63 protein-coding genes, 1 pseudogene and 1 riboswitch (2 of these 65 running past the window's edge) are annotated in these 54227 nt (G+C 54.4%); of the genes and pseudogenes, 52 read left to right on the plus strand and 12 right to left on the minus strand.

The window, feature by feature from the left end; all coding sequences use genetic code 11:
- The 3 genes from ABS784_RS04450 to pstB all read left to right on the plus strand — a co-directional run.
- Positions 1–760 carry the 3' portion of an MFS transporter gene (locus ABS784_RS04450; protein ID WP_352511587.1) on the plus strand. Its footprint begins 533 nt before the window's first position, so 760 of the gene's 1293 nt are visible here — the last part of the coding sequence; its start codon lies beyond the left edge, outside the window; the stop codon is at positions 758–760.
- 72 nt (positions 761–832) lie between these two features.
- Positions 833–2947: a peptidoglycan D,D-transpeptidase FtsI family protein gene (locus ABS784_RS04455; protein WP_042381064.1), complete on the plus strand. Its 2115-nt coding sequence runs from the start codon at positions 833–835 to the stop codon at positions 2945–2947.
- Positions 2948–3277: 330 nt separating this feature from the next.
- Entirely contained in the window at positions 3278–4087 is an 810-nt protein-coding gene (gene pstB, locus ABS784_RS04460; protein ID WP_119878022.1) for a phosphate ABC transporter ATP-binding protein PstB, read from the plus strand.
- A gap of 145 nt (positions 4088–4232) precedes the next feature.
- Here pstB and ABS784_RS04465 read toward each other — a convergent pair whose 3' ends face one another.
- Positions 4233–4682, minus strand: a complete 450-nt coding sequence (locus tag ABS784_RS04465) for an endolytic transglycosylase MltG (RefSeq protein ID WP_011231933.1) — start codon at positions 4680–4682, stop codon at positions 4233–4235.
- Positions 4679–5029 (minus strand): sigma factor-like helix-turn-helix DNA-binding protein, encoded by a 351-nt coding sequence (locus ABS784_RS04470; RefSeq protein ID WP_012820534.1) that lies wholly within the window; start codon positions 5027–5029, stop codon positions 4679–4681. Before ABS784_RS04470 ends, ABS784_RS04465 begins: the two co-directional genes overlap by 4 nt.
- Before the next feature lie 159 nt (positions 5030–5188).
- Between ABS784_RS04470 and rpmG the strand changes: the two genes are divergently transcribed.
- From rpmG to ABS784_RS04495, 5 genes are all read left to right on the plus strand, one after another.
- Positions 5189–5338 carry a 50S ribosomal protein L33 gene (rpmG, locus tag ABS784_RS04475; RefSeq protein ID WP_011231931.1) on the plus strand — a complete coding sequence of 50 codons (150 nt, stop codon included), beginning with the start codon at positions 5189–5191 and terminating at the stop codon, positions 5336–5338.
- A 53-nt stretch (positions 5339–5391) separates the two neighbouring features.
- On the plus strand, positions 5392–5964 hold the full coding sequence (locus tag ABS784_RS04480) for a 5-formyltetrahydrofolate cyclo-ligase (protein WP_033007314.1): 573 nt from the start codon (positions 5392–5394) through the stop codon (positions 5962–5964).
- On the plus strand, positions 5954–6727 hold the full coding sequence (locus ABS784_RS04485) for a DUF92 domain-containing protein (RefSeq protein WP_352511591.1): 774 nt from the start codon (positions 5954–5956) through the stop codon (positions 6725–6727). The genes ABS784_RS04480 and ABS784_RS04485 overlap by 11 nt, the downstream gene beginning before the upstream one ends.
- Before the next feature lie 77 nt (positions 6728–6804).
- Positions 6805–6984: a hypothetical protein gene (locus tag ABS784_RS04490; RefSeq protein WP_011231928.1), complete on the plus strand. Its 180-nt coding sequence runs from the start codon at positions 6805–6807 to the stop codon at positions 6982–6984.
- 165 nt (positions 6985–7149) lie between these two features.
- Positions 7150–8319, plus strand: a complete 1170-nt coding sequence (locus ABS784_RS04495) for a rhomboid family intramembrane serine protease (protein ID WP_014196348.1) — start codon at positions 7150–7152, stop codon at positions 8317–8319.
- 50 nt (positions 8320–8369) lie between these two features.
- On the opposite strand, the gene ABS784_RS04500 is transcribed toward ABS784_RS04495, so the two are convergent.
- Positions 8370–9233 (minus strand): hypothetical protein, encoded by an 864-nt coding sequence (locus ABS784_RS04500; protein WP_352511593.1) that lies wholly within the window; start codon positions 9231–9233, stop codon positions 8370–8372.
- A gap of 125 nt (positions 9234–9358) precedes the next feature.
- On the opposite strand from ABS784_RS04500, the gene ABS784_RS04505 reads away from it, so the two are divergent.
- The 4 genes from ABS784_RS04505 to ABS784_RS04520 all read left to right on the plus strand — a co-directional run bounded on the left by ABS784_RS04505 (position 9359) and on the right by ABS784_RS04520 (position 13521).
- The gene (locus ABS784_RS04505; RefSeq protein WP_352511595.1) at positions 9359–10822 is read left to right on the plus strand and encodes a spore germination protein; all 1464 of its coding nucleotides are present in this window, start codon (positions 9359–9361) and stop codon (positions 10820–10822) included.
- Positions 10823–10917: 95 nt separating this feature from the next.
- The gene (locus tag ABS784_RS04510) at positions 10918–11130 is read left to right on the plus strand and encodes a YqgQ family protein (RefSeq protein WP_011231924.1); all 213 of its coding nucleotides are present in this window, start codon (positions 10918–10920) and stop codon (positions 11128–11130) included.
- Between the two features lie 7 nt (positions 11131–11137).
- Positions 11138–12091 carry an ROK family glucokinase gene (locus ABS784_RS04515; protein ID WP_352511596.1) on the plus strand — a complete coding sequence of 318 codons (954 nt, stop codon included), beginning with the start codon at positions 11138–11140 and terminating at the stop codon, positions 12089–12091.
- Between the two features lie 269 nt (positions 12092–12360).
- A complete protein-coding gene (locus tag ABS784_RS04520) occupies positions 12361–13521 on the plus strand; it encodes a M14 family metallopeptidase (RefSeq protein WP_352511597.1) in 1161 nt (386 codons plus the stop codon).
- Positions 13522–13555: 34 nt separating this feature from the next.
- On the opposite strand, the gene ABS784_RS04525 is transcribed toward ABS784_RS04520, so the two are convergent.
- Positions 13556–13732: a DUF2759 domain-containing protein gene (locus tag ABS784_RS04525; protein WP_011231921.1), complete on the minus strand. Its 177-nt coding sequence runs from the start codon at positions 13730–13732 to the stop codon at positions 13556–13558.
- 169 nt (positions 13733–13901) lie between these two features.
- Here ABS784_RS04525 and ABS784_RS04530 point away from each other — a divergent pair, with 169 nt between their 5' ends.
- Both ABS784_RS04530 and ABS784_RS04535 read left to right on the plus strand, forming a co-directional pair.
- Positions 13902–14534 carry an MBL fold metallo-hydrolase gene (locus ABS784_RS04530; protein WP_014196343.1) on the plus strand — a complete coding sequence of 211 codons (633 nt, stop codon included), beginning with the start codon at positions 13902–13904 and terminating at the stop codon, positions 14532–14534.
- A gap of 442 nt (positions 14535–14976) precedes the next feature.
- Positions 14977–16110, plus strand: coding sequence for a class I SAM-dependent methyltransferase (locus ABS784_RS04535; protein WP_352511599.1), 1134 nt, complete (start codon positions 14977–14979; stop codon positions 16108–16110).
- 83 nt (positions 16111–16193) lie between these two features.
- Here the strand turns inward: ABS784_RS04535 and ABS784_RS04540 are convergent, their stop codons facing one another.
- Together ABS784_RS04540 and ABS784_RS04545 are read right to left on the minus strand one after the other, a co-directional pair.
- Positions 16194–16436 (minus strand): DUF2626 family protein, encoded by a 243-nt coding sequence (locus ABS784_RS04540; RefSeq protein ID WP_044730837.1) that lies wholly within the window; start codon positions 16434–16436, stop codon positions 16194–16196.
- A gap of 159 nt (positions 16437–16595) precedes the next feature.
- A complete protein-coding gene (locus ABS784_RS04545; protein WP_352511601.1) occupies positions 16596–17294 on the minus strand; it encodes a helix-turn-helix transcriptional regulator in 699 nt (232 codons plus the stop codon).
- A 192-nt stretch (positions 17295–17486) separates the two neighbouring features.
- On the opposite strand from ABS784_RS04545, the gene comGA reads away from it, so the two are divergent.
- From comGA to ABS784_RS04585, 8 genes are all read left to right on the plus strand, one after another.
- Positions 17487–18560 (plus strand): competence type IV pilus ATPase ComGA, encoded by a 1074-nt coding sequence (comGA, locus tag ABS784_RS04550; protein ID WP_352511603.1) that lies wholly within the window; start codon positions 17487–17489, stop codon positions 18558–18560.
- Positions 18557–19585 carry a competence type IV pilus assembly protein ComGB gene (comGB, locus tag ABS784_RS04555; protein ID WP_352511605.1) on the plus strand — a complete coding sequence of 343 codons (1029 nt, stop codon included), beginning with the start codon at positions 18557–18559 and terminating at the stop codon, positions 19583–19585. Before comGA ends, comGB begins: the two co-directional genes overlap by 4 nt.
- Before the next feature lie 202 nt (positions 19586–19787).
- Positions 19788–20084, plus strand: coding sequence for a competence type IV pilus major pilin ComGC (gene comGC / locus ABS784_RS04560; protein WP_066230544.1), 297 nt, complete (start codon positions 19788–19790; stop codon positions 20082–20084).
- Positions 20068–20511, plus strand: coding sequence for a competence type IV pilus minor pilin ComGD (gene comGD / locus ABS784_RS04565; protein WP_352511607.1), 444 nt, complete (start codon positions 20068–20070; stop codon positions 20509–20511). The genes comGC and comGD overlap by 17 nt, the downstream gene beginning before the upstream one ends.
- Positions 20495–20821 carry a hypothetical protein gene (locus tag ABS784_RS04570; RefSeq protein ID WP_044730842.1) on the plus strand — a complete coding sequence of 109 codons (327 nt, stop codon included), beginning with the start codon at positions 20495–20497 and terminating at the stop codon, positions 20819–20821. Before comGD ends, ABS784_RS04570 begins: the two co-directional genes overlap by 17 nt.
- Positions 20758–21246, plus strand: coding sequence for a competence type IV pilus minor pilin ComGF (gene comGF / locus ABS784_RS04575; RefSeq protein WP_352511784.1), 489 nt, complete (start codon positions 20758–20760; stop codon positions 21244–21246). The genes ABS784_RS04570 and comGF overlap by 64 nt, the downstream gene beginning before the upstream one ends.
- A gap of 74 nt (positions 21247–21320) precedes the next feature.
- On the plus strand, positions 21321–21710 hold the full coding sequence (comGG, locus tag ABS784_RS04580) for a competence type IV pilus minor pilin ComGG (protein WP_047758063.1): 390 nt from the start codon (positions 21321–21323) through the stop codon (positions 21708–21710).
- A gap of 45 nt (positions 21711–21755) precedes the next feature.
- Positions 21756–21935: a YqzE family protein gene (locus ABS784_RS04585; RefSeq protein ID WP_011231910.1), complete on the plus strand. Its 180-nt coding sequence runs from the start codon at positions 21756–21758 to the stop codon at positions 21933–21935.
- A 102-nt stretch (positions 21936–22037) separates the two neighbouring features.
- Here ABS784_RS04585 and ABS784_RS04590 read toward each other — a convergent pair whose 3' ends face one another.
- Positions 22038–22832: a YqhG family protein gene (locus ABS784_RS04590; protein ID WP_011231909.1), complete on the minus strand. Its 795-nt coding sequence runs from the start codon at positions 22830–22832 to the stop codon at positions 22038–22040.
- Positions 22819–24483, minus strand: coding sequence for a DEAD/DEAH box helicase (locus tag ABS784_RS04595; protein WP_011231908.1), 1665 nt, complete (start codon positions 24481–24483; stop codon positions 22819–22821). The genes ABS784_RS04590 and ABS784_RS04595 overlap by 14 nt, the downstream gene beginning before the upstream one ends.
- A 219-nt stretch (positions 24484–24702) precedes the next feature.
- A riboswitch (glycine riboswitch) is annotated at positions 24703–24791 on the plus strand.
- Between the two features lie 186 nt (positions 24792–24977).
- Between ABS784_RS04595 and gcvT the strand changes: the two genes are divergently transcribed.
- From gcvT to ABS784_RS04620, 5 genes are all read left to right on the plus strand, one after another.
- The gene (gene gcvT, locus ABS784_RS04600) at positions 24978–26072 is read left to right on the plus strand and encodes a glycine cleavage system aminomethyltransferase GcvT (protein WP_352511610.1); all 1095 of its coding nucleotides are present in this window, start codon (positions 24978–24980) and stop codon (positions 26070–26072) included.
- A 35-nt stretch (positions 26073–26107) separates the two neighbouring features.
- Positions 26108–27454: an aminomethyl-transferring glycine dehydrogenase subunit GcvPA gene (gcvPA, locus tag ABS784_RS04605; RefSeq protein ID WP_352511612.1), complete on the plus strand. Its 1347-nt coding sequence runs from the start codon at positions 26108–26110 to the stop codon at positions 27452–27454.
- On the plus strand, positions 27447–28907 hold the full coding sequence (gene gcvPB, locus ABS784_RS04610; RefSeq protein ID WP_352511614.1) for an aminomethyl-transferring glycine dehydrogenase subunit GcvPB: 1461 nt from the start codon (positions 27447–27449) through the stop codon (positions 28905–28907). The genes gcvPA and gcvPB overlap by 8 nt, the downstream gene beginning before the upstream one ends.
- 134 nt (positions 28908–29041) lie before the next feature.
- Entirely contained in the window at positions 29042–30025 is a 984-nt protein-coding gene (locus ABS784_RS04615; RefSeq protein WP_066230509.1) for an aldo/keto reductase, read from the plus strand.
- Positions 30026–30054: 29 nt separating this feature from the next.
- The gene (locus ABS784_RS04620) at positions 30055–31242 is read left to right on the plus strand and encodes an ROK family transcriptional regulator (RefSeq protein WP_352511616.1); all 1188 of its coding nucleotides are present in this window, start codon (positions 30055–30057) and stop codon (positions 31240–31242) included.
- 53 nt (positions 31243–31295) lie between these two features.
- Here the strand turns inward: ABS784_RS04620 and ABS784_RS04625 are convergent, their stop codons facing one another.
- Positions 31296–31670, minus strand: coding sequence for a rhodanese-like domain-containing protein (locus tag ABS784_RS04625; protein WP_066230508.1), 375 nt, complete (start codon positions 31668–31670; stop codon positions 31296–31298).
- 208 nt (positions 31671–31878) lie between these two features.
- Here ABS784_RS04625 and ABS784_RS04630 point away from each other — a divergent pair, with 208 nt between their 5' ends.
- The 3 genes from ABS784_RS04630 (at position 31879) to ABS784_RS04640 (ending at position 37081) form a co-directional block, all read left to right on the plus strand.
- The gene (locus ABS784_RS04630; protein WP_066230505.1) at positions 31879–32715 is read left to right on the plus strand and encodes a lipoate--protein ligase family protein; all 837 of its coding nucleotides are present in this window, start codon (positions 31879–31881) and stop codon (positions 32713–32715) included.
- A gap of 253 nt (positions 32716–32968) precedes the next feature.
- Positions 32969–35542, plus strand: a complete 2574-nt coding sequence (locus ABS784_RS04635; RefSeq protein WP_352511619.1) for a vitamin B12-dependent ribonucleotide reductase — start codon at positions 32969–32971, stop codon at positions 35540–35542.
- 126 nt (positions 35543–35668) lie between these two features.
- Entirely contained in the window at positions 35669–37081 is a 1413-nt protein-coding gene (locus ABS784_RS04640) for a glycoside hydrolase family 18 protein (RefSeq protein ID WP_015375388.1), read from the plus strand.
- Between the two features lie 39 nt (positions 37082–37120).
- Here ABS784_RS04640 and ABS784_RS04645 read toward each other — a convergent pair whose 3' ends face one another.
- A complete protein-coding gene (locus ABS784_RS04645; RefSeq protein WP_011231899.1) occupies positions 37121–37519 on the minus strand; it encodes a hypothetical protein in 399 nt (132 codons plus the stop codon).
- Between the two features lie 55 nt (positions 37520–37574).
- Between ABS784_RS04645 and ABS784_RS04650 the strand changes: the two genes are divergently transcribed.
- The 4 genes and pseudogenes from ABS784_RS04650 to ABS784_RS04660 all read left to right on the plus strand — a co-directional run bounded on the left by ABS784_RS04650 (position 37575) and on the right by ABS784_RS04660 (position 39544).
- Complete coding sequence (locus tag ABS784_RS04650) at positions 37575–37766, plus strand: DUF2332 family protein (RefSeq protein WP_014196329.1); 192 nt, start codon at positions 37575–37577, stop codon at positions 37764–37766.
- Positions 37767–37868: 102 nt separating this feature from the next.
- Positions 37869–37988, plus strand: a pseudogene (locus ABS784_RS17345) (spore photoproduct lyase); the annotation flags it as partial.
- Positions 37989–38149: 161 nt separating this feature from the next.
- Positions 38150–38575 carry a transcriptional regulator MntR gene (mntR, locus tag ABS784_RS04655; RefSeq protein ID WP_011231898.1) on the plus strand — a complete coding sequence of 142 codons (426 nt, stop codon included), beginning with the start codon at positions 38150–38152 and terminating at the stop codon, positions 38573–38575.
- A gap of 87 nt (positions 38576–38662) precedes the next feature.
- Complete coding sequence (locus tag ABS784_RS04660) at positions 38663–39544, plus strand: patatin-like phospholipase family protein (RefSeq protein WP_011231897.1); 882 nt, start codon at positions 38663–38665, stop codon at positions 39542–39544.
- Positions 39545–39622: 78 nt separating this feature from the next.
- Here ABS784_RS04660 and ABS784_RS04665 read toward each other — a convergent pair whose 3' ends face one another.
- Both ABS784_RS04665 and ABS784_RS04670 read right to left on the minus strand, forming a co-directional pair.
- Positions 39623–39979, minus strand: coding sequence for an SA1362 family protein (locus ABS784_RS04665; protein WP_021322363.1), 357 nt, complete (start codon positions 39977–39979; stop codon positions 39623–39625).
- A 22-nt stretch (positions 39980–40001) separates the two neighbouring features.
- Positions 40002–40937, minus strand: a complete 936-nt coding sequence (locus ABS784_RS04670; protein WP_011231895.1) for a DUF1385 domain-containing protein — start codon at positions 40935–40937, stop codon at positions 40002–40004.
- 186 nt (positions 40938–41123) lie between these two features.
- Here ABS784_RS04670 and ABS784_RS04675 point away from each other — a divergent pair, with 186 nt between their 5' ends.
- The 18 genes from ABS784_RS04675 to xseA all read left to right on the plus strand — a co-directional run.
- Complete coding sequence (locus tag ABS784_RS04675; protein ID WP_081130484.1) at positions 41124–41654, plus strand: YqhR family membrane protein; 531 nt, start codon at positions 41124–41126, stop codon at positions 41652–41654.
- Between the two features lie 260 nt (positions 41655–41914).
- Entirely contained in the window at positions 41915–42976 is a 1062-nt protein-coding gene (locus tag ABS784_RS04680) for a M24 family metallopeptidase (protein ID WP_352511623.1), read from the plus strand.
- Positions 42977–43003: 27 nt separating this feature from the next.
- A complete protein-coding gene (efp, locus tag ABS784_RS04685) occupies positions 43004–43561 on the plus strand; it encodes an elongation factor P (protein ID WP_011231892.1) in 558 nt (185 codons plus the stop codon).
- Between the two features lie 176 nt (positions 43562–43737).
- Positions 43738–44019, plus strand: a complete 282-nt coding sequence (locus ABS784_RS04690) for a YqhV family protein (protein WP_011231891.1) — start codon at positions 43738–43740, stop codon at positions 44017–44019.
- A 61-nt stretch (positions 44020–44080) separates the two neighbouring features.
- Positions 44081–45001, plus strand: a complete 921-nt coding sequence (gene spoIIIAA / locus ABS784_RS04695; protein ID WP_011231890.1) for a stage III sporulation protein AA — start codon at positions 44081–44083, stop codon at positions 44999–45001.
- Entirely contained in the window at positions 44998–45510 is a 513-nt protein-coding gene (gene spoIIIAB / locus ABS784_RS04700; protein ID WP_011231889.1) for a stage III sporulation protein SpoIIIAB, read from the plus strand. Before spoIIIAA ends, spoIIIAB begins: the two co-directional genes overlap by 4 nt.
- Before the next feature lie 15 nt (positions 45511–45525).
- Positions 45526–45732, plus strand: a complete 207-nt coding sequence (gene spoIIIAC / locus ABS784_RS04705) for a stage III sporulation protein AC (RefSeq protein WP_011231888.1) — start codon at positions 45526–45528, stop codon at positions 45730–45732.
- Between the two features lie 21 nt (positions 45733–45753).
- Positions 45754–46140: a stage III sporulation protein AD gene (spoIIIAD, locus tag ABS784_RS04710; RefSeq protein ID WP_011231887.1), complete on the plus strand. Its 387-nt coding sequence runs from the start codon at positions 45754–45756 to the stop codon at positions 46138–46140.
- 13 nt (positions 46141–46153) lie between these two features.
- Positions 46154–47317 carry a stage III sporulation protein AE gene (gene spoIIIAE, locus ABS784_RS04715; protein WP_014196326.1) on the plus strand — a complete coding sequence of 388 codons (1164 nt, stop codon included), beginning with the start codon at positions 46154–46156 and terminating at the stop codon, positions 47315–47317.
- A gap of 10 nt (positions 47318–47327) precedes the next feature.
- Positions 47328–47939, plus strand: a complete 612-nt coding sequence (spoIIIAF, locus tag ABS784_RS04720) for a stage III sporulation protein AF (RefSeq protein WP_015375379.1) — start codon at positions 47328–47330, stop codon at positions 47937–47939.
- Between the two features lie 7 nt (positions 47940–47946).
- Positions 47947–48579: a stage III sporulation protein AG gene (spoIIIAG, locus tag ABS784_RS04725; protein WP_011231884.1), complete on the plus strand. Its 633-nt coding sequence runs from the start codon at positions 47947–47949 to the stop codon at positions 48577–48579.
- Between the two features lie 23 nt (positions 48580–48602).
- Positions 48603–49154 carry a SpoIIIAH-like family protein gene (locus ABS784_RS04730; RefSeq protein ID WP_011231883.1) on the plus strand — a complete coding sequence of 184 codons (552 nt, stop codon included), beginning with the start codon at positions 48603–48605 and terminating at the stop codon, positions 49152–49154.
- A 144-nt stretch (positions 49155–49298) separates the two neighbouring features.
- Positions 49299–49832, plus strand: coding sequence for an acetyl-CoA carboxylase biotin carboxyl carrier protein (accB, locus tag ABS784_RS04735; RefSeq protein ID WP_011231882.1), 534 nt, complete (start codon positions 49299–49301; stop codon positions 49830–49832).
- A gap of 15 nt (positions 49833–49847) precedes the next feature.
- Positions 49848–51203, plus strand: a complete 1356-nt coding sequence (gene accC, locus ABS784_RS04740; protein WP_011231881.1) for an acetyl-CoA carboxylase biotin carboxylase subunit — start codon at positions 49848–49850, stop codon at positions 51201–51203.
- A 10-nt stretch (positions 51204–51213) separates the two neighbouring features.
- Positions 51214–51615 carry an Asp23/Gls24 family envelope stress response protein gene (locus tag ABS784_RS04745; RefSeq protein WP_011231880.1) on the plus strand — a complete coding sequence of 134 codons (402 nt, stop codon included), beginning with the start codon at positions 51214–51216 and terminating at the stop codon, positions 51613–51615.
- Between the two features lie 192 nt (positions 51616–51807).
- Complete coding sequence (gene nusB, locus ABS784_RS04750) at positions 51808–52200, plus strand: transcription antitermination factor NusB (protein WP_011231879.1); 393 nt, start codon at positions 51808–51810, stop codon at positions 52198–52200.
- Positions 52201–52259: 59 nt separating this feature from the next.
- The gene (gene folD, locus ABS784_RS04755; protein WP_033025835.1) at positions 52260–53114 is read left to right on the plus strand and encodes a bifunctional methylenetetrahydrofolate dehydrogenase/methenyltetrahydrofolate cyclohydrolase FolD; all 855 of its coding nucleotides are present in this window, start codon (positions 52260–52262) and stop codon (positions 53112–53114) included.
- 11 nt (positions 53115–53125) lie between these two features.
- On the plus strand, positions 53126–54227 hold the 5' portion of the coding sequence (xseA, locus tag ABS784_RS04760) for an exodeoxyribonuclease VII large subunit (protein ID WP_011231877.1). 245 nt of this gene lie beyond the right edge of the window; only the first 1102 of its 1347 coding nucleotides appear in the window; it begins with the start codon at positions 53126–53128; its stop codon lies beyond the right edge, outside the window.

Genomic DNA, 54227 nt, shown 5'->3' on the forward strand with positions numbered 1-54227 from the left:
CTCGCTGTCGCTCGGCTTGTTTCTTGTCGCCGTGCTGCTCAGCTTTTTCTTGAAGCGCCGCGCGGCTGCGGGGAAATATTTGTTCGTCCGCATTTTAAAGGAGAGGAATGAAAACCGGAACTGGCGGCTCATTACGAATGCCCACTTTTTTCAAGGATTGCGCGAAGGCACGTTTGTGTTTATCATTTCCGTGCTTGTGTATGTCACTTCTGGAAGCGAATGGGCGCTCGGCAAATTCGGACTTGTCAACTCGTTCACATCGTTTGTCGCTTATTATGCCGTCTCCCGGCTGATCAAGCATGAATATCGGATGAAAGCGATTTTGCTGGGAGGAGCGTTGCTATACGGAGCGATTTTTTTGATCGTCTTCCATCCAACCTATCCGCGCCTCATTCTTTATGCCATCACGATCGCCATTGCGTATCCATTGCTGCTTGTTCCGTATTCCTCCTTGACGTTTGACGTCATCGGAAAGAGCTGGAAATCGGCCGAGGCGCGCGTCGAATACATTGTTGTCCGGGAATTGTTTTTAAACGCCGGACGGGTGGCATCGATTTTAGCCTTTTTGACGGCTATGGCGCTCTTTGGTGAAGAGGCTGGCATTCGGGTGCTTATGTTTGTGTGCGGGGCCGGGCATTTGGTGATTTATTGGTTTGTCCGCCGCATTCGCTTCACCGATGGCCGTCCGGAGCGCGATCAGCGCGAGAGGCTTTTGCTTCGGCCGAAGCTGGCCGGCGAACGAGGCCGTTCGCCGGTGTGAGGGGCCAAGTTTTTCCCTAGCCATGACCGACTTTTTCTTTTACAATAGGGGGAGGAGAAGGAGGACCGGGGGATGAAACGGAAAAAGCGAGCACAAGTGCCGATTCGGTTAAACATTTTGTTTTTCTTTGTTTTTTTGTTGTTTTCAGCACTGATTTTACGCCTTGGCGTCGTGCAGATCGTCTACGGTGAAGACTATCGGCGCGAAGTAGAGCGAACGCAGGATGAAATCGTCAGCACGCCGGTGCCGCGCGGCAAAATTTACGATCGGTTCGGCCGCGTGATCGTCGACAACACACCGCAAAAGGCGATTACGTACACGCGCTCCAAAACGACACAGCCGGAAGAAATATTGGACATAGCAAGGAAACTTGCCCAATACATCGACATTCCCGATGCTGAGAAAAAAGTAACTGAGCGCGATATGAAAGATTATTGGATTTTAACGCATCCGAAAGAAGCGAAACGGAAGGTGAGCGAACAAGAACGGAAAAAGCTCGCTGATCAAGGATTGACGCAAAAAGAGATCGACAAAAAAGTGTACGAGTGGACGCTCGATCGCATCACCAAGCAAGATTTGGCGCAAATTTCGAAAGCAGAGCTTGAAGTGATCGCCATTAAACATGAGATGGAGAGCGGCTACGCCTTGACGCCACAGACGGTCAAAAGCAAAGGAGTGACCGACCGCGAATATGCGGTCGTCAGCGAGCATTTGAGCGAGCTGCCCGGCGTCAATACGACGGTGGATTGGGACCGGAAATACGTCTATGACAACACATTCCGCTCTGTGCTCGGCAGTGTGACTGAAGAAGACGAAGGCGTCCCGCGCGAACGGCTCGATTACTTTTTAGCCCGCGACTACAGCCGCAATGACCGCGTCGGCAAAAGCTATTTGGAGATGCAGTATGAAGAAGTGCTGCACGGCAAAAAGGCAAAAGTGAAAAACGTTGTTGACAAATCGGGCAATGTCATCTCGGTTGAGCAAGTGTATCCAGGCGAGCGCGGCAAAGACCTCGTGTTAACCATTGATGCCGAGCTCCAGCAAAAGGTTGAGCAAATCATTCAACAAGAGATTCTGGCGACGAAGCGCAAAGGCCGATCGCCGCTCTTGGACCGGGCGTTTGTCGTCATGATGAACCCGAAGACGGGCGAAGTGTTGGCGATGGCCGGCAAGCTTCTTCAAGACGGCAAATTTGTCGACTTTGCCATCGGCAACATCACGTCCGCCTATGCGATGGGATCGGCGGTGAAAGGGGCGACCGTTCTCACCGGCTTTCAAACCGGGGTGCTTCATCCGAATACGTATATAAAGGACGAGCCGCTGTATATTAAAGGAACCCCGGTGAAAAAATCATGGAAGACGATGGGGACGATCAACGAACTGACAGCGCTCAAGCAGTCGTCGAACGTCTATATGTTCAAAACAGCGATCGCCATCGGGGGCGGTGTGTACCGTCCGCATGCGCCGCTTCGCATCAATCCAGAGGCATTTGCGACGATTCGCCACTATTTCAGCCAATTTGGCCTTGGCGTGAAAACGGGCATCGATTTGCCGAACGAACTTAGCGGCTTCCAAGGACAAAGCACGCGCGGCGGATTTTTGCTCGACTTAGCCATCGGCCAGTACGATATGTATACGCCGATGCAGCTGGCGCAATACGTCTCGACGATCGCCAACGGCGGCTATCGGATGAAGCCGCAGCTTGTCAAAGAAATTCGTGAGCCGTCGGCTGACGGAAAAAAACTTGGCCGGATCATGAAACGGTTCGAACCGGTTGTGCTAAACCGGATTGATATGAAGACGGAATACATCAAGCGGGTGCAAGAAGGATTCCGCCGTGTGATGCAAGAGCCGGGCGGAACGGCGTATTCGTACTTTGCGAGTGCTTCGTACAAGCCGGCCGGCAAAACGGGGACGGCAGAGGCGTTTTACGATGGACCGATCCAAAGCCGACGGAATGATCCAACGTACAACTTGACGCTTGTTGGCTATGCGCCGTACAACGATCCAGAAGTGTCGTTCGCCGTTGTCGTCCCGTGGGCGACGCAAGGGGAGAGCGACGGGATTAATGACCGGATCGGCCGCCGCATTTTGGACGCCTATTTTGAATTGAAAGCGAAGCGGGCGGCCGGAGGCGGGAGCAGCTTCGATGCGCAAGGCGGTGCGGAGGCCGCCGATGCGCGCTGACATGAAAGGCGCCTAGCCAGGCGCCTCTTTTTTTGCGCTTGCAAAAAAATGGCTCTTCACTAAAAGTTGTACTTGATTTTTTCTGAACATACCCTATTTACGCTTGTGAGGGAAAATCAGCACTTTTTGCATATCTTTGTGCAGGAAACCGTATTGCTTGTCAAGTACATGTTGTGGTGAAGAGCCAAAAAATGATGTTCGTTTACAAAAACTTTACATACCGTCCACACAGCGTTAACGATCGTTTTGTATGCTTATGATAGGAAAAACTCGATCTTCCGCTGCCAGTGAGGGCGGAAGGAAATGAAAGGAGTCACGCCGATGAGTACGATGGCGGTGGTGGAGCGCCGAAAAGAGGACATTCCTTCGGCCCAGTTGGTGAAAAAAGAGGTTGTTTACGAAACGAATGGACTGAACGTATGGTATGGCGAGCATCATGCGTTAAAACATATTCACCTGTCTTTTTATGAACGCGAGATTACAGCGATTATCGGCCCGTCAGGATGCGGCAAGTCAACCTATATCAAAACGCTCAATCGAATGATCGAGCTCATTCCAAACGTCCGGCTCGAAGGGGAGATTTTGTATCGCGGCCGCCGCATTTTTGACACGTCATACCCTGTTGAACAGCTGCGGACGCAAGTGGGCATGGTGTTTCAAAAGCCCAACCCGTTTCCAAAGTCGATTTATGACAACGTCGCCTATGGGCCGCGCATTCATGGGATCCGCGACCGGCGGCGGCTCGATGAGATCGTCGAAAAAAGCTTGCGCCAAGCGGCGCTCTGGGAGGAAGTCAAAGATCGGCTTCATGAAAATGCCCTCGGTTTATCGGGCGGCCAACAGCAGCGGCTGTGCATCGCCCGCTGTTTGGCCGTCGAGCCGGATGTCATTTTAATGGATGAACCGACATCAGCGCTCGATCCCATTTCGACAGCGAAGGTCGAGGAGTTGATGGGCGAGCTGAAAACAAAATACAGCATCATCATTGTCACGCATAATATGCAGCAGGCGGCTCGCATTTCCGATCGGACAGCGTTTTTCTTAAACGGAGAAGTGATTGAGTACGGAGAGACAAAAACGTTGTTTTCTCGTCCAGCTGATCAGCGGACGGCGGATTATATCGCCGGGCGGTTCGGATGATAAAAGCGGCCGGGCTGCGTCGGCCATGACGGACAAAAAGTTCGTTTCAAAAAAGATGTGTTTCTTTCAAAAAAACGCTGTTTGATGCGCAGACACAGCCTTAAGAAAAGGTGTCCCGGTCCTTTGGGAGGGACACCTTCTTTCGTTATGGTTCGGCAATCAAACGGCCGATCGCTGCGTAGTCCATATCGCTCCGCACGTTGTAGACGCCGGGGCGGATGGAGCGCGTCAGCCCATGTTGTTCCAAGTAGTCGTTGAAGGCGCGGGCGCTTTGAATGATGCCAGCCTCTTCAAGTTCGCGGGCAAAGGTCTCTGGCGTATCTCCTTTTTGAATAACGAGTCGATAGACGTAAACGGTTTGCCCTGATGGTTCGGACATCTGCTTGGACGCCGCTTTCGGAGCGGCGTTCGGCTGAGCGCTGCGGAGCCTGTCGTATTCCTCTTTCGCCACGGCGACAAGCCCATGCTGTTTGAGGAACGTCTTGATTTCCGCTTCCGTCGGTGCAGCCGGGGGTGAAGCGTAATACGAGGCGCCGATCAGTGCTGTCGATACAAGCAACCCGAGGGAAAACGAACGCATGGATCGCTTGTTCATCGGCGCAACCTCCTTACCGCCCGCTCGACTTCCGCAACGGTCAGCCCCGTCTCACGGGCGATGTCTTCGAGCGGGAATCCTTGTTTATGCAAAAACAAGATGCGCCGATCGGCCGGCGACAATGATCCGCCAAGCCGCGGCGAAGCGGACCGTTGCCGCTCCGGAATGAGGAGCTCCTCCTCGATGACTTGCAGCCGCTTTTTGATCTGGTACGTTTCTTGCGCCAGGGAAACGGTCAAATGATCGATTTGTTCTTCGAGCGGTTTCAGTTCATCTTTCGCAAAAAAGGAAAGAACAAGGAGAATAATGGCTAGAGCTGCCAAAGCGATGATTGCGTATTCCACCACATGCATCCCTCCCCTTTTCACTATACCATACCATTCTCTGCTTGTGGCGCTCTTATTGAACAAAGATGAAATTTAGAGGTGGAAATCGCCGAAGAAAAATGGTATCATAGAAAGGTCTGATTATATATAAAGTATAAAGCTCGTTTGGAGGGAAAAAAGATGCGCGTGAACATTACATTGGCATGCACAGAATGCGGCGAACGCAACTATATTACATCGAAAAATAAACGCAACAACCCAGAGCGTTTGGAATTGAAAAAATATTGCCCGCGCGATCGCAAAGTCACGTTGCACCGCGAAACGAAGTAAGCAGTGGGAAGATGATTCCTGCTGCTTTTTATCTTTATGGGAGGAAGGGGAAGATGATGGACGGCAAACAGGAATGGCGCCAGCGCATGTTGAATCAGCTTCGGCAGCTTAAAGCGGCAGAAAAAGAGATGTACGATCGGCAAATCGCCGCTCATTTATATCGGTGGCCATTATGGCAAACGGCGCGGACGATCGCCATGACGGTGTCGAGAGAGACGGAAGTCAACACCTTGCCGATCATTGAACAGGCGTGGCGGGAAGGAAAAACGATCGGCGTCCCGAAATGCGATCCAAGGGCGAAAACGATGTCCTTTCGGCGGCTTGAGTCGTTTGCCCAGCTCGAAAAAGCGTACGCCGGATTGTTTGAGCCGATTGAAAAACAAACAACGCCGATCGACCGCGATGAGTTTGATCTCATCATTGTCCCGGGGGTCTGTTTTGCCAAAACCGGCTACCGGATCGGCTATGGCGGCGGGTATTACGACCGATATTTGCCGGGAGCTTCGGCGGTGACGGCAGCGCTGGCTTACTCCTTTCAAGTGATGGACGACATTCCGGCCGAGGAGCATGATGTGCCGGTGAAATTCATTATTACTGATCAAGGAGTTCTTCACTGTGAGCGATGAATGGTGGTATATCGCGGTCTCTGCCCTCGCCGCCGGCGGCGGGTGGTTGTTGCGCTTGTTGTCCATATCAGGAGCGGCGGCAACCGTTGTCATCGGCGCAGCGGTTGGATGCGGCTTTTCATGGGGCGGAATATGGGTGTTAGGCTGCTTTTTTGTCAGCTCCAGCTTCTTTAGCCACATCGGAAGGCAACGCAAGGCAAAACTGTCTGAAAAATTGGCGAAAGGCGGGCGGCGCGATGCCATCCAAGTGCTGGCCAATGGCGGGGTGCCGGCTGTGTTGGCGCTATTGGCCGCTGTCCGTCCCGACCCGATTTGGGATGATCTGTTTGTTGTCGCCGTCGCTGCAGCGAACGCTGATACGTGGGCATCTGAAATCGGTTCTTTAAGCCCGTGGCCGCCTCGGGTTTGGCCGAGCTTTCGGCCGGTGGAAGCCGGCACCTCAGGGGCTGTGACGCTCCTTGGCACGGCTGCTTCGTTTGCCGGCGCACTGTTTATTGCGGCTGTTGGCGTGTTTTTTCTCGACGTCCGGCCCCTTTTTACTCTTGCCTTTTTCGGTTGGCTCGGCAGCTGGTTCGATACGTGGCTTGGCGCGGCTTGGCAAGCGGCTTACCGCTGTCCGGCATGCGGGGCGACGACTGAGCGGAAATGGCATTGCGGGCAGGCGACCATTCATATGAAAGGCTGGCGGTGGCTTGACAATGATGCGGTGAACGTTCTTTCGGTCATCTTTGCGGTGCTGGCCGCCTTCGTGCTGGCGCGTTAGACGCGCCCCGCTTCATATTTGGAGAGAAAAAGGGAAAAAGAATAACGAGCATGTCATATGATGAAGGAGGAACAACGATGAATAAATGGTCGTACCCGCTGCTTGTCGTTGCCGCTGGATGTCTTGCTTACCGCTATCGCTACCGAATGGCCGCCTTCGCATTGCGCGTTCCGTCATTGCGAAAGCAACTTGTCCGCTTTGCGCTTCACATTCCCCCCGTGCGCAACGCTCTTGTTTCGCAAATGTTGCGTCCATGATGCGGCTGCGGTGAATCATTTTTGAAGAAGTCGGTTATGAAAAAACCGGCCGCCGCGGCCGGCGCCCGCCGGCCCATTCGCTCCGGTTTGCCGGACGGTCGATGAGTTGGCTTTGTTGCTGTTTGTCGGACTTGGCCTCGCCAGGGAAAGGGAGAGGAGAACGTGATGGGAACGATGGATGTACTGTTTTGGCAGCTTGTTCAGCGTTTGTCTCGCGGCGGCTACCGCATCGTACGGATGTCTGAGCAGGCCGATGAAGTATGGCTGGAATCAAACCATTGGCGTCGCCCAACACTCATCCGCCTCGTGCGCGCTGATTTTGATTGGAGCCGATCGTTGCGCCTTGATATGGAATATACATGGCAATTCGTTCAGCAAATGAGGGGATGGAATTTCAGCAAAGCGGGCCGGGTCATCAATGTTTATGTGATGGTGTATCCGCCGGTTGACGATTGGGAATTTCTTGTCGCCGAGCCGTTGCCGCTCTCTGGAGTGTCCGATGGCGTGCTTCATACGCTCCTCCTTCACAGCGGCAATATGGGGGACGTGCTGCCGCGGCTTGCGGAGATGACGGGTGTTGCGCTCCGTTTTGAGCCGCCTGTGGAAACGTCCGATCCGTTTGCTGCCGCCGAGCGCTTAAAGCGCGAGGTGGTCCGCGAATGGCGGCGCCGCCGTGAGGAGGAACGGCGCATTTTTGAGTATGGCAAGCCGATGTTCACCCGGCTGTTCATCGTCGTGCAGGTTGCGATGTTTTTGGTTCTCGAATGGAGCGGCGGGAGCACGAATCCGGATGTGTTGATCCACTACGGCGCCAAATTCAATCCGCTCATTGAGGCGGGAGAATGGTGGCGGCTGTTGACGCCAATGTTTTTGCATATTGGTTTTTTGCATCTGCTGACCAACACGCTCGCCTTGTATTATTTAGGGATCACGGTTGAGCGGCTGTACGGCTCGCTTCGCTTTTTGTTCATTTACGTAACGGCTGGATTTTTCGGAGCGCTGGCGAGTTTTTTGTTTACACCGTCATTATCGGCCGGGGCGTCGGGAGCCATTTTCGGGCTGTTCGGGGCTCTTCTTTACTTCGGCACTGTCTACCGGCATTTATTTTTTCGAACGATGGGGATGAACGTCATCAGTTTAATCATCGTCAACCTGTTGTTTGGCCTGCTTGTTCCCGGCATCGACAACGCCGGCCATATCGGCGGACTGGTTGGCGGTTTTTTGGCGGCTGGCGTCGTTCATTTGCCAAAACACACCGCTTTAGGGCGGCAGGCGGGAGCGTTGGCGGTGGCGGCGTTGCTTGTCGCCGCTGGCTTATGGATCGGATTTCGGTAAACGCCCCCACTTCGCTTTGTTTGAAGTGGGAGGCCTCTTTTCGAAATGTGTTAAAGAAGTTGCACGAGCATCACTTTTTCCCCGGTTTTCGCTTCAATGAGAACGAAGAGCCTACTGTAATCTTTGCGAATGAGAATGAGCGGCATCGTGCTGCCGATTGGCGAGAGGATGGCTCCATCCTCTTTTTTGATGCCGAGAATGTACGACTTGTACAATCCTTCCCAGAGACGGCCGATGACGGTTTGCGTTTTTGCTGTTGACAACCCCGGCAACGGTTGTTCCGTGTAGGCGACGAGCTCCGGCAAATAAAGGGCGTAATAATCTTTCTTTGACAAAGAAAAGTGGGTGAGCAGCTCGTCCGCTTTATGACGAAGAAATTCATTCGTGGCTTTGTTCAAGACGCGTTGCCATTCGCGCTCGTCATCTGTTCTTGGCCGCCGGAACGATGTGAGCGGATGATATGGCGAGTCAATGACATACAAATAGCTGCTTGACATCGTTTGGCTGCTTGTGATGTTCTCTCCTGTATGCAGCTCGCCGTGATGGAACGAGACGGCTTGAAAAAAGCGGCTGTCCCGCATCCGGACCGTCTTTTCTATGTCGATCGCATCCGTGTTCGTTTTCCATTTCGACAGCACATCGGCCAAGCGGCCATCGGCAAACAACAACGAGACGTCCTGACGCAAATAGGCGCGGCGGTTTAAAATGGAGGCGGCTGACCAGCGAAGCGTGTAGCGTCCGGGTTCATTGCCGCCCTCAAGCGCCAGCGATGTTTTCGCTTCGATGAACGCCGCTTCGCGATCAAGCGGGAAAAACTTGATCGTTTCAGCGGTCTGATCATGCTCCCACAGCGAGGCGAGCGCGGCGGCAAGGAAAAAAGCAAGCGCCATGAAGGGGATCATCCATCGTTTCATGACATCCTCCCGGATTGGACAAGGTTTTCACCAATATATGCATCGCAAGGAACATTTATGTATGAATTTCATCATGCTTGTCTATGATGGGGAGTATACAGTGCAAACGATGCAGGGGGATGACGATGGAGAAACAGATGCCCAAACGCCTGGCGTCCCGTCGCCTTCATGACAATGCATCCTATTTAGCCGAACGGCTTGGAGTCGGGAAGAGCTTCGATGTCATTCGCCTTGACGTCGAATATGGCGGCCGGGCTATGGCGTTGTTTATGATTGACGGATTTGTCAAAGACGATATTTTGCATTATTTGATGAGATATTTGTCCCGGATTGAGGAACACGAACTGGACGTTCACCCGCTTGAGAAGCTCCTGAAAAAATATCTTCCGTACGTCGAGATCGGGCAGACAGACGACTTGGAAGAAGCGGCCGCGATGGTGCTTGCCGGGCCGACCGCGCTTGTTGTTGATGGAGTGGATCGGGTTATTTTGATTGACGCCCGCACGTATCCGGTGCGCGGGCCGCAAGAGCCGGACACGGAACGGGTCGTACGCGGGGCGCGCGACGGTTTTGTCGAGACGATCGTCTTTAACACCGCGCTCATTCGCCGCCGCGTCCGCGACCCTTCTTTGCGCATGGAGTACGTGCAGGTGGCGCGGCGCTCGAAGACCGATATTTGCATTTGCTATATCGAGGAAATCGCCGACCCAGAACTCGTTCGCCGCGTTCGGGAATCGATTACCGCCATTGACACAGACGGGCTGGTTATGGCTGAGAAAACGGTGGAAGAGTTTATTTCCGGCCGGCATTGGAATCCGTACCCAGTTATCCGCTATACGGAACGCCCCGATACGGCAGCGGCCCATTTGTATGAAGGCCATGTGCTTGTGATCGTCGATGGATCGCCAAGTGTCATGATTACCCCAGCAACGTTTTGGCATCATTTGCAACACGCCGAAGAGTACCGAAACAAGCCGATCGTTGGAGCGTATTTGCGGCTCGTCCGCTTTTTGGCCGTCTGGGCGTCAGTGTTTTTGCTGCCGCTTTGGTATTTGTTGATGACTGAGCCGGAGCTGTTGCCCGGACCGCTCTCGTTTTTAGGAAAGGCCAAATTGGGCGATATTCCGCTGTTTGCGCAAATTTTGATGATTGAACTCGGAATGGATATGCTGCGAATGGCCGCCATTCATACACCGTCTTCGCTGGCGACCGCGCTCGGCCTCGTCGCCGCGCTTATGATCGGCGGCATCGCGGTGGAAGTTGGACTCTTTTCCAATGAAGTGATTTTGTATTTTTCCGTTACGGCCATCGGTACGTTTGCGACGCCCAGCTATGAAATGAGTTTGGCGAACCGGCTCGTCCGCATTGCCTTGCTCATTTTGTCGGGCCTGTTCGGCCTGTACGGTTATGTCATCGGCATCACCGTTTGGATTCTTGCCTTGGCGCGGATGACGTCATTTGGCGTTCCGTACTTATGGCCGTTCATCCCGTTCTCCTACCGAGCGATGCGCGACGTGCTCATCCGGTCGCCGATGCCGCTCAAAAACCGGCGACCGGCGATTCTTCACCCGCGCGACCCTGACCGCTGACGCAGGTGCTGATTTTTAGCGCCTGCGTTTTTTGTCTTGACGGCCGCGGCCGTTTGCCGCTACATTAAAAGAGGAAAAAAGGAGCATGAATGATGATGAAGACGGTATACGATGTTCAGCAGCTGTTGAAACGGTTTGGCACGATCATTTACGTGGGCGACCGGCTCGCTGATCTGGAGCTGATGGAAGAGGAAGTGAAAGAGCTGTACCAGTCCCAGCTGATCGATGCGAAACAGCTGCAAGCCGCTTTGTTTATTTTGCGGCAGGAAGCGCAAATGGAGCGGGAAAAACGGATGAAAAAAGGATGAGGGTGCAATGGAACCATGGTTGGTAGGCATTGACCTCGGGGGCACGACAATCAAAATGGCGTTTGTCACCACCGAGGGTGACATCGTGCACAAATGGGAAATTCCGACGAACACCGCCAATCGCGGTGAGCATATCGTCGCTGACATTGCCCGATCGCTTGAAAAGACGCTCGCCCAGCTCGGCGGAGCGAAAGAGAGGCTGCTTGCCGCCGGCATCGGCGCCCCCGGACCGGTCGAAGAGGAAACCGGCATGTTGTATGAGACGGTCAATATAGGGTGGACGAATTATCCATTGAAGCAACGGCTGGAAGAGGCGACGGGGCTGCCCGTTTCGGTCGATAATGACGCCAATCTCGCCGCGCTTGGCGAAATGTGGAAAGGAGCAGGGGGAGGAGCGCGCCATTTGTTGTTTGTGACGCTTGGCACCGGCGTTGGCGGCGGTGTGATTGCCAACGGAGCCATTGTGCGCGGCATAAACGGCGCCGGCGGAGAGATCGGACATATGACGATGATCCCTGATGGCGGCGCCCGTTGCAACTGCGGCAAAACCGGATGTTTGGAAACGATTGCGTCCGCCACCGGCATCGTGCGGATCGCCAAGGAGAAATTGACCGCAGATGAGCGTCCGAGTGAGCTTCGCAACGGGGATGTGACGGCCAAAGCGGTGTTTGACGCCGCCAAAGCGGGCGATGCGCTGGCATTGGAAGTGGTCGATGAAGCAACGTACTATCTTGGTTGGGCGTTGGCGAATGCCGCCAATGTGACGAACCCGGAGAAAATCGTGATCGGCGGCGGCGTGTCCAAGGCGGGTGACATGCTTGTCGAGCGCGTGGCCGCCCATTTCCGCCGCTTCGCGTTCCCGCGCGTCGCCGCTGGGGCGAAGCTTGTTTTAGCGACGCTTGGCAACGATGCCGGCGTTATCGGCGCCGCCTGGCTGGCGAAAGAGTTTGTCGGCGCGTAAACAACGGAAGGTGTCCCAAAAGGGTTGGGGCGCCTTTTCTTATTGCTGTATATATGGAATTTGAAGGTGGAGATGCCTGCGAACATTATTGTATTCACCGGGTTTTTAGCAGGCTCTACCCATCGTTCCAACGGTGAAGATGTTTCTTGTAAATTGAACAGAGACATTTGGCCTTTTCCGTTGACGCGTGTCAGCCGCCTGCCAGGCGCTCATTTTTTGCCGTCTGCCGACATATGTTAAGGTAAAGAAATGGGAAGGGGAGACGGCGCATGCACCTTCAAGCATGGCCCGGCGATACGTTTGAAACATATGGACGATGGTTTTCAGTGCCGACTGAGTTGATCATCGATTCCAATCCTCATGTAGAAGAGGGATTGCGCCCTGGGCAGACCGTTGCCATCCCGGGATACGCGCCGATCGATACGTGGGAAGCGCTCGCTGACCGCTTATCGCTGCCGACGGAGGTGCTGCGGCGGCTGCCGGGGGCGATGGCGGTCGTGAACGGAACAGCGCCGCTGCCGCAGCGGATTTCATCCCCCGTCGTCCGCAGCGTCCGTCCGTACGATTTTGCCGCTTTGATGGAGGATATCACCACCCTCGTCTGCCACTATCCGTTTGTGCGCCGACGAACGATCGGCCATAGTGTTCTCGGCTTGCCGCTCGTTGAACTGCAAATCGGCCGCGGACCGGTGCGCGTGCATATGAATGGATCGTTCCATGCAAATGAGTGGATCACGACGGCAGTGATCATGGCGCTCATCGACGAGTACGCGAGGGCGCTGGTTAACGATGACGCGCTGGCCGGCCATCGGGTGCTTGATTATTACCATAAAGTGACCCTTTCCGTTGTGCCGATGGTCAATCCCGACGGCGTCAACCTTGTGCTGAACGGCCCGCCGGAAGAAGAGCCGCATCGGAGCGAAGTCGTCTGCATCAACGGCGGATCGCTCGATTTTTCTCAATGGAAAGCGAACATCCGCGGCGTTGATTTAAACAATCAATTCCCAGCTCACTGGGAAATCGAACGGGCGCGCAAACTTCCGAAAGCGCCGGCGCCGCGCGACTTTCCTGGCTTTGCCCCCCTCACCGAGCCGGAGGCGAAAGCGATGGCGGCGCTCGCCGAGTCGAGCGATTTTGCAATGGTCGTCGCGTTTCATACGCAAGGGAAGGAAATTTATTGGGGATATGAAGGGTTCGAGCCGCCGGAAGCGGAGGCGACGGTTCAGGCGATGGCTGAGGCAAGCGGCTACCAGGCTGTCCGCTACATTGACAGCCATGCCGGCTACCGCGATTGGTTCATTCAAACGTGGAAGCGGCGCGGCTACACCGTGGAGCTCGGCGAGGGCGTCAACCCGTTGCCGCTCTCGCAGTTTGCGCAAATATACCGCGACAGCCTCGGCCTGTTTTTAGCAGCGCTCAAAATGGCATAAAAAACGCAAGAGGCATGATTGGCCTCTTGCGTTTTCAGTGCGTGCCGGTTGGAATGCCATGATGTAAAATGGTCATGATGGTAAACCAGCCGAATACGGCGGTAGTGGCAAGTCCAAACAAAAATCCGAGCACGTTTTTCTCGCGCAATGTACGGAGCATTCCATAAAGGGCAAGCAGCGTTACAAGTGCAAAAATAATGACCGTACCCATCGTTTTACCCCCTCATGAAACAGTATGTACAAACGTGTCCATTCTTTTTCATTGTAATCTTTTTTCCTCCATTTGTCGAGGTCCCTTTCTCTTTTCTCTTCCATCGCTTGAAAAAAAGCAGTAAAATAAAGTTAAATATTGGACATGTCAAGGAAAGGAGGAGATGGCCATGGAATGGACGCGCATCCCTGTCGGCCCGATTCAGGCCAACGCTTACTTGTTGTCGTCTGCAGATCGACAATGCCTGATCGTTGACCCCGGCGCGGAAGGCGCGGCGCTCGTCCGCCGGATCGAGGAAAAAGGGCTGACCCCGTTGGCGATTTTGCTGACGCATGCGCATTTTGACCATATTGGCGGCATCCCGGACGTGCTTGCCCGCTGGGACATTCCAGTGTATGTGCACGAAAAGGAAAAACAATGGCTGCAAGATCCGGCATTGAATGGCTCGCTTTATTTCGGCGGTCCGGTCGCTGTCCGCTGCGAACCGACATGCCTGAAAGGGCCGACGGTGCTGAACATTGGTCCGTTTGCGTTGGATGTCCGCGAAACGCCGGGTCATTCCCCGGGCAGCGTCTCGTATTATTGCAAACAAGCCAATATTGTGTTTTCCGGCGATGCGCTGTTTGCCGGCAGCATCGGACGCACGGATTTGCCAGGCGGCAACCATCAGCAGCTGTTGAAAAGCATTCATGACGAACTGCTTACGCTGCCGGAGGAAACGATCGTTCTTTCAGGCCATGGGCCAGAGACGACGATCGCCGCGGAGATGGATACAAATCCGTTTTTGCATGGGTTTTCGTAAGAAGAAAGTAAAAAGCCTTCGTTTGGCTTTCACAAAAAAGCGCACCCGCGAGGTTCGGCCAAGCGCCGCTTGAATCAGCAGTGTGACGAAGGCAAGCCTGTGGCTTGCCTCCAACAGTCGGAAAACATAGACGACACGATTTTGGGTCAATGAGAGGTGAAGCCTGCCAGTTGTATTTATGCAGACAAGAGGATAGCCAGGGCGGTGCAGCGGTTTGTTGGGTGGAAAACACAAAAAAACCCTTCTTAGCTGCGGCCAAGAAGGGTTTTTGGGGGATGTTCTATCCACAATAATGGGAGGGGATATAGTTAAGCTGCTACTATAACAATATATGATTATTTTCACTATGTCAACAGTAAAAAAGTGAACGACTCCCACTTCACTTTGCTTGAGGCGGGAGCTTCTTTCGGAATGATGATGAAGACGGGGTAGAGAAATGGTGATGGGTCGATTGTATGAACAGATTGCCGCAGCGCCGGGTGGGCGGGTGTCGTACGCCGATTACATGCAGATGGTTCTTTACGACGAACGATTCGGCTACTATATGCGAGAGCGGGCGAAAATCGGCAAGGAAGGCGATTTTTTTACGAACAGCTCATTCGCGCCGGTGTTTGGCAAAGCGCTTGCTTCGCTTTGGGTTCGGATGGTGGAACAGAGCGGCCTGCCGCCGGCTGTTTGCGAGTGGGGGGGCGGAGACGGAAGATTGGCGCTTTCCGTATTAGAAGAATGGAAGAAAAAAAGCCCACATACATACGACCGCTTGTCGTATACGATCATCGACCAAAGCCCGTTCCACCGCCGGCGCCAGTGCGAAACGCTTCAACCCGTCGCTGAGAAGGTGGAGCAATATGACGATGTCTCTCGCTGGCTGGCCGAGCGTGGGCCGTTTTCCGGCATCGTGTTCAGCAACGAATTTTTTGATGCATTTCCCGTTCACGTCATTGTAAAGGAAGGCGGCGTTTTGCACGAATGTTTTGTCGCCGCCCGCGATGGCCGGCTCGTTGAAGAAAAGGCGCCGCTTTGCCGTCCCACTATTGTCCGCTATTTAAATGAGCGCGGATTGGATCTTGCTGAGGGGCAAAGGCTTGAGGTGCCTCTCGCGATGAAGGCGTTTTGGCTCGATGTCGGGCCGCTGTTTCATCAGGCGGTGATGGTGACGGTCGACTATGGCTATACGGACGAACAGCTGCGCGCCCCGGCGCGGCGACATGGAAGCTTGCGCGGATATTTCCGTCATCAGCTTGTTGCCGACCCGCTTCGCCATCCGGGGGAGATGGACTTGACGAGCCATGTACAATGGGATGCGCTTCGCTTGTACGCCCGTCAGGCTGGGTGGGAGGAAGTGTCATTCGTTCGCCAAGATCGGTTTTTGCTCGCGGCCGGCCTTTTGCATGAATGGAACGTTTCAGAAGGCGACGATTTCTTTTCGCCGGCAAGCCGCCAAAATCGAATGATCCGCGCGCTGATCGCCGACGATGGCGTCAGCCGCTTTTTTGACGTGCTTATCTTGCAGAAAGGAATGAGTCTCCCCGCGCGCGACTTTTGGACAGCGCCCGAGTTTTTGCCAGCCGATTGACGGCTTCCTTCGCCTATCTGCAATGGAGAAAAGGGGTTCAGGTCAAAGCGACAAAAAAACAGGCAGGAGGTTCTGCCTGTTTTTTATTCACCCATGCCGGGCACCATCATAAACGTCGTCCAATACGTAAACGCCGCGAAGAAAATCGTCAAATATGCTCCGAAAATGTAAAGGTACATTCTCTCGGTCAGCTTTAAAAAGCCGAGGAACAAGAAAAACACCGTTTGGCCAAAGAAAATGAGCGACGTCGTATGCATATGGCCAAGATAAAACATGACAGCAAAAATGCCGGTCCAAAAGGCGAGCACGCGGAACATGCGATCCATTATGTATCCCTCCTTTGCTTGTGCAAACCATTGGTCCTTACTTATTATAATGTACAATGGTTGGGAATGTAAATAACGCTTTCGGGCAGGTGGCAGGAAATGATGCCAATGCAGGCCGTTGTTTGCTTCCAGACAAAGAAAAAAGAAGGAGGGACGCTGTCACGGACGGATGACGATGCGGTAGGCGCAGCGGCGGCTGCCTTCCATCATATTTTCCGTTTCCGTTACTTCAGCACCGGCAAACAGCGTCTCGACCATTCCCTCCAAAAAAGCGTGGTGCATGCCGCAGACGGTATCAGGTGCTTGCGCGGCGATTTCTTTGAACGGGCAGTTGAAAATATCGAGGTATAGCACTCCTTTTTCTTCATCATAGTGCAATTGCGGCAAAAATCCAGCCGCTTCGGCCGCCTCTTCCATTATGGCGATTTTGTCCGCCATGGTGAGCGCGCTCGCTGTGCCGTTATGCGGCAAACGGCTGGCGATGAGCTCACGGCCGAACCGCTTTCCTGTTTCACGCAACGCCTCGCTTCCAATGGGACCGAGTTTGGCCATCGTTTGAATGGCGATGCGGGCGAGGAGTTGATAATCGCGGAACGGAAAATACAGCCCGATCACTTCGTCGGACAGGCGGTACAGCCGGCTCGGCCGCCCGCCTTTTCCCGTTTTTTGCGTATCCGATACGACCATGCGAACGTCTTCAAGCTTCGTTAAATGCAAGCGGGCAACGTTTGGATGGATATGAAATTTTTCTGCGATTTCTTGAACAGAAACTTCGCGATGCACTTTTGCCATATATTCATAAATATGAAATCTTGTCGGGTCAGACAATACGCTTGTGATTTTCAGCGTTTGTTCCATTGGTTTCCCTCCTAAATGAATCATTGATATGGTTATTATAATGAAATCGTCCAAAGCGAGGAATGATTTTTGTCACTATTGGCAGTGAGTGGACTGACATTCAAAAAAATTTCACAAAAAAGCTGCGCCAAAAGCAGGATAACGACTCATGCTCGTCGAAATACAAAGCAGTCTGTCGAAAGGAGGGAATATGTGCTGAACGAGATCGAACAAACGGCAAACCGCCTTCTCGCCGAAGCGGTGCAGCGCCGCGCCTCGGATCTTCACCTCGTTCCGCGCCGCCACGATGCCGCCGTTCGCCTTCGGCTCGACGGCATGCTTGTCGACGTCGGCGTGCTTCCGAAAGAAACCGCGGAACGTCTCATCGTCCACTTTAAATTTTTAGCCGGCATGGACATCGGGGAACGACGCCGTCCGCAAAGCGGCGCCATGGAAGTAACTGAGTTTGGGGAAACGGTGTATTTGCGTTTATCGACGTTGCCGACGCTCTACGATGAAAGCCTCGTCATTCGCCTTCTGCCGCAGCGCCTCTCGTTGCCGCTTCGCGAACTATCCTTATTCTCCCGCTCCACCGCACGATTATTTTCCTTCATGCAGCATCCGCAAGGACTCGTGCTGTTGACTGGCCCGACGGGGTCGGGAAAAACGACGACCCTGTATACCCTTCTTGATCTTTGCCAAGCTGAAAGGCAACGCAACATCATCACGCTTGAAGATCCGATCGAAAAACAGAACGAACGATTGTTGCAAGTGCAAATCAATGAGAAAGCAGGGATCACGTACGCCGCCGGCCTAAAAGCGGCGCTGCGCCATGACCCGGATGTGTTGATGGTCGGAGAGATTCGCGATCATGACACGGCAGCCATTGCCATCCGTTCAGCGCTGAGCGGTCATTTGGTCGTCTCGACGATGCACGCCGCCGATGCAGTCGGCGCCGTCTACCGGCTGCATGAATTCGGCATTCCAATCGCCGATTTGGCCGAGACGCTGCTTGCCGTCTCCGCCCAGCGGCTTGTCGAGCTTTGCTGCCCGCTGTGCGGCGACGATTGCCATCCATCGTGCGGCCGTCTTGGGCGACGCCGGCGCACGGCTGTTTATGAGTTGCTTTACGGTTCAGCGCTTGAGGACGTTATTCGTTCACTCACCGATGGGAGAGGGAAGCCCAAGCGCCCTTATATGACGCTGGTCCGCTTGATCCGCAAGGGGATTGCGCTCGGCTACCTGCCCGTCCGCATGCTTGAGCTCGTCGGAGGGGGAGAAAGATGAAACGCAAAATGTGGCCGCTCGCTGAACAGGCGTTGTTTTTCACCCGGCTCGGCCGGCTGCTCGAGCGCGGTTACCCCCTTGGGCAAGCGCTTGAGTTTTTGGCCATCCAGGCTCCAACACATCGCCGGCTGGAAGTGGAACGCTGTCTGCAGCAGCTGCGCGCCGGGCTGCCGCTGTTTGCGGCTGTCGAAGCGCTGTCGGTCGACCGCATGGCGGTTAACCTCCTCTTTTTTGCCGAACGGCATGGCGACTTGCCGCGCGGCATGGCAGAGACAGGGGAGGCACTGGCGCAAAAAGCGCGCTTCCACGAGCAACTGCGCCGCTTCAGTCGCTATCCGCTGTTCCTTCTTTCTTTGCTCATCATCATGCTCGTCTTGATGGAATGGTGGCTGCTGCCGCAGTTTGAACGGGCGGCGGCGGCGTTTTCTCCACAACGCGGACACACCGCTTGGCTGCTTACGGTGATCGCCCATGCCCCTATGGTGCTGGCCGCCATCGCCGCCTTGGCGGTGTTCTCCGGGCTGTTTTACGCCGTCTGTTTCCGCCGCTGGCCGGTCTCCCGAAAACTTCGATTCGCTTTGCGAATTCCAGGGTTTTCTTCGTTTCTGAAACTGTTCCTCACCTGCCTGACTGCCCGCCAGCTCGGGCGCCTGCTGCAGGCCGGATTGTCGGTTTATGATGCGCTCGGCGTGTTCAGCGAGCCGTCGTCCTGGCCGTTTTTGCAAATGGAAGGTCGGCGCATTCGCGAGGGGTTGATGAAAGGGATGACACTTGACGGATTAATCGGCGCCGTCCGCTATTACGAACAAGAGCTGGCGCTTGTCATCCGTCACGGCCAGTCGAACGGCGAACTTGGCAAAGAACTTGAACATTACAGCGAGTTTTTGCTGCAGATGATGGAACAACGAATCGAGTCGGTCTTAAAACGAATGCAGCCGCTTTTGTTGGTGGTCGTCGGCTCGTTTGTCGTCGGCATGTATTTGGCGATTTTGCTGCCGATGTTTTCTATGTTGAATGAAATGTAAATCGCTTCCATCTGACAGGGATAGGGCGGTTCTGTAGGAGCAAGATGCTCAATCTTGATATGTTGGATCCTTGAGAGAGGGGTGCGCCCCTCCTCCCAAGGCCCAACTAATGAACAGATTCGATGGTCAGGGAACGGATCGAACTGAACCGGTCATTCGCTAAACGTTCTTTCTGAAATTTCGTATGCGAGGAGGAGCGACAATGAATCAAAAGGGATTCACATTGATCGAAATGTTGATCGTGATGATGGTGATTTCTGTTCTGCTGCTGATTGCCATTCCGAATATTACAAAGCACAACAGCATGATCAATTCAAAAGGATGCGAGGCGTTTTTGAACACGGTGCAAGCGCAGGTGAAAGCATACGAGATGGAGCATAACAAAATTCCGACGGTGCAGGAATTGCTCGACGGCCGCTATATTAAATCGGCCAAATGTCCGAACGGCCATGCGATCCAAATCAGCGCGAACGGTGATGTGAGTGAAAGCGGCTCATAACGGCGGGTTTACGCTGCTTGAAATGCTGATCGTCTTGGCGGTCGTCCTCTTGCTTACTGCGCTCGCTGTCCCCACGCTTGGCGGCGCGATGCGTAAGCAGGAGGAGGCGTATATGTTGGCTGTGTTGCGCGCGGACTTGTACAGAGCGCAGCAATACGCCATCGCCCATCGGGCCGATGTGTCCATTTTTTTCACTGACGGCGGGGCGGAGTACAAGGCGGTTGAGGCTGCGAGCGGCCGGCAGGTTGTCGTCCGCTCGCTCCCTTCCCCGTGGCGGTTTCGGCTCGTCACGCTGCGCAACCCGCTCGTCTTTACGGACAACGGCAACATCGAGAAGGCGGGAACCGTTTGGGTGCGTGGGGGCAAGAGCAACTACAAGCTTACTTTTTTGCTTGGAAAAGGGCGGTTTTATGTGCAAAAAATGTAGCGGCGGGTTTTTACTGGTGGAGGCGTTGTTCGCTTTGTCGCTCCTATGGATGACGACGGCGGTTCTTCTTCCGCTGCTCATGCAAATCGCCGTCGAGCGGCAAAGCCTCACCCTCGAAGAAAAAGCGCATCAGTTGTTAACGATCGCGTTGTACGAGGAGCCGCTTGTGGGAGAAACCATCGTTGCTGACGGACGCACGATGTTCCGGCTGCAGGCGCGAGAGGAAGGAGGGCGAATGTGGAAAGTATGCGTGCGTTGGAACGATTACGCCGGTCGCGAGATGGAGCGGTGCGGGTATGGAAAGCGGTAGCGGCAAAAGAAAGCGGGTTTACAATGATTGAAGCGTTGTTGGCGCTGGCGGCTGCGATCGTGATAGCGGCGGCTGTTCCGGCGTTGTTGTCCGTCCGCTTGCTGGCTCCGGAGCCGACGGACGCGTTTTCCCGATTGGAATGGCGGCTGTTTTTGCAACAGCTGCAAATCGAGCTGAATGAAACGAGGCAGTGGTCGACTGGGGGCCATGTCCTCTATTTGCAAAAATGGAGCGGTGAGACGGTCAGTTTTTCTGTTGTTGCGTCAAGAGCCCAACTGATCCGCCAGGTGGACGGCGCTGGCAATGAAACGGCGCTCCGTCATGTGCGCGCTGTTTCGTACCGCGCCGGCACCCGCGGGATATTTTTGCAAGTGACGGCTGATGACGGCACCGTTTGCGAGGCGTTTGTGGCGCGGGCGTTTTAGCGGGCGGCTTGTACGGTGAGACCCCCTTGACCGCCGCTTCCCCCTTTTAGACTGGAAAAACGAGGGAAGGGGAAATGGGTCGACAAGATGGTGTCATTTTTCCGATTGTGGCTGTCGTTTCTTTGTTGCTTGTCTTTTCTGTCACGCATGTCTTGCTCCTCTATGAAGCGGAACGACAGGCGGCTTATGCGGCCCGGCAGGCAGCCGAGGCGGACGAGCTTGTGCAGATGGCCGTGTTTGACGTAAAAGAACGCATCGCATCAGCCGATCCGTCGACCGCGGAAGAGGCTGGGGAATGGACCTATCCGCGCGGAAGGGCCGTCTACCGGTGGGTGCGGGAAGATGCAGCGCACGTTCGGGTTTCTTTGTCCATCCGTTCAGCCTCTGGACTGAGGCGCGCTGTCATGTTTACTGTCACGCTTCCGGCGCTTCATATTGTCGAATGGAGAGAGCAAAACGGTTAAAAGAGGAAAGAAGCGGAAAAACTAAAAGAAAAAAGGGGGGATTTGATGGCGGTCAACGATTATGTCAAGTTTGTCACCCAACAATTTGTCGCCTACATGGACTTGCCGAAAGAGGAGCGGAGGCAGCGGCGTCAGGTGCGGAAACAAGAGCAGCTTCCGCTTTCATACCGCTTGTTTGGCATGGTGCCGCTTTCGCTTCGCTTGCTGTTTCGGCGCCGCCCGTAGCAGCCGCCCGCTGGCCTAGGCCGGCGGGCGGTTTTCGTGCCGACGGAAGGGAGTTCGTCGGTTTGAGCGCTGTGAGCCGGATGGACCCATCCCGGGGTTGATTCACGATGAGCGGGGCAGCAAATAAAACAGTCCGCCGTTGATGACGGAAACGGTGATGCGCGGCTTGTACTGCTTTTCCAACGCTTCCTTCTCAATATAATAGCACTCCGGCTTTTCTTCGCAGTCTTTGTAAAATTCATCAAGCAACGCCAAATCGTCGGCCCAGCGTCGGCGCGCCTCATCCGCCCACGCATGGTTGTCGGCGGCGATGCGGCTGCGTATGTATTGCTCGAGACGGCCGATGCCGCTTCTCGGTTTAATGAGCGGGGAGATGGTGAAACAGTAATCAGGGATTTTCGGCGTCAGCCGTCGCTCGCGCATCCGCTCATGAAACGACTCGACGATCGTTCCGCTAATGAGATGAAGGCCAAGGGAGACGATTTCATCTTTTTTTCGGTCGCATTCGTACGAAATCGTGACGTTCATGCCGAGCCATGGATGGAGGGCGGCGTTGCCGTCCAAAGGCGCGCTTGGCTCCTCATACAGGCGGATGAAGCTGCCGCGTTTTTGCGCTGAGCGGAACAGCTGGTGCAGCCGGGGAGCGCCGAAATGGAGGCGCTCGCCTTTGAGTTTGTCCGTCCGCTCGCTCGCGCGGGTGATGAGCGTCAGTCGCATCGGCTGCGGCACGCCGCCTGTCCGTTCAATATAATGCCAGTAAAACGGCCGATTCATCAGTTCTTTGTCCATTTCTGCTGTCAGCTGCACGGTGAGGTAGTCGTCGCTTGCTTCCACAAACGTGCAGCCGTTGGCCGCAAAATAGCGTTCGACAAAGCGGCGGATTTCATGTTGCTGCATGCCGCTCTCCTCCTTCCTTTCCAAGCTGCTCCGCCAGCTCGATCATCGCGACGATGTTTTCCATTTTGATTTTCATCTCCCCTTCGCTTCGTGAATGAACGAAGGCGTCTTCGAAGTAGCGCTCCAGGTTGGCGAGGTTCATTTTCGCCAAAATGTCGTCCAGCTCGCCGACGACTCGTTCGAACAGGCGGATTTTTTCGTACAGAAGCGTTAAAATATGTTCTTCGACCGTCTGTTTGACAGCGAAGTTATAAATGTAGACGTCATCCGTCTGCCCGAGCCGGTGGACGCGGCCGATTCGCTGCTCAAGGCGCATCGGGTTCCACGGCAAGTCGTAGTTGATGACATAGCGGCAAAACTGCAAGTTGATGCCCTCGCCGCCCGCCTCGGTGGCGATGAACACTTGGGCGTGGTGTTTAAACAGTTCCTGCATCCAGTCTTTTTTGCCGCGCCGGAAGCCGCCGCGAAACGGAACGGACGAGATGCCGTGCTGCTTTAAAAACCATTGCAAGTAAAGCTGCGTCGCCCGGTATTCCGTGAAAATAATGACTTTGTCATGAATGGAACGGATAAGCTCGAGCGCTTTTTCCGCCTTTGAGTTCGTCGTGACGGCGTTGATTTTTTCCAATACGCGTTCAAGCGGCTCCGGAACCGCTCCGCTGCATTTATCGATCATGTTTTTGATCGTGAGAAACAGCGCCTCGCGGCTGCTGCACGCCTCACGAAGAAGCGTGATGAGCGAAAACGAGCCGGCGAACGATTCGCGGCGGAGCGCCTTGACCGCTTCATACAGTTCCCGCTCCTCATTCGTAAACTCGATCAGCACCGGTTCAACGTGGCGCTTCGCCCATTCGATCGGCGTATCGGCGCGGCGGTTGCGGATCATCACTTTGTTGACGAGCGCTTTTAAATGGTCGTTCGTCTGTACGGCCCGCGTTTTTCCGTACGTTTTGGCAAACTGTTCCGAGCTGCCTAAATGGCCGGGTTTCAACAGCGAGACGAGGTTGAAAATTTCTTCGATCCGGTTTTGGATCGGCGTCGCTGTCAGGAGCAAACAAAACTTCTTTTTTAAATTTTGCACAAACTCGTAGTTTTTCGTTTTGTTATTTTTCAGTTTGTGCGCCTCGTCGATGATGATCATGTCGTACGACTGCCCGTAGATGATGTCACGGTGCGGCGGTTTTTTCGCCGTGTCGATCGAGGAAACGACGATATCGCACTGCTCCCAGACGTAGCTCTTTTTCTGCTGGACGGCCGGGATGAAAAATTTTTCGTTCAACTCTCTCACCCATTGCGAAACAAGGGAGGCGGGAACGAGAATCAGCGCTTTTTTCACAAGGCCGCGAATCATATATTCTTTTAAGACGAGCCCGGCCTCGATCGTTTTTCCAAGCCCGACTTCATCCGCCAAAATGGCTTTGCCGTTCATCTCCTCGACGACGCGGCGCGCCACTTCAAGCTGGTGCGGAAGGATCGTCAAGTGGGGCAGGTGTTTGGGCGCCTGCAAGCCATTAAATTCTGGGACGCTTAAATGATGGGCGGCCTCAAGAGCCAGTTCGTACATTTCCCAGCTCGCCCACGGACCGTCTTTTTCGACGCGTGCCAAAAATTCCTCCTTCCATGTTTCATCCATTTCAAGGTCAATGTTCATGGCGATCCCCTTCCCTTGTTGCGAATGTTTATATAGATTGCATGTGGTATGTTGATGAAAACAAGAACATTATTATGACTAATTGCCATGAAAGTTCGATTATTTCCTATTGCCCTTTGACTGTGATTGATGGTAGTATAAATTTAGAACATTCTCATGACTCGTTGATCAGGGTGTTTGTTAGTATGCCCGATATGGAAACAATTTATTGATGGGCGGATGACGGCAAGGGGAGAGACTACGGAATGTAGCGCCGAAGGAGCAAGCGGAAACGCGAATCTCTCAGGCAAAAAGACTCTTGCTTGACGCAGCTCTGGAGAGCGCCTGCGTTCACGCAGGCCACCCAAGAGGAAACCGATCGGCCCCATGGACCGCGAACGGACGCGCCAAACGGGCCGGCGGGAAACTTTCAGGTGCCAGGACAGAGCCCCCTTACTTGTTGATAGGGGAAGTCTGTCCTTTTTTGTGTGACGTGGATCAAAGGAGGGAATCAGATGCTAAAGCGCACGCCCCTATTCTCGGTGTACGCCCGTTGCGGCGCCAAAACGATTGAATTTGGCGGCTGGGAAATGCCGGTGCAGTTTTCCAGCATCAAGGAAGAACATGAGGCTGTAAGAACGCGCGCCGGGCTGTTTGACGTCTCCCATATGGGGGAAATTGTCGTCCGCGGCCGTGGGAGCCTCGCGTTTTTGCAAAAGCTCATGACCAATGACGTCGCCAAACTGCGGCCCGGCCGGGCGCAATATACGCTCATGTGCTATGAGGACGGCGGCACAGTCGATGATTTGCTCATCTATCAAAAAGGAGAGAATGACTACTTGCTGGTCGTCAACGCAGCGAATACGGAAAAAGACTTCGCTTGGCTAAGCGGGCATGTTGAGGGCGACGTCGAGCTTCAAGATGTATCGTCCGAAACGGCTCAGCTTGCCTTGCAAGGGCCGGCAGCGGAGCGCGTCTTGCAGCGATTGACGGATTTTGATTTGGCGGCGTTGCGCCCGTTTTCATTCGCCGACGGCGTCGAAGTCTCGGGCGTGAAGGCGCTCGTTTCGCGCACCGGCTATACGGGGGAAGACGGGTTTGAGCTATATTGTAAAGCGGAAGACGCCGCCGCGCTATGGGAGGCGATCCTAGCGGCCGGAGCTCGTGACAGCGTTCTCCCATGCGGACTGGGGGCGCGCGATACGCTCCGCTTTGAAGCATGCCTGCCGCTTTACGGCCAAGAGCTGTCCGACTCGATTTCACCGGTTGAAGCCGGACTCGGTTTTGCCGTCAAAACGGAAAAAGAGCCGCCGTTTATCGGCCAAGCTGTGTTGAAACGGCAAAAAGAGGCGGGGCCGCCGCGCCGGCTCGTCGGCATCGAAATGATCGACAGAGGCATTCCGCGCCACGGATACGTTGTATTTGCCGACGGCGAAGAAGTCGGTTTCGTCACGACCGGCACGCAGTCGCCGACACTGAAGAAAAACATCGGCTTGGCCTTGGTGAAAGCGGATGTGGCCGCCATCGGCCGGGAGGTGGAGGTGGACATCCGCGGCAAACGGCTGAAAGCGAACATCGTGCCGCTTCCGTTTTACAAGCGGGCCAAGTGACGATTCCAAAGCGACAAGGAAAGGGGAAAAGCGCTGTGCTCCATCGTTATTTGCCGATGACGGAAGAAGATAAACGGGAGATGTTGAAGACGATCGGCGTCGCCTCGATTGACGACTTGTTTGCCGATATTCCAGAACAAGTCCGCTTCCGCGGCGAGTTGAAGGTGAAACCGGCCAAATCTGAACCGGAGCTGTGGAAAGAGCTTGTGGCCTTAGCGGAAAAAAACGCCAACGTAAAACAATACGTTTCCTTTTTAGGAGCGGGGGTGTACGACCATTATATTCCGGCTGTCGTCGACCATGTCCTGTCGCGCTCTGAATTTTATACGGCATATACGCCGTATCAACCAGAAATTTCCCAAGGCGAGTTGCAGGCGATTTTTGAGTTTCAGACGATGGTGTGCGAGTTGACCGACATGGATGTCGCCAACTCGTCGATGTACGACGGCGGCACGGCGCTTGCCGAAGCGGTGCTTCTTAGCGCCGCGCATACGAAGCGGAAGAAAGTGCTCATCTCGACCGCCGTTCATCCGCAATATCGGGAAGTCGTGCGCACATACGCCAAAGGGCAGAAGCTCGAAGTGAAAGACATTCCGTATGACGGCGGCATCACCGATCTTAAGGCGCTTGAAGCGGAAATGGGGGATGATGTGGCGTGCGTTGTCGTCCAATACCCGAACTTTTTTGGTCAAATTGAGCCGCTGAAAGCGATCGCGCCGCTTGCGCATGAAAAGAAAAGCTTGTTTGTCGTCGCCAGCAACCCATTGGCGCTTGGCGTGTTGACTCCACCGGGAGCGTTTGGCGCCGACATTGTCGTCGGCGACATGCAGCCGTTTGGCATTCCGACGCAGTTTGGCGGCCCGCATTGCGGCTATTTTGCCGTCAAAGCGCCGCTCATGCGAAAAATTCCAGGGCGGCTCGTCGGGCAGACGACCGATGAGGACGGGCGCCGCGGGTTTGTCTTGACGCTTCAAGCGCGCGAACAGCACATCCGCCGCGACAAGGCGACGTCCAACATTTGCTCCAATCAGGCGTTAAACGCCTTGGCCGCTTCGGTGGCGCTGTCGGCGCTCGGCAAGCGGGGCGTGAAAGAAATGGCGGCGATGAACATGCAAAAGGCGCATTATGCGAAGGTGAAACTTGAAAAGCGCGGGTTCGCGTCGCCGTTTGCCGGTCCATTTTTCAACGAATTCGTCATCCGGCTCGGACGGCCGGTTTCTGATGTGAACGACCGCCTGCTCGAAAAAGGAATCATCGGCGGCTATGACCTTGGCGGCGATTATCCGGAGCTTGCCGGTCATATGCTTGTTGCTGTCACCGAACTGCGGACAAAAGAAGAAATCGATCGGTTTGTCAATGAATTGGGGGATGGCCATGCGTAACGATCAACCGCTTATTTTCGAAAGAAGCAAGCCGGGGCGCATCGCCTACAGCCTGCCGTCGCTTGACGTGCCGGCTGTCGATGTCAGCGAGCTCGTGCCGGCCGATTATCTTCGCACTGAAGAGCCGGAGCTCCCGGAAGTGTCGGAGCTTGACTTAATGCGCCATTATACGGCGCTCTCGAAACGAAACCACGGCGTCGATTCCGGGTTTTACCCGCTCGGGTCATGCACGATGAAATACAATCCGAAAATCAATGAAAACGTCGCCCGCCTCGCCGGGTTTGCCCACATTCATCCGCTTCAGCCTGAGAAAACGGTCCAAGGGGCGCTTGAACTCATGTACGACTTGCAGGAGCACTTAAAAGAAATCACCGGCATGGATGCCGTCACCTTGCAGCCGGCGGCCGGCGCCCACGGCGAATGGACGGGGCTGATGATGATCCGTGCTTACCATGAAGCAAACGGCGACTTCGGACGGACGAAAGTGATCGTTCCGGATTCGGCGCACGGCACGAACCCGGCGTCGGCCACGGTGGCCGGCTTTGAAACGGTCACGGTCCGCTCGACGGTTGACGGGCTTGTCGATTTGGATGACTTAAAACGCGTCGTCGGTCCGGATACAGCGGCGCTTATGCTCACGAACCCGAACACGCTCGGGCTGTTTGAAGAGCATATTGTCGAAATGGCCGAAATCGTCCACAAAGCCGGCGGCAAGCTGTATTATGACGGCGCGAATTTCAACGCGATTCTTGGCAAGGTGCGCCCGGGGGACATGGGTTTTGACGTCGTTCATTTGAACTTGCACAAAACGTTCACCGGCCCGCACGGCGGCGGAGGCCCAGGCTCCGGCCCGGTTGGGGTGAAAGCCGACCTCATTCCGTTTTTGCCAAAGCCGGTCATCGAAAAAGGGGAAAACGGTTATTACCTTGATGATGACCGTCCGCAATCGATCGGCCGCGTCAAGCTGTTTTACGGCAATTTTGGCATCAACGTCCGGGCGTACACGTACATCCGCTCGATGGGGCCGGACGGCTTAAAAGCGGTGAGCGAATATGCGGTGTTAAACGCCAACTATATGATGCGCCGCCTCGCCGAATATTACGATTTGCCATATGACCGCCATTGCAAGCATGAGTTCGTTCTCTCCGGCCGCCGGCAAAAGAAGCTTGGCGTCAGAACGCTCGACATCGCCAAGCGGCTGCTTGATTTCGGGTTCCATCCGCCGACGATTTACTTCCCGCTCATCGTCGAAGAATGCATGATGATCGAGCCGACGGAGACGGAGTCGAAAGAGACGCTCGATGCGTTTATTGAAGCCATGATCCAAATCGCCAAAGAGGTGGAGGAAAATCCGGAAATCGTTCAAGAAGCGCCGCATACGACGGTCGTCAAGCGGCTCGACGAAACGACCGCGGCGCGCAAACCGATTTTGCGCTACCAAAAAGAAACGTAAGCTAAGCCTTGTTCTTATGCGGCCTGCCTCATAAAGGGCGGGCCGCTTCGTTTTGCAACTGGCGCGTTGACAGAAAAGTTCAGTTAGTTTATCATATAAACTAATGGTTGAAGTCAACGAAAGGGGAGAGGGACATGCAATACCGCCAACTAGGAAACACCGATCTTCAAGTGAGCGCGCTCAGTTTCGGCACATGGGCGATCGGCGGTTCGTGGGGAAACGTCGACGACCAAGAATCGCTGCGCGCGCTCGCTTATGCGATTGATCACGGTGTCAATTTTTTTGATACGGCCGATGTGTACGGCGATGGCCATAGCGAGGAATTGTTAGCGAAAGCGACGAAAGGAAAGGAAGACCGCGTCTATATTGCAACGAAGTTTTGCCGCGCCGGCGATATTCACGATCCGAATACGTATTCCGAGGCGTCGGTGCGCACCTATTGTGAAGCGAGCTTGAAACGGCTCGGACGTGAGACGATCGACTTGTATCAAATTCATTGCCCGCCGTTTGAAATCTTAAAGCAAGGCGCGGTGTTTGAAGTGTTGGAGAAGCTGAAGCAGGAAGGGAAAATCCGCTATTATGGTGTCAGCGTCGAAACGATTGAAGAAGGGCTGTATGTCCTTGAGCACTCAAAGGCAAGCGCCTTGCAAGTCATCTTTAATATTTTGCGGCAAAAGCCGCTTGAGCGTCTGTTTCCGGAGGCAAAACGGCTTGGTGTCGGCATTTTGGTCCGTCTGCCGCTGGCAAGCGGGTTGCTGACTGGCAAGTTTACAAAACAAACAACGTTCCCTGAGGACGATCACCGTCATTTCAACCGCAACGGCGAACAGTTTAACGTTGGGGAAACGTTCGGCGGCCTTGAGTTTCAAAAAGGGGTGGAACTTGCCGACGAGCTGCGTTGGGTCGCTGATGGGCGCGGCAGCATGGCGAAAGCAGCGTTGCGCTGGGTGATCGATCATGAAGAAGTGACGTGTGCTATTCCAGGTTTTAAGACAGTGAAACAAGTGAAAGAAAACTTAGACGCGCTTCATGTGCCGCCATTTACAGAAGCAGAAAAGGAACGGCTTCGCCAGTTTTATTGGAGCGAGGTGCATCCGCACATCCGCGGGGCATACTAAGCAAATAAGAGGAAAAGGATGACAGAGACGTGCGCACAGGAAACATTTCCCTTGTAAAAAAAATGAATAAACAGCTTGTCTTGAAATTGATTCGCGACCAGCATCCGATTTCGCGCGCCGATATTGCGAAGACGACCGGATTGAACAAAGCGACCGTTTCCGCGCTTGTTGACGAACTGATCGCCGAGCATTTCGTCCATGAAAGCGGCATCGGCGAGTCAACCGGCGGGCGCCGCCCGCTCATGCTTCGCTTCAACGCCGACGCCGGCTCGCTTGTCGGCGTTGAGCTGGGGGTGAACTATTTGTATGCCGTGTTGACCAATTTAAACGCGGATATCCTTTGGGAGCAACGGCGTTCGTTCCGCCCGTCCGAAGGGCAGGAGGCGATCATCGGCGAAATGATTGAGCTTATCGAGGCGGCCATCCGCCGGGCGCCGGCGACGCCGTACGGCGTGATGGGAATCGGCATCGGTGTGCCGGGCGTCGTTCATACAGAAAGCGGGACGGTCATTTTTGCCCCGAACTTGCGCTGGGACGATGTCGCCTTGGCGGCTGTTTTGCGGCAACGGTGGCCTGAGCGTCCTGTCATTGTCGAGAATGAGGCGAAATTAGCAGCGCTTGGAGAAAAGTGGTTTGGCGCCGGCAACGAGTTCGCCCACTTCGTTTACATCAGCGCCGGCATCGGCATCGGCGCCGGCGTCGTTCTTCACCATCAGCTCTATCGCGGTGTCAGTGGCCTAGCTGGTGAAATCGGCCATCATACGATCGATGTCAACGGCATTCGCTGCAGCTGCGGCAACATCGGCTGCTGGGAAATGTATGCGTCGGAAAAATACATTGAACGCCGTTTGTCCGAAGAAGGGCGTTCCGAATGGCTCGATGACCGCTTTTCCATCGCCGCGATGGCACTGGCGGCGGAAAGCGATGAACAGCTGGCGCGCATTTTGGAAGAAGCAGGCCGCTATCTTGGCGTTGGGCTGTTGCAGGTGATTTATGCGTACAATCCAGAAGCGGTCATCATCGGCGGTCCACTTGCCCAAGCGGGCGAGTATGTGATCGGTCCGGCGCGCCAAGAAGTGAGAAAGCGCATTCTCGTCAAAAAAGAAAGCGAACCGTTGATCATCGCCTCGAAGCTGAAAGAGAAAAGCTGCGCTATCGGCGCGGCTGCTTCGGTGCTTGAGACGGTCGTTCTGCCGCCGGAATATGCGGCGGTCTAGCGCAAGCGAAAAGAGGCGTCTGCCTTTCCCGGCAGAGCGCCTCTTTCGTTAGGCTACGCTTTTTTCTTCACCTTCCCGGTCCACGTTTTAAAACCGCCTTTTAAATGATACAAGTCGCGGTACCCTTTCCGGTAGAGCATTTGCGCGGCCCGCCCGCTGCGCAGCCCGTTTTGGCAGTACAAATAGATCGGCTGGTCTTTGCGCAATTCTTTCATGCGCATGCGAAGCTGCGTGAGCGGGATGTTGCGCGCCCCTAAAATATGTCCAGCCGCAAACTCATCCGGTTCGCGGACGTCGACGAGTTGCGCTTTTCGATAACCGGCGCGGAACTCTTCCTCTGTCAATGCTTTGACAATTCTCCGCTGCCAGAAGTACGTAATGGCAGAATACACGATGATCGCGCCGAGAATAATGAGCAATGCTTCCACCCGTCCTGCCTCCTTTCGCTTCGTCTGCTATCTCCTATTATATAAAGTCGCCGCCGGGAAGCAAAGGGGTTTCACGATGCCATTTTTCTTTCCTTCACCGGCGTTGTTTGCTAAACTAGTAAAGGCGGCCAAAAGCGGCCCGCCCCTCAGCGGTGGTGGACAAGCCGCCGCGGCGTCTAGAGCATGGAACAATAGAGAAGGTGGAACGATGGCAAAAGAAGTATGGCGCTTTATCGATTCCGGCGATGGCTCGCCGTCGTTTAACATGGCGCTTGATGAAGCACTTCTCGATTGGCACAGCGAAGGAAAAATTCCGCCGACGGTCCGCTTTTACGGCTGGAATCCGCCGACGTTGTCGATCGGCTATTTTCAAAAAGTGGAGAAAGAAATTGACTTAGAGGCGGTCAAACGGCACGGCCTCGGCTTTGTTCGCCGGCCGACCGGAGGGCGCGGCGTCCTGCACGATAAAGAATTGACATACAGCGTGATCGTCTCCGAATCGCACCCAGCAATGCCGCAGACAGTGACGGAAGCGTATCGCGTCATTTCCCAAGGCATTTTGGAAGGGTTCCGCTACCTTGGATTGGATGCGTATTTTGCTGTGCCGAAAACGGAAGAAGAGAAGGCGGATTTGCGCAGCCCGCGCTCGGCCGTTTGTTTTGACGCGCCGTCGTGGTACGAGCTTGTCGTTGAGGGACGGAAAATCGCCGGCAGCGCGCAAACGCGGCAAAAAGGTGTCATTTTGCAGCACGGATCGATTTTACTTGATCTGGACGAAGAGCTGCTGTTCAGTTTGTTTAAATACCCGAACGAGCGGGTGAAAGAGCGGCTGCAGCGCGATTTTAAAAAGAAAGCAGTCGCGATCAATGAGTTGACTAGCCGCACGGTGACGATCGAGGAAGCGAAAGAGGCGTTTTACAAAGGATTTGAAAAAGGGTTGAACATCGTGTTGGAGCCGTACACGCTCACCGCCGAAGAGCGGGCGTACGTCGAAGAGCTGGCGCGGACGAAATATGAGAGCGACGAGTGGAACTTTAAGCGCTAAGCAGCAACGTGGAAAATCGTTCGTTTTCCGGCAAAAACGGCGGCACTCCCCCGTTTTTCTCCGCATTTCGCCATGTTTTGTTTTTTTGCTTGACAAAAACGAAATCGTTTGTTCTCTTTAACAATATATAGTATGATTTTCACAAAAAATCATACTATATATTGTTTTTTTCTGTTCGATATGGTAAGGTAGAGAAGACAGGACAACTTTGCCAAAAACATGAGAGATTATATAAAAGAGGAGAGATAGGAGAATGACGGTGGCGTCATCCGAAAAAATGAAGATCAATATTGACAAGCTGAACGAGGATATCCGCCTGTTTCCGCAAGTGCATCCGATTACGCCGGATATGCACATCACCCACAAAGGCGTATCCCGTTTAGTCATGCTTGACCGGTATTCGTTCAAAGATACGGAAAAGCTGACGCTCACACCGGGCGACTTCGTCGTGTTGACGATCAAGGAGGATCCGAAGTTCCCGGCCCGGGGGCTCGGGTTTATCGTCGACATCGACTGGGAGGCGAAAAAGGCGCGCGTGTTGATTGAAGACGAATACCGGCATGTGCTTGAAGGGGAAGAGGCGGAGACGGGCATTGTCGTCCGGTCGCTCGACATCATCGACAAGCCGCTCGAGATTTTTTACGAACAGATCGCCAAACGCAATGCGACCGGGCTGGCGGCAGTGGAAAAGACGGAAGAAAAGCGGAAAGAGTGGTTCGAAAAGTTTTATCAAGAGCTCGCCAGCTTGAATTTTGTCCCGGCCGGCCGCGTTTTGTACGGCGCGGGTTCAGGCAAGGAAGTGACGTATTTCAACTGCTATGTGATGCCGTTTGTGAAAGACTCGCGCGAAGGAATTTCCGAACATCGGAAGCAGGTGATGGAAATCATGAGCCGCGGCGGCGGCGTCGGCACGAACGGGTCGACATTGCGGCCGCGCCATACGCTTGCGCGTGGGGTGAACGGCAAATCGTCCGGGTCGGTCTCATGGCTTGACGACATTGCGAAGCTGACCCACCTTGTCGAGCAAGGTGGCTCCCGCCGCGGCGCCCAAATGATTATGCTTGCCGACTGGCACCCGGACATTATCGAATTCATCGTCTCGAAAATGCAAAACCCGCGCATTTTGCGCTACTTGCTCGAAAACATGGAAGACGAAGGAATCAAAAAAGCAGCGCGCGACAAGCTGAAATTCACGCCGCTCACCGACCGGGAGCGGGCGATGTACGAAGCGATCGTCCGATACAAGAACGCGCCTGACTACGGCGGTTTCACTGAAGAAATCATCAAAGACGCCGAAGAAAAACTGCGCACCGGCGGTACATATACGGTGCACAACCCAGACTTTTTGACCGGGGCGAACATTTCCGTCTGCTTGACGAAAGAGTTCATGGAAGCGGTCGAAAAGGACGAAGAATATGCCCTCCGCTTCCCGGACGTTGAAACGTACTCCGAAGAAGAAATGCGTATTTACAACGAAAAATGGCATGAAGTCGGCGATGTGCGCGAATGGGAGAAAATGGGTTACCGCGTCCGCGTCTACCGGAAAATCCGCGCCCGCGAGCTCTGGAAGCTGATCAACATTTGCGCGACGTACTCGGCTGAACCGGGCATTTTCTTCATCGACAACGCCAACGAAATGACGAACGCCCGCGCGTACGGGCAAAAAGTCGTTGCGACCAACCCGTGCGGGGAACAACCTTTAGCACCGTATTCGGTGTGCAATCTGGCCGCCATCAACTTGGCCAACATGGTGGATAAAGAACGGAAGGTCGTTGACTACGAAAAACTGAAGCGCACGGTCGAGATCGGGGTGCGGATGCAAGACAACGTCATTGACGCCACGCCGTACTTCCTTGAGGAAAACAAAAAACAAGCGCTCGGCGAGCGCCGCATCGGCCTTGGCGTCATGGGGCTTGCAGACTTGCTCATTTACTGCGAAAAAGCGTACGGCTCTGAGGAAGGAAACCAGCTTGTCGATGAGCTGTTCCGCACGATCGCCACGACCGCATACCGGGCATCGATCGAGCTGGCGAAAGAAAAAGGCAGCTTCCCGTTTCTTGTCGGCGAAACGGAGGAAGAGACGCGCAAGCTGCGTGAAGCGTTCATCAACACCGGCTACATGAAACGGATGCCGGAAGATATTCGTCAAGATATTTTGAAATACGGCATCCGCAACTCGCACTTGCTGACGGTGGCGCCGACAGGATCGACGGGAACGATGGTCGGCGTCTCAACCGGGCTTGAGCCGTACTTCTCGTTCTCGTACTACCGGAGCGGGCGCTTGGGCAAATTTATCGAAGTGAAAGCGGACATCGTCCAAGAATATTTGGACAAACACCCGGAAGCCGACCCGAACCACTTGCCGCCTTGGTTTGTGACGGCGATGGACTTGCCGCCGGAAGCGCACGCCGATGTGCAGTGCATCATTCAACGCTGGGTCGACTCGAGCTTGTCGAAAACGGTCAACGCGCCGAAGGGCTACACCGTCGAGCAAGTGCAAAAAGTGTACGAGCGTTTATGGCGTTGCGGTGCGAAAGGCGGAACCGTCTATGTCGACGGTAGCCGCGATGCACAAGTGTTGACGTTAAAGGCTGAGGAGAATCAGATTGAAGAGCAACTTGAACTGCTTCCAGAGGAGCTCGAGGAAAAAGAGACGAAACGCCCCGTCGTGCTCGTTGATACGATTCAAGATGTGCGCGCCACCGATGTGACAATCGGTTCCGAAATCGGCAATATTTGCCCGATTTGCCGCGAAGGGACGATCGAAGAGATCGGCGGCTGCAACACGTGCACAAGCTGCGGCGCGCAGCTGAAGTGCGGCCTGTAATGGCGATACGGATGGGTTTGAATGGATGAAACGCTGGTTTCCGTAGAGGAACCGGCGTTTTTTTTTTACATAAAAGGCAAAAGCCAAAATATAGTGGTAAAAGGAGGGAACGAAAGGGGGAGCGTCATGATTGTTCATGTCGTAAAGCGCGGGGAGACGCTTTGGCAGTTGGCTCAGCGTTACGGCGTTCCACTCGAGCGGATTGTCGCCGCCAATGAACTGAGCGACCCGAACCGGCTAGCCGTTGGCCAAGCGCTCGTCATCCCGGTTCCATATCGTTACCATACGGTCCGCACAGGGGAAACGTTATGGCAAATTGCGCGCCAGTATGGAGTGGCGGTCGAAGCGATTATACAGGCGAACCGGATCACGAATCCGTCGCTCCTTTATCCAGGGACAACGTTGTTCATCCCAGCGCGCATCCATACGGTGCGAAGCGGGGAGACGCTGGCGCAAATCGCTTCGTTCTACGGAGTGACGGTTCAGCAGCTGATCGAAGTAAACGATATTACCGATCCGAACCGGATCGTCCCCGGACAGCGGCTCATCATCCCGCCGGCGAAGCCGCTCATCGAGGTGAACGCATTTACGGTGGACCAAGGGGAGAAAGGAGCGGAGCAAGTGCGCGAAGTCGGCCGCCATTTGACCTATGCCGCGCCATTCGCCTACACGATCCGCGCCGATGGCGGGCTCAATCCGATCAATGATACAGCATTCATTCAGGCGGCTTATGCCGCCCGTGTCGTGCCGATGATGACGATCACGAACTTTACGTACCAAGACCCGGGCTCGAGGCTGGCGCAGACGATTCTGGCCGACGTTGCGCTGCAAACGCGATTGCTTGACAACGTCATTCAAGTGATGCGAGCAAAAGGGTACCGCGCGTTGAATGTCGATTTTGAAAATGTCTATCCGTCCGACCGCAAGCGGTATAACGAGTTTTTGCAGCGGGCGGCCAACCGGCTTCACGCCGAAGGGTATGTTTTATCGACGTCGCTGGCGCCCAAAATAAGCGCTGAACAAAAAGGGCTGCTGTACGAAGCGCACGACTACCCAGCCCACGGACGCATCGCTGATTTTGTTGTCCTTATGACCTATGAGTGGGGCTACCGATTTGGGCCGCCGCAAGCCATTTCGCCGGTGAATCAAATTCGGCGCGTGCTCGATTATGCGGTGACCGCCATTCCGCGTAGCAAAATCATGATGGGGTTTCAAATTTATGCCCGCGACTGGGTGCTGCCGCACGTGCAAGGGCAAGAGGCGGAAACGTTCAGTCCGAAAGAGGCGCTAGAGCGCGCCATTCGCTACGGGGCGTCCATCCAATACGATGCGGCGGCCGCCTCGCCGTTTTACCGGTACACGGACGAGCAAGGCCGCCAGCACGAAGTATGGTTTGAAGACGCCCGCAGCGCGTTGGCGAAATTTGAATTGGTGAAAGAATACGGATTGCGCGGAATCAGCTACTGGGTGCTCGGGTATCCGTATCCGGAAAACTGGGTGCTGTTAGAAGACAATTTCCGCATTCGCAAGCGGGGATAAGCGGTTCGAGCGTATGCGCCGGTCATCGGGCATGCGCTTTTACTTTGTTTCTTGGAGTTCGAGCCGCTTTTTTAGCTGATAAATTTCCAGATCGTGCTGGCCGATCTTATGGTTTAAATATTCAATCGCAATGTTCGCGTTGCGCCAATCATGTGACAATATCTCGAACATGCGCCGATGGTCGGCCAGCTCGTCCTCGATTTTTTTGAAATGGCTGCGCGTCTCGATAATGAAATGGTCCAACTTTTCCTCGAGGCGTTGTTGCTGTTCTTCGAGGCGCTGTTGTCGTTCTTCGAGGCGTTGTTGTCGTTCTTCGAGGCGTTGTTGTCGTTCTTCGAGGCGTTGCTGTCCGGCTTCTAGGCGGTCGAGGCGTTCATGAATCGGCTGCAACTCCTCTTTCAGCACCGAGCGAAGCAATTCGACAAGCTCGTGAGACATTCTGCATCCCTCCTTTCAGTTTAGTTTTATTGTATCATTGCGTTCATGAGCTGTCATGGCAAATCTTGAGCAGCTTCGCGAAATCGGCCGCCAACGGGATTTGTTCCATGTGTATAACAACATGTGGGATCGGAAATTGCATCTGGATGGCATGATTGACGGCCGAGAATATCGGCAAATCGTGGCTGAAACCGATGGGCATGGTCGTTGGTTTCGCTGGGAGATGAACATATCAAATTGGGGGTAATGAGCCTTCCATGAAAAATGATGCCAAGCAAAAGAAGCACGCGATTTCCCTCCATCCTTGAATCATACTAACATCAAATACGGAGAACATGGAGGGAAATGAATGAAACCGTTTATGCCCAAACTTGTGTATTTCGAACCGGAGGCGTTGCCGCATCCGCTCGGAAAGGTATTGCTCGCTTTTTTCCATCGGCCCAAGTGCAGTATTTTACGTAATGTTCCCTTCATGGTATAATGGGATTGATTGCTATTTTTTGTTTGCCTGGGCGGCCGACTGGCCCGGCAGCGTCTAGCCGAAGCGGGCAAAGCGGCAATGTTCATGAGAGATGCTGACGGCCGCTGCACTTGTCTGCGGCAGACAAATGTAATGGGAGGGGACAAACGTTGCCGACACCAAGCATGGAAGATTATATTGAGCAAATTTACATTTTGATTGAAGAAAAGGGCTATGCCCGCGTCTCTGACATCGCTGAAGCGTTGTCCGTCCATCCCTCCTCGGTGACGAAAATGGTGCAAAAGCTCGATAAAGATGAGTATTTAGTGTATGAGAAATACCGCGGACTCGTCTTGACGCCAAAAGGAAGAAAAATCGGCCAGCGGCTCGTCTACCGCCATGAGCTGCTTGAGCAGTTTCTCCGTTTGATCGGTGTCAGCGAAGAAAACATTTACCGCGACGTGGAAGGGATTGAACACCATTTGAGCTGGAACGCCATCGACCGGATCGGCGATTTGGTGCAGTATTTTCAAGAGGACGAACGCCGCCTTGAAGCGCTGCGCGATGTCCAAAAGCGCAATGAACAAGGAGAGTAAGCCGATGCTTGCTCTTTTTTGTTTGCCGTACTAAATGTCCTCCTTTTTTCTTACATATGTATAAACGGCAAAAAGGGGGAGGCGGCGGTGGACATTGATCTTGTCTTTTCCGGCGGCGGGGTGAAAGGGTTTGCGTTGCTTGGAGCGTATGAAGCGATTGAGGAAAAAGGTCTGCGCTGGAAGCGGCTTGCTGGCACGAGTGCGGGAGCGTTGCTTTCGGCGCTGCTATCGGCAGGCTACAGCGCCCGCGACATCGCCCGACTGCTTGAGGAGTTGGAGTTGGAGCAGTTTTTGGATGAACGGCCGCTATGGATTCCGTTTTCGCTTTGGAAATGGGTGCGCCTGTATTGGCATCTTGGGCTGTATCAAGGAAAGGCGTTTGAGCGGTGGCTCGAGGCGGCGCTCGCCGCCCGCGGCGTGCGGACGTTTCAAGATGTGCCGGCCGGCAGTTTGTATATCGTCGCTTCCGATGTGACGAACGGACGCCTCGTCGTGCTGCCGGACGATTTAGCCATATACGGCATTGACCCTGGGTCGTTTTCCATCTCCAAGGCAGTGCGGATGAGCATCAGCATTCCTTATTTCTTTGAGCCGGTCCGCCTTCGCGGGCGAAACGGTGTGGCTTTCATTGTCGACGGAGGGGTGTTGAGCAACTTTCCGCTGTTTTTGTTCGATGAAGAAAAGAAGAAAAAACGGCCGGTGCTGGGCGTTCAGCTGAGCCCAAAACCAGGGGAGCGGCCGAAACGAACGATCACCAATGCGCTCGATTTGTATGAGGCGCTGTTTGCGGCCATGAGAGAGGCGCATGATGCGCGCTACATTTCGCGCCGCCATGAAAAAAACATCGTCTTTTTGCCGGTGGACAACGTTATTTCCACGGAATTTTCCATCGACCTGGAAGCGCGCCGGCGCCTGATCGATTACGGACGCGAGCGGACGCGGCAGTTTTTGCGCCAATGGGCGTACTAGACGGGAAAGCGACAATAGGTCACACCTCTGCCGCCGATTTTTTAGCTGAACGGCAGAGGCAAACAAAAAAGAATCAAGCTAAAACGAAGCTCGATTCTTTTTTTTGCCTTTTTTGCCCTCGATCACGGTCAAGTGCGGAATGGCCGTCCGTTTTTTCAGCGGCCGCTTCAGTTTCGCCGGCTTTGCTTGTTTGCGCCCGGAGCGGGGATGGAGCTTTTTCGACTGCCGCACCGCCTTTAAATACGATAACCGATCTTGATCGGTGCGGCGTTGGTATACGAACCGGTAGAAGAGATAAATGGCGGCCAAAAACAGCGCAACAAACAACAGCTGGCGGAACAGCACCGTCGGATGGGCAAAAAGGGTATAGACAATGCCAAGCGTTCCAAGCAAAATCATAAGCCCGACAAGCGGATGAATGGCCCGGCGCCGCAATGAGTCCACCCCCTTTGATCGATTACTGCACCGCTTGTTTCCTTTCGGCTTCCGCTTCCAAATCAAGAAGCCGCTGAAACGAGGCGATGGCCACTTCCACTTGGTCATCGTCCGGTTCTTTTGTCGTCAACCGCTGCAGCCATAGCCCGGGATAGCCAAGCCAGCTTAGCAGCGGAATATCCCTCAATTTATTTGTAAACTGCAAGACTTCAAACGAAACGCCAAGCACGACAGGAATTAAAGCGAGCCTGTTTGCGATTCGCAGCCAAAGCGGATCCGTCGGCACGAACAAATAAAGGAACAAGCTGATCATGACAGTAAATAAAATGAAGCTGCTGCCGCATCGGTAGTGAAGGCGCGAGGCGCGCTGGACGTGCTCAACAGTGAGCGGCCACCCCGCTTCAAAGGCGTTGATGACTTTATGTTCCGCCCCGTGGTATTGGAACACGCGCCTAACAAGCGGCGTCAACGAAATAAAGTAAATGTAGCCGAGCAAAAGAGCAAGCTTAAAGGCTCCTTCAAGCAAAATTTGCCCCATTTTCCCCGGTACGAGCGGTTTAAAGGCGTCGGCGGCGAGCGCCGGAACGAGCGTAAAAATGGTTTTGGCGAATAAAAACGATAGCACGCCGATGACGGCGGCGCCGAGAATCAGCCCGAATTTGGAGCGGTTTTCTTCGGCGGCCTGTTTTTCGTCCGAGGACGCCTCATATTGTTCGCTGGCAAACTGCAAATGCTTGGCCCCGTTTGCGCTCGCCTCAATAATGGCGACAATGCCGCGGACAAACGGGATTTTTTTCAGGGCAGCCAGCGTCGGATGGCTGCGGCGAGGCAGCGTAAAATAGTCAATCGTCCCGTCATGGCGGCGAATAGCGGTGACGGAGTGCGTCTTGCCGGCAAACATCACCCCTTCAACGACTGCTTGGCCGCCGTATAACGGTTTCTCCATTGATGATTTCATCAGGCCAACACCAACCTATTTTTTATGTTTATTATTTTATTCTACAAGAAACATCCGGAAACCTCTAGGTTGATGCTACTATTATGATTTCCAAAAAATCCATGATTTACACAAGGGCGGTCATTTTTTCGTTTGATTCATGGGACGGTCGGCTGTCGGTCATACTAACTGACAAGGAGGTGCACGATGATGGCGGAACAAAAAGGGAAGCTTGAGCAGGAGGAGACGGAGCGGCCGATGACGCTCATACAAAAAACGATCATCATCGGGTTTGTCGGCGGGGTGTTTTGGAGTTTGATCGGCTATTTGGCTTATTTTTTCCATTTCAGTGAAATCAGTCCGAATATGATTCTCATCCCGTGGGTTGCCGGGGACTGGAAATATGGGAAAGCCGGCAATTATGCGGCCATCGTGCTGATCGGCATCATTTCCATTGCGGCGGCGCTTTTGTACTACGCGTTCCTGCGCAAGATCGCCGGTATGTGGGCGGGAATGGTATATGGCGTGGTGCTTTGGATGATTGTCTTTTATTTGTTTAATCCACTGTTTCCAAACGTCCAACCAGTTGCAGATTTAGAAACGAATACGATTATTACGACGCTTTGCTTATACATTTTATATGGCGTATTTGTCGGGTATTCGATTTCTTTTGAAACGCAAGAAATGAATCGAACGGCGTTAAATGTCGGAAAAGAGGCGGAAAATGAAGGAAACTGACGAAGCTTCTTTTCACTCTCATCCGCTGAAGTAAGTGCTGCATCAAGCGCCGCGCGGATGTCTAGCGGAAACGACCATCTTTATGGTAAAATAAAGAAGGTTTTGCATGTTTCAGCATCAGTCCATGGCTGCTGCGGGCGCTCGTGAAACTGGCGCGCCTACGAGGTTTTTCGCGTCATCCTGACCGCGAAGATTTTCTCCGCTCTCGACGCAGGCAGCGGAGGAGACGAGCACACTCTAAGGGAAGAGGAGACGGAAACATGGAAAAGCTGGAAAAGCTTCGGGAGCTCCTTGACGAGCAGCATATCGACGGGCTGTTAGTAACAAACGGCTACAACCGCCGCTATTTGACCGGGTTTACTGGCACGGCCGGCGCTGCACTTGTCAGCCGTCAAGGGGCGGTGTTGGTTACGGACTTCCGCTACGTCGAACAAGCATCGAGGCAAGCCCAAGGGTTTGAAGTCGTCCAGCACAGCGGGCCGATCATCGAAGAAATTGCCAATCAGGTGAAGCGGCTTGGCATCAAGAGGCTTGGCTTTGAGCAAGAACATGTCACCTATGCCGCATACAAGTCGTATGAAGAAGCCATCCGCGCTGAACTCGTGCCAACGTCTTGGCTCGTAGAAAAATTGCGCTTGATTAAGTCAGAGGCAGAGATTAAGATATTAAAGGAAGCAGCAGAAATCGCCGATGCGGCGTTTTCGCACATTTTGTCGTTCATCCGTCCAGGCGTTAAAGAAATCGAAGTGGCGAATGAGCTGGAATTTTTTATGCGCAAACAAGGGGCGTCTTCGTCCTCCTTTGATACGATCGTTGCCTCCGGCTACCGTTCGGCGTTGCCGCACGGGGTGGCGTCAGAGAAAACGATCGAGCGCGGCGAGCTCGTCACGCTTGATTTCGGGGCTTACTATAAAGGGTATTGTTCCGACATTACGAGAACGGTCGCCGTCGGCGACATTAGCGTGGAGCTGCGGACGATCTATGACATCGTTCTTGAAGCGCAGCAACGCGGCATGAACGGGCTCAGGGCAGGCATGACCGGCAAAGAGGCTGATGCGCTCACGCGCGATTACATCCGCGAAAAAGGGTATGGCGACTATTTCGGCCATTCGACCGGCCATGGGATTGGATTGGAAATTCACGAAGGGCCGACGCTTTCGTTCCGTTCGGATGTCGTGCTTGAGCCAGGCATGGTTGTCACCGTCGAGCCGGGCATTTACATCCCGGGGCTTGGCGGGGTGCGCATCGAGGACGATACGGTCATCACTGCTGACGGGAACGAAGCGCTCACCCATTCGCCAAAAGAACTGATCATTTTATAATGGATTGCGTGAGGAGGATTTCGGCTAATGATTTCAGTCAACGATTTTCGCACAGGACTTACGATTGAGGTGGACGGCGAGATTTGGCGCGTCCTTGAATTCCAGCACGTCAAGCCGGGCAAGGGGGCGGCGTTCGTCCGTTCGAAGCTGCGCAATTTGCGCACCGGCGCCATTCAGGAGCGGACGTTCCGCGCCGGCGAAAAAGTGAACCGGGCGCAAATCGACACACGCAAAATGCAATATTTGTACGCCAACGGCGACCAACACGTTTTTATGGATATGGAAACGTACGAACAAATCGAGCTGCCGGCGAAACAAATCGAGCATGAATTGAAGTTCTTGAAAGAGAATATGGAAGTATTTATTATGATGTACCAAGGCGAAACGATCGGCGTCGAGTTGCCGAACACCGTCGAGCTGAAAGTCGTCGAAACAGAGCCGGGCATTAAAGGTGACACCGCTTCTGGCGGTTCGAAGCCGGCGAAGCTCGAAACCGGCCTTGTCGTTCAAGTGCCGTTTTTCGTCAACGAAGGCGACACGCTCATCATTAATACGGCCGACGGCACGTACGTTTCGCGGGCGTAAGCGCAAGCCCGACAGGCACCGTCTCGGACACCTTCCGGGGCGGTGTTTTTTATGCGCAAAATGGGCGACGTTTTGCTCTCCCCCATCGTTTTCCTCAGTAAAAACTTCTTCTGAAACGGCTTGTTTTCGCATACGTTTGTACTAATCGATCCCATTTGGCAAAACAGGAGGGGAACATGAAACATTGGCTGCGATCAATCGACCCGTCCGTTATGGCCATGGCTGGCATGCGGATGGTGTCCGCGTTCATTGAACTGAGCGCGGCGCTGTTGATGCTTGTGTTCAATGACGTGAAAAAAGCGCTTGCCGTTAATGCCGCGCTTGCTGTCGTCGGTCCAACCGTCATGATGGTGACCATGGCGATTGGACTGCTTTCGCTTGCGGACGAGCTCTCGTTTTCACGGCTTGGGCTTGTGGCGCTCGGGATAGCGCTCATTTTGTTCGCAATTTACAAGTAAGGCATAAACGGCGCATTCCGCCCATACATATGAACTAGTCCACAAGAAAAGGGGGAGGGCCATGGAAGCGGTGTGGGGAATTTTGCCGAAAACGGTCGCCGCCGCGTTGCAGCACCATCTTCCTTCATGCCGCCGCGGAATTGAAGAAATCCGCATCCGCGTCTCCCGGCCGCTTGAGGTGATCGTCGACGGAACGGCCCGATTGCTGCCGTATGAAGTGACGAAAGAAGACGGCGTGCATTTGCTCAACAAATTGAGTCATTATTCGATCTATGCCGTCGAAGAAGAGCTGAAGCGCGGATTTATGACGATTGAGGGGGGGCATCGCGTTGGGCTGGCCGGCAAAGTCATTACTGAAGGGGGCAAGGTGAAAGCGATCCGCGATGTTTCCTCGTTTAACATTCGCATCGCCAAGGAACAGATCGGCATCGCCGAGCCGCTGATTCCGTATGTGTACGACGGCCGCTGGCGTCATACGATGATCATCGGCTCGCCGCAGACGGGAAAAACGACGCTCCTGCGCGATGCGGCGCGCTTGATTAGCAGCGGGACGAGGCGCATTCCGGCGCAAAAGGTGGCGATCGTTGACGAACGATCGGAAATCGCTGGCTGTGTGAAAGGGATTCCTCAGTTTTCGTTCGGCCCGCGCCTTGACGTGTTGGACGCCTGCCCGAAAGCGGAAGGGATGATGATGATGATCCGCTCGATGAGCCCTGATGTCATGATTGTCGACGAAATCGGGCGCGAGGAGGACAGCGAGGCAGTGCTTGAAGCGGCCAATGCTGGCGTCTCTGTATGGACGACTGTGCACGGCCGCAACATCCAAGACGTCTGGCAGCGTCCGACGCTCGGACCGGTGATGGAACAAAAGGTGTTTGAACGGTTTATTGAGCTGACGAACATTCCCCATCCCGGCTCAATCCGACGCATTCTCGACGCTGGCGGAACGGTGCTGTATGAAAGGGCGGTGGTCCATCGATGAAATGGTTTGGCGCTCTGTTGATTCTCGCCGCCTCAACATGGCTTGGGTTTGCCGCCGCCCGCGTGTTGCACGAGCGGCCGCGCCAGCTCCGCCAGCTGAAAGCGGCGCTGAGGGCGCTTGAGGCGGAAGTGATGTATGGCCATACGCCGCTTGCCGACGCCGCTATGCATCTCGCCCGGCAAACGGCCGCCCCGTTGTCCGAATTGTTCGAGCGGTTTGCCGCCGCGTTATGCACAGAAGAAACGAGCGCCGCCGAGGCATGGGAAAAAAGCTTGCGAGCCGTATGGGGAAAAACCGCTCTAAAGCAAGGAGAATTTGAAGTGATGAAACAATTTGGCGCCACGCTTGGCCAATACGACCGGCTCACCCAGCAAAGGCAAATCGCGCTGGCGCTCGCCCATCTTGAGCGGGAGGAAGCGGAAGCGCTAGACAACCAGGCGCGCTACGCCAAGATGGCGAAAAGTTTAGGCGTGTTGGCCGGCCTGCTGCTCGTCATTTTACTCATGTAGACAGGAGGCAGAATCATGGGCATCGATGTCGATCTCATTTTGAAAATCGCCGGCGTCGGCATCGTCATCGCGTTTTTGCATACGGTGCTCGATCAGATGGGGAGGAAAGAATACGCCCAATGGGTGACGCTGCTCGGCTTTATTTATATTTTGTTTATGGTCGCTTCCATCGTCAGCGATTTGTTCCAAAAAATCAAGGATGTCTTTTTGTTCCGCGGGTAGGAGGGATCGGCCATTGACATTTTGCAAATCGTCGGCCTCGGGTTGATCGCGACGTTTTTGGTCGTGTTGCTGCAAGAGCAAAAGTCGAATCTCGCCTTTTTGTTGACCGTGTTTGTCGGCTGCACCATTTTTCTGTTGTTGGTCGATCAAATCAGCAGCATTTTGGCGATGTTGCGAAAAATGGCCGAAGGCGCCCATATTCAGATGGTGTATTTAGAGACGATGCTGAAAATCATCGGCATTGCCTACATTGCCGAGTTCGCTGCCCAAATTTCCAAAGACGCCGGCCAAGGGGCGATCGCCGCCAAAATTGAGCTCGGCGGAAAAATCATCATTTTGGCGCTGGCGGTCCCGATTTTGACGGCGATCATTGAAGCGGTCATCGGCCTCATCCCGTCGGCGCGCTAAAGGGGGGAACGGATTGAAGCGAACAGCGTTCCTTATTGTCGGGCTGCTTTCTCTCTTTTTTTGTCCGTTGGTCGTACAAGCCGCAAGCGATGGACCGTCGGTCAGCGAGCAGCTCGCTCAGCTCGATGTGAGCGATATCCGCCGCTATTGGGAAACGATCGTCAGCGAGTATGGAGGGTTTTTGCCGGAAAGCGAGAAAGGGCCGCTCACCGATTTTTTAAGCGGCGACAAGCAATGGTCGCCGTCCGAATGGCTGAAGGCGCTCGCCCGCTATTTGTTTTATGAACTGCAGGTGAACGGCAAACTGCTCGGCACGCTCATTTTGCTTGCTGTCTTCAGCACGGTGCTGCAATCGCTGCAAAATGCGTTCGCTCAGCAGGAAGTAAGCAAAATCGCCCAGGCGGTCGTCTATATGGTGCTCTTGTTGATCGCCTTAAACAGCTTTCGCCTCGCGGCGGATTATGCGCTTGAGGCGGTGCGGACGATGAGCCATTTCATCATCGCCCTCGTTCCGCTGCTGCTCGCCCTGCTCGCCACTTCCGGCGGGGTCGCGTCGGCGGCGTTTTTCCACCCGATCATTTTGTTTGTGATGAACACCACCGGCACGGTCGTTGAATACGTCACCTTGCCGCTTTTGCTTCTGGCTGCGCTGCTTTCTGTCGTCAGCACGCTCAGCGACCGTTACAAGGCGACTCAGCTCGCCGATTTGCTCAACAAAGCCTCCCTCGGTTTGCTCGGCCTCATTTTGACCGTGTTCCTTGGCGTCATGTCCGTGCGAGGAGCGACAGCGGCCGTGGCTGACGGCGTGGCGCTCCGGGCGGCGAAATTTGTCACCGGCAATTTCATCCCGGTCGTCGGCAAGCTGTTCACTGATGCCGCCGATACGGTCGTCGCCGCTTCCATGCTGTTGAAAAATACGGTCGGGTTGGTCGGGGCGGCGATTTTGCTCATGATCGCCATCTTTCCAGCGGTGAAAATTTTCGCCATCGTCATCGTCTACAAACTATCGGCTGCTCTTCTGCAGCCGCTTGGCGGCGGACCGGTATTGTCCTGCCTCAACATCATCGGCAAAAGCATCGCTTACGTGCTGGCGGCGCTGCTCATTGTGTCGCTCATGTTTTTCTTAAGCCTCACCGTCATGGTGATGGCCGGGAACATTACGATGATGGTCCGCTAGGGGGAGCGCTATGCAGCTAGTCATTGAGTGGGTGACAAACATCATTTTGTTTTTGTTGTTTGCTATCATCATCGATTTTTTGCTGCCGTCGGGGACGATGCAAAAATACGTGAAAATGGCTGTCGGGCTTATGCTCGTTCTCGTGATGCTCGCTCCGGTACTCAGGCTCGCTTCCGTTGATCCCGAGCAGCTCATCGCGTCGGCGCTCGTCCATTTTTCCAACGGCCGTGCGGGGGAGGAGGCAATAAAAAATCAAATCGAACAGCAGAAAAAAGAAATACAAGCCTCGCAACGCGCATATATTTTAAAACAAATGGCTGTCCAGCTCGAAAACGATGTCAATGAGGAGTTGATGGAAAAGTATGGGCTGAAAGCGGATGTCAACGTTTACGCCAAGCCAGGCGACGACTGGCGCATGCCGGATGACATCAAGACGATTGAGGTCGTCCTTTCGAAACAGAAGTCAGCCGGTTCGGTGGAACCGGTTGTCATCGATACGACGAAGCCGCCGGCTTTGCCGGAGGGCGATGCTTCGCTGGCAGAGGAGGTGCGCGCTTTTCTCGCCGGCCGATGGGAAATCGATGAAGATAAAATTGACGTGCAATTTAGGGGGAGGGAATAGAGGGGGGATGTTGCCGCTCATCAAACGGCTCTTTTCTTCAGCGCCGAAAGACGGGGAAGGAGCACAGAAAAAATGGCCGTTTTCGTACGTCGTCGTCCTGCTGTTGGCTGGTGTCGCCTTGATGGCGGCAAGCCATTGGGCAAACAGTGGAGAGGAAGCCGAAGCGAAGCCTTCCGCCGGGCAGCCGTCCGCTCCAGCCGAGCCGGCATTCCTGGCAAGCAAGGAGACGAAAGAGAAAGTGATCGCCGCCTATGAGGAGCGGTACGAAAAAGAACTGAAAGCCGCTCTTGAGGCGATCGAAGGGGTGGATGATGTCACGGTCGTCGTCAATCTCGATTCCACGGAGTTGAAACTGTATGAGAAAAAGCGTTCGACTCAGCAGCAGACAACGGAAGAGAGCGACAAGGAAGGCGGGAAGCGGACGATTGAAAACGAGTCGACCAATGAAGAAGTCATCATTATTCATAACGGCGAAGAAGAAACGCCGCTTGTCGTCGCCACGAAAAAGCCGGACATCCGCGGCGTTCTCGTTGTCGCCAAAGGGGCGGATAATTTGCAAATCAAAAAATGGATCGTCGAGGCGGTGACGCGCGTGTTAAACGTTCCGAGCTACCGCGTCGCTGTCTTGCCGAAAAAATGACCGGGTAAGGGGAGGAGATCGGCATGTTGAAAAAACAAACCGTATGGCTGTTGACGATGTTGAGCTTGGTCGTTGTGCTGTCGGTCTATTACGTGACAGCTCCAAAAAATATGAACGACAGTCCGGCATTTACCGCCAATAAGAAAACGGAAAAAACAACCGATCAGCCGAGCGTCGCTGTCGAAGAGGCGAAAAAGCCGTCCGCGTCTGGCGAAACGGGCGACGACTTGTTTACAGCGCTGCGCATGAAAATTGAGGATGAACGGAGCCGGTTGCGCGATGAGCTGAACGCCATTGTCGCTTCAGCGAACGCGACGGCGGAAGAAAAAAGTGAAGCGCTCGACAAAATTGAAAAATTGCAAGCATTGTCCGAAAAAGAAGCAACGTTGGAGACGCTCATCAAATCGAAAGGCGGTTATGAAGACGTGCTCGTGCGCGCCGATGACAACCAAGTGCGCGTGACGATCAAAGCGAAACAAAGCTCAGCTAAATCGGCGAATGAAGTCATTCATATGGTGAAAAAAGAAATACCCGATGCTGAATACGTGACGGTTGAGTTTCAGCCGGCTGGATGAACGCGCTGCTCTTTAGGGCAGCTTCTTTTTTTGCGGAAAAGTCTTTTGTTTGTCCTACTGTTGTGTGTATAATCGTTATGGACACGTTTAGGCACCGCCAGAAAGGAACGGGCTGCACGATACTTGGAGAAAGGTGTGAGATCGATGAAAATTCAAGAAATCCGTGAATTGATCCGCTTGGTCGACCAGTCCTCAATTGACGAATTCGTATACGAACAAGGCGAAACAAAAGTACATATGAAAAAAGGAACGGCTGCTGTCGCCGTTGCGTCGGCTGCGGCCGCACAGACGGCGGTCGCGCCGCCGGCGCCTGCCGCTCCGGCAGCGGTCGAACCGGCTTCGGCAGCTGCTCCCGTTCAAGCAGCGGCCTCAGAAGCGCCGGCACCGAAAGCGGAAACGCCGGTGGTCAAAGAAGAAAAGCCGGCTGTGGAAGGCAACTTGCATCAAATTACTTCGCCGATGGTCGGCACGTTCTACGCAGCGCCGGCGCCGGACAAGCCGCCGTATGTGAAGCCGGGCGACAAGGTGAAAAAAGACACGGTTGTCTGCATCATCGAGGCGATGAAGCTGTTTAATGAAATTGAAGCGGAAGTCGATGGCGAAATTGTCGAGGTGTTGGTGCAAAACGGCCAGCTCGTCGAATATGGCCAGCCGTTGTTTTTAGTCAAGCCTGAATAAGGGAGAGAACGGACGATGATCAAAAAAGTGTTGGTGGCGAACCGCGGGGAAATCGCCGTCCGCATCATCCGCGCCTGCCGCGAGCTTGGGATTGAGACGGTCGCTGTCTTTTCGCAAGCCGACCGCGACGCCTTGCACGTGCAGCTGGCTGATGAGGCGTACTGCATCGGGCCGACCGCTTCGAAAGACAGCTATTTAAATTTCACAAACATTATGAGCGTCGCCACGCTGACTGGCTGTGACGCCATCCACCCCGGTTACGGGTTTTTGGCGGAAAATGAAGCGTTCGCCGAGCTGTGCCGTGAATGCAACGTGACATTTATCGGCCCAAGTCCGGAAGCGATTGCAAAAATGGGCATTAAAGACATCGCTCGCGAGACGATGCGCGAGGCGGGGGTGCCGATCGTGCCTGGGTCGCGCGGGGTTATCGAAAGCCTTGATGAGGCGCGGGCGATTGCCGAAGAGATCGGCTATCCGGTCATCATTAAAGCGACGGCCGGCGGCGGCGGGAAAGGAATCCGCGTCGCCCGCGACGAAGGCGAGCTCGTCAAAGGCATCAACATCACCCAGCAGGAAGCGGCGACGGCGTTTGGCAACCCAGGCGTCTATATTGAAAAATATATCGAAGATTTCCGCCATGTCGAAATTCAAGTGCTCGCTGATTCGTACGGCAATACGATTCATCTCGGTGAGCGCGACTGCTCGATCCAGCGCCGGTTGCAAAAACTGGTCGAGGAAGCGCCGTCGCCGGCGCTTGACGACGAGATGCGCCGGAAGATGGGCGAGGCGGCGGTCAAGGCGGCGAAAGCGGTCAACTACACCGGCGCCGGTACGGTTGAATTTATTTATGACCACCGGAACAAACAATTTTACTTCATGGAGATGAATACGCGCATTCAAGTCGAGCATCCGGTCACTGAACTGATCACCGGCATCGATTTGGTCAAGGAGCAAATCCGCATCGCCGCCGGTGAAAAGCTGTCGATCACCCAAGAGGACGTCACGTTTAACGGCTGGGCGATCGAGTGCCGGATCAACGCCGAAAATCCAGCGAAAAACTTTATGCCGTCGCCGGGGAAAATCGCCATGTACCTGCCGCCGGGCGGCCCGGGCGTGCGCGTCGATTCCGCCGTCTATCCAGGCTATACGATCCCGCCGTATTATGATTCGATGATCGCCAAATTGATCGTTCATGCGCCGACGCGTGCGGAAGCGATCGCCCGCATGAGACGGGCGCTTTCGGAGTTTATCATCGAAGGCATTCATACAACGATTCCGTTCCACATAAAATTAATGGAGCATGAGAATTTTCAAAGCGGTGAGTTTAATACGAAGTTTTTGGAGTTATATGATATTATGAAGGCGGAATAGGAGGTGCCTTATGTCTGAGCATGTCTTTGAAACAGAGCAAGTGTACCCGGCGCTCGGCAAGGTGGAAATTGCACCGGAAGTGATTGAGGTGATCGCTGGCATCGCGGCGTCAGAAGTCGACGGCATCGCGCAAATGCGCGGCAATTTTGCCGCCGGCGTCGCCGAGCGGTTTGGAAAGAAACACCATGGCAAAGGCGTCAAGGTTGATTTGCGCGACGACGGCGTCGTCATCGATCTTTATTGCCTCGTCCAGTTTGGCGCATCGATTCCGAACGTGGCGAAAAAGGTGCAGGAAAATGTGCGCCAGGCGCTTTGGAACATGACCGGCCTCGAGGCGAGCGAAGTGAACGTTCATATCGTCGGCATCCAGTTTGAGGGCGGCAAGCAGGAACAAGGCGTGGTCGAACAGTGATCTCGCAAGGCAGTTGCTTTTTCGGCGGCTGCCTTTTTGTTTTTTTGGCCAAAGTTTGTTATTGTAATGAACGAGGCCGTTGTGGCGCAACCAACGGCAGCGCGAATGATTTGTGGGAAAAGGCTGGCTTTTTCCGAAAAATATGATATGATTTCATTGTGAATGTTCGTTTTTTTGGAAAGGGGGACCGCCATGAAGCGGCATGAAGCACGGGAAAAGGCGTTGCAGGCGCTGTTTCAAATCGATGTCGGACGCATTCCACCAGACGAGGCGCTCCACAATGTCACGGGCGGCGGCGACATCGACCCGTTTTTGCGCCAGCTCGTCTTTGGCGTCGTCGAGCACCAGGAGGAGATTGACGAGCTGTTGCGCGCCAATTTGGAAAAATGGACGCTTGAACGCGTCGCCAACGTTGACCGCGCCATTTTGCGCATGGCGACGTACGAGATGAAATACGCCGATGATGTGCCGGTAAGCGTCAGCCTCGATGAGGCGGTCGAGCTGGCGAAAAAATTCGGCGATTGGAAATCCGGAAGTTTTGTCAACGGCGTGCTTTCGAAAGTGAAGGCGGCGCTGCAAAAATAAAACCGGCTGCATCGCGGGCAGATATCGAACGATGAACGAGGAGAGGGGAACGAAACACGATGACAGCACAAATCATTAGCGGAACGGAGATGGCGAGGACGATTCGCACCGCATTGGCGGATGAAGCCGTACAGTTGAAAGCGGACGGCGTTGAGCCGGGGCTGGCCGTCATTCTAGTCGGCGACGATCCGGCATCGCATTCGTATGTAAAAGGAAAACAAAAAGCGTGCGCCGAGGTCGGCATTCGCTCGTTCCTTTACACGTTTCCGGCGGCGATCGACGAAGAGACGCTGCTTGCGAAAATCCGCGAGTTAAACGTCGATCCGGCGGTGCACGGCATTTTAGTGCAGCTGCCGCTGCCGGATCACATTTGCGAATGGTCGGTCATTGAAACGATCGCACCGGAAAAAGATGTCGATGGGTTTCACCCGATCAATGTCGGAAAAATGATGATCGGCCAACGGGCGTTTCTCCCTTGCACTCCGCATGGCATTTTAGTGATGGTGCAATCGGCCGGCATTGACATCGCCGGCAAGCACGTCGTCGTCGTCGGCCGAAGCAACATCGTCGGCAAACCGGTTGGCCAGCTGTTTTTGCGCGAACATGCCACCGTCACCTACACTCACTCGAAAACGCCGGATTTGGCCGCCATCACTCGGCAGGCGGACATTTTGATCGTCGCTGTCGGCAAGGCGCGCCTCATCGGCCCGGAACACATCAAGCCCGGGGCGGTCGTCATCGACGTCGGCGTCAACCGGCTTGAGAACGGCAAATTGTGCGGCGATGTCGATTTTGACGCTGTGAAAGAAGTGGCTGGCTATATTACGCCGGTGCCGGGTGGAGTCGGGCCGATGACGATTACAATGCTCTTGCACAACACGATTGAAGCGGCACGGCAGCTGGCCGCAAAGTGAGGGCAGGATCAGTGGAAGTGAAATATGTGACGGTCGGGGCGTTGACGAAGTACATCAAACGCAAGTTCGATGTCGACCCGCATTTGCGCGATCTATGGGTGAAGGGCGAGATTTCGAATTTTAAGCAGCATTCGCGCGGCCATATGTATTTTACGTTGAAAGACAGCCAAGGACGCATTGCCGCCGTCATGTTCGCCGGCTACAACCAGCATTTGCCGTTCCGCCCTGAAGATGGGATGAACGTGCTCGCGCGCGGGGAAATTTCCGTCTATGAACCGAACGGCAACTATCAGCTTTATGTCAAAGAAATGCAGCCGGAAGGTGTCGGAAGCCTCTATCTAGCCTACGAACAGCTGAAGCAGCGGCTCGAGGCGGAAGGGTTGTTTTCGCCGGTCCATAAAAAGCCGCTTCCAGCCTTCCCTCGCTGCATCGGCGTCGTTACATCGCCGACTGGAGCGGCGGTGCGCGATATTATGACGACGATTCGCCGCCGCTATCCGCTCGCTAAAGTCATTTTGTTTCCAGCGCTCGTTCAAGGGGACGGGGCGGCGCCCTCCATCGTGCGCGCCATCGAGCGGGCGAATTCGTTCGGCGGGGTTGATGTGCTGATTGTCGGCCGCGGCGGCGGCTCGATCGAAGAATTGTGGGCGTTCAATGAAGAAATCGTCGCTCGCGCCATCTTCGCCTCAAAAATACCGATTATTTCCGCTGTCGGCCATGAAACAGATTTTACGATCGCCGACTTTGTCGCCGATTTGCGGGCGCCGACGCCGACGGCAGCAGCTGAGATGGCGGCGCCGCATGTTGGGGAGCTCGCTGAGCGGCTCGCCGAGCGGAAATGGCGGCTCATCCGCGCCATGAAAGAGCAGCTTGCCGCTGATAAAGAGCAGCTTCGCCGGCTGCAAGGATCCTACGCATTCCGCTATCCCAAGCGGCTCTATGAACAAAAAGAACAGCAGCTTGATGCGTTGCTTGAGCGGCTTAGCCGCCAACGCGAACGGCTCGTCGACAAACATCGTCAGCGGTTGCATGAGCTTGACATGAGACTATGGCGGCACCATCCAGCTGCAGAGCTTGAGCGGATGAAAGAACGGCAAAAGGCGGCCGCCAATG

This window comes from Geobacillus sp. G4, from assembly GCF_040327975.1.
Taxonomy (GTDB): domain Bacteria; phylum Bacillota; class Bacilli; order Bacillales; family Anoxybacillaceae; genus Geobacillus; species Geobacillus thermoleovorans.

What these genes read in the sequence shown, in the direction of transcription:
- spoIIIAB (WP_011231889.1), top strand. Translation starts at nt 44,998, where the DNA reads ATGAAATGGTTTGGCGCTCTGTTGATTCTCGCCGCCTCAACATGGCTT.
- gcvT (WP_352511610.1), top strand. Translation starts at nt 24,978, where the DNA reads ATGCTAAAGCGCACGCCCCTATTCTCGGTGTACGCCCGTTGCGGCGCC.
- ABS784_RS04525 (WP_011231921.1), bottom strand. Translation starts at nt 13,732, where the DNA reads ATGGGTACGGTCATTATTTTTGCACTTGTAACGCTGCTTGCCCTTTAT.
- ABS784_RS04690 (WP_011231891.1), top strand. Translation starts at nt 43,738, where the DNA reads ATGAAACATTGGCTGCGATCAATCGACCCGTCCGTTATGGCCATGGCT.
- ABS784_RS04640 (WP_015375388.1), top strand. Translation starts at nt 35,669, where the DNA reads ATGATTGTTCATGTCGTAAAGCGCGGGGAGACGCTTTGGCAGTTGGCT.
- spoIIIAA (WP_011231890.1), top strand. Translation starts at nt 44,081, where the DNA reads ATGGAAGCGGTGTGGGGAATTTTGCCGAAAACGGTCGCCGCCGCGTTG.
- nusB (WP_011231879.1), top strand. Translation starts at nt 51,808, where the DNA reads ATGAAGCGGCATGAAGCACGGGAAAAGGCGTTGCAGGCGCTGTTTCAA.
- ABS784_RS04585 (WP_011231910.1), top strand. Translation starts at nt 21,756, where the DNA reads ATGGCGGTCAACGATTATGTCAAGTTTGTCACCCAACAATTTGTCGCC.
- ABS784_RS04530 (WP_014196343.1), top strand. Translation starts at nt 13,902, where the DNA reads ATGGAATGGACGCGCATCCCTGTCGGCCCGATTCAGGCCAACGCTTAC.
- ABS784_RS04495 (WP_014196348.1), top strand. Translation starts at nt 7,150, where the DNA reads ATGGGAACGATGGATGTACTGTTTTGGCAGCTTGTTCAGCGTTTGTCT.
- efp (WP_011231892.1), top strand. Translation starts at nt 43,004, where the DNA reads ATGATTTCAGTCAACGATTTTCGCACAGGACTTACGATTGAGGTGGAC.
- ABS784_RS04590 (WP_011231909.1), bottom strand. Translation starts at nt 22,832, where the DNA reads ATGCAGCAACATGAAATCCGCCGCTTTGTCGAACGCTATTTTGCGGCC.
- ABS784_RS04505 (WP_352511595.1), top strand. Translation starts at nt 9,359, where the DNA reads ATGGAGAAACAGATGCCCAAACGCCTGGCGTCCCGTCGCCTTCATGAC.
- ABS784_RS04645 (WP_011231899.1), bottom strand. Translation starts at nt 37,519, where the DNA reads ATGTCTCACGAGCTTGTCGAATTGCTTCGCTCGGTGCTGAAAGAGGAG.
- comGG (WP_047758063.1), top strand. Translation starts at nt 21,321, where the DNA reads ATGGGTCGACAAGATGGTGTCATTTTTCCGATTGTGGCTGTCGTTTCT.
- ABS784_RS04540 (WP_044730837.1), bottom strand. Translation starts at nt 16,436, where the DNA reads ATGGATCGCATGTTCCGCGTGCTCGCCTTTTGGACCGGCATTTTTGCT.
- ABS784_RS04680 (WP_352511623.1), top strand. Translation starts at nt 41,915, where the DNA reads ATGGAAAAGCTGGAAAAGCTTCGGGAGCTCCTTGACGAGCAGCATATC.
- spoIIIAG (WP_011231884.1), top strand. Translation starts at nt 47,947, where the DNA reads ATGTTGCCGCTCATCAAACGGCTCTTTTCTTCAGCGCCGAAAGACGGG.
- ABS784_RS04465 (WP_011231933.1), bottom strand. Translation starts at nt 4,682, where the DNA reads ATGAACAAGCGATCCATGCGTTCGTTTTCCCTCGGGTTGCTTGTATCG.
- ABS784_RS04510 (WP_011231924.1), top strand. Translation starts at nt 10,918, where the DNA reads ATGAAGACGGTATACGATGTTCAGCAGCTGTTGAAACGGTTTGGCACG.
- spoIIIAC (WP_011231888.1), top strand. Translation starts at nt 45,526, where the DNA reads ATGGGCATCGATGTCGATCTCATTTTGAAAATCGCCGGCGTCGGCATC.
- ABS784_RS04570 (WP_044730842.1), top strand. Translation starts at nt 20,495, where the DNA reads ATGTGCAAAAAATGTAGCGGCGGGTTTTTACTGGTGGAGGCGTTGTTC.
- ABS784_RS04515 (WP_352511596.1), top strand. Translation starts at nt 11,138, where the DNA reads ATGGAACCATGGTTGGTAGGCATTGACCTCGGGGGCACGACAATCAAA.
- ABS784_RS04615 (WP_066230509.1), top strand. Translation starts at nt 29,042, where the DNA reads ATGCAATACCGCCAACTAGGAAACACCGATCTTCAAGTGAGCGCGCTC.
- ABS784_RS04675 (WP_081130484.1), top strand. Translation starts at nt 41,124, where the DNA reads ATGATGGCGGAACAAAAAGGGAAGCTTGAGCAGGAGGAGACGGAGCGG.
- comGC (WP_066230544.1), top strand. Translation starts at nt 19,788, where the DNA reads ATGAATCAAAAGGGATTCACATTGATCGAAATGTTGATCGTGATGATG.
- ABS784_RS04545 (WP_352511601.1), bottom strand. Translation starts at nt 17,294, where the DNA reads ATGGAACAAACGCTGAAAATCACAAGCGTATTGTCTGACCCGACAAGA.
- gcvPB (WP_352511614.1), top strand. Translation starts at nt 27,447, where the DNA reads ATGCGTAACGATCAACCGCTTATTTTCGAAAGAAGCAAGCCGGGGCGC.
- ABS784_RS04635 (WP_352511619.1), top strand. Translation starts at nt 32,969, where the DNA reads ATGACGGTGGCGTCATCCGAAAAAATGAAGATCAATATTGACAAGCTG.
- ABS784_RS04670 (WP_011231895.1), bottom strand. Translation starts at nt 40,937, where the DNA reads ATGAAATCATCAATGGAGAAACCGTTATACGGCGGCCAAGCAGTCGTT.
- comGB (WP_352511605.1), top strand. Translation starts at nt 18,557, where the DNA reads ATGAAACGCAAAATGTGGCCGCTCGCTGAACAGGCGTTGTTTTTCACC.
- folD (WP_033025835.1), top strand. Translation starts at nt 52,260, where the DNA reads ATGACAGCACAAATCATTAGCGGAACGGAGATGGCGAGGACGATTCGC.
- accC (WP_011231881.1), top strand. Translation starts at nt 49,848, where the DNA reads ATGATCAAAAAAGTGTTGGTGGCGAACCGCGGGGAAATCGCCGTCCGC.
- ABS784_RS04730 (WP_011231883.1), top strand. Translation starts at nt 48,603, where the DNA reads ATGTTGAAAAAACAAACCGTATGGCTGTTGACGATGTTGAGCTTGGTC.
- spoIIIAF (WP_015375379.1), top strand. Translation starts at nt 47,328, where the DNA reads ATGCAGCTAGTCATTGAGTGGGTGACAAACATCATTTTGTTTTTGTTG.
- ABS784_RS04500 (WP_352511593.1), bottom strand. Translation starts at nt 9,233, where the DNA reads ATGAAACGATGGATGATCCCCTTCATGGCGCTTGCTTTTTTCCTTGCC.
- rpmG (WP_011231931.1), top strand. Translation starts at nt 5,189, where the DNA reads ATGCGCGTGAACATTACATTGGCATGCACAGAATGCGGCGAACGCAAC.
- ABS784_RS04455 (WP_042381064.1), top strand. Translation starts at nt 833, where the DNA reads ATGAAACGGAAAAAGCGAGCACAAGTGCCGATTCGGTTAAACATTTTG.
- ABS784_RS04630 (WP_066230505.1), top strand. Translation starts at nt 31,879, where the DNA reads ATGGCAAAAGAAGTATGGCGCTTTATCGATTCCGGCGATGGCTCGCCG.
- ABS784_RS04595 (WP_011231908.1), bottom strand. Translation starts at nt 24,483, where the DNA reads ATGAACATTGACCTTGAAATGGATGAAACATGGAAGGAGGAATTTTTG.
- comGF (WP_352511784.1), top strand. Translation starts at nt 20,758, where the DNA reads ATGCGTGCGTTGGAACGATTACGCCGGTCGCGAGATGGAGCGGTGCGG.
- ABS784_RS04650 (WP_014196329.1), top strand. Translation starts at nt 37,575, where the DNA reads ATGGCAAATCTTGAGCAGCTTCGCGAAATCGGCCGCCAACGGGATTTG.
- ABS784_RS04520 (WP_352511597.1), top strand. Translation starts at nt 12,361, where the DNA reads ATGCACCTTCAAGCATGGCCCGGCGATACGTTTGAAACATATGGACGA.
- ABS784_RS04480 (WP_033007314.1), top strand. Translation starts at nt 5,392, where the DNA reads ATGATGGACGGCAAACAGGAATGGCGCCAGCGCATGTTGAATCAGCTT.
- accB (WP_011231882.1), top strand. Translation starts at nt 49,299, where the DNA reads ATGAAAATTCAAGAAATCCGTGAATTGATCCGCTTGGTCGACCAGTCC.
- ABS784_RS04490 (WP_011231928.1), top strand. Translation starts at nt 6,805, where the DNA reads ATGAATAAATGGTCGTACCCGCTGCTTGTCGTTGCCGCTGGATGTCTT.
- ABS784_RS04745 (WP_011231880.1), top strand. Translation starts at nt 51,214, where the DNA reads ATGTCTGAGCATGTCTTTGAAACAGAGCAAGTGTACCCGGCGCTCGGC.
- pstB (WP_119878022.1), top strand. Translation starts at nt 3,278, where the DNA reads ATGGCGGTGGTGGAGCGCCGAAAAGAGGACATTCCTTCGGCCCAGTTG.
- ABS784_RS04535 (WP_352511599.1), top strand. Translation starts at nt 14,977, where the DNA reads ATGGGTCGATTGTATGAACAGATTGCCGCAGCGCCGGGTGGGCGGGTG.